49 protein-coding genes and 4 tRNA genes (1 of these 53 running past the window's edge) are annotated in these 57,551 nt (G+C 67.6%); 22 read left to right on the top strand and 31 right to left on the bottom strand.

Features of this window, described 5'->3' with window-relative positions:
* Positions 1–1,296, bottom strand: the 5' portion of a protein-coding gene (locus tag NQ034_RS12300; protein WP_257049176.1) for an ABC transporter ATP-binding protein. Its footprint begins 447 nt before the window's first position; the window shows 1,296 of its 1,743 coding nt (coding positions 1–1,296); it begins with the start codon at positions 1,294–1,296; its stop codon lies off the left edge, out of view.
* Positions 1,297–1,375: 79 nt separating this feature from the next.
* Between NQ034_RS12300 and NQ034_RS12295 the strand changes: the two genes are divergently transcribed.
* The 3 genes from NQ034_RS12295 (at position 1,376) to NQ034_RS12285 (ending at position 4,583) form a co-directional block, all read left to right on the top strand.
* Positions 1,376–1,987 (top strand): hypothetical protein, encoded by a 612-nt coding sequence (locus NQ034_RS12295; protein WP_257049174.1) that lies wholly within the window; start codon positions 1,376–1,378, stop codon positions 1,985–1,987.
* Positions 1,968–3,239 carry an NAD(P)/FAD-dependent oxidoreductase gene (locus tag NQ034_RS12290; RefSeq protein ID WP_257049173.1) on the top strand — a complete coding sequence of 424 codons (1,272 nt, stop codon included), beginning with the start codon at positions 1,968–1,970 and terminating at the stop codon, positions 3,237–3,239. The genes NQ034_RS12295 and NQ034_RS12290 overlap by 20 nt, the downstream gene beginning before the upstream one ends.
* 288 nt (positions 3,240–3,527) lie before the next feature.
* Positions 3,528–4,583 (top strand): 2,3-butanediol dehydrogenase, encoded by a 1,056-nt coding sequence (locus NQ034_RS12285; protein ID WP_257049172.1) that lies wholly within the window; start codon positions 3,528–3,530, stop codon positions 4,581–4,583.
* Positions 4,584–4,678: 95 nt separating this feature from the next.
* Here the strand turns inward: NQ034_RS12285 and NQ034_RS12280 are convergent, their stop codons facing one another.
* From NQ034_RS12280 to cysK, 7 genes are all read right to left on the bottom strand, one after another.
* Positions 4,679–5,470, bottom strand: a complete 792-nt coding sequence (locus NQ034_RS12280) for a hypothetical protein (RefSeq protein WP_257049171.1) — start codon at positions 5,468–5,470, stop codon at positions 4,679–4,681.
* Between the two features lie 38 nt (positions 5,471–5,508).
* A complete protein-coding gene (locus tag NQ034_RS12275; protein WP_257049169.1) occupies positions 5,509–6,450 on the bottom strand; it encodes a 2-hydroxyacid dehydrogenase in 942 nt (313 codons plus the stop codon).
* Positions 6,451–6,486: 36 nt separating this feature from the next.
* Positions 6,487–7,023, bottom strand: a complete 537-nt coding sequence (locus tag NQ034_RS12270) for a MarR family winged helix-turn-helix transcriptional regulator (protein WP_257049167.1) — start codon at positions 7,021–7,023, stop codon at positions 6,487–6,489.
* A complete protein-coding gene (locus NQ034_RS12265; protein ID WP_257049165.1) occupies positions 7,001–7,648 on the bottom strand; it encodes an NAD(P)H-dependent oxidoreductase in 648 nt (215 codons plus the stop codon). The genes NQ034_RS12270 and NQ034_RS12265 overlap by 23 nt, the downstream gene beginning before the upstream one ends.
* Complete coding sequence (locus NQ034_RS12260) at positions 7,648–8,850, bottom strand: LLM class flavin-dependent oxidoreductase (protein WP_257049163.1); 1,203 nt, start codon at positions 8,848–8,850, stop codon at positions 7,648–7,650. The genes NQ034_RS12265 and NQ034_RS12260 overlap by 1 nt, the downstream gene beginning before the upstream one ends.
* A gap of 155 nt (positions 8,851–9,005) precedes the next feature.
* Positions 9,006–9,686, bottom strand: a complete 681-nt coding sequence (gene epsC / locus NQ034_RS12255) for a serine O-acetyltransferase EpsC (protein ID WP_257049162.1) — start codon at positions 9,684–9,686, stop codon at positions 9,006–9,008.
* Position 9,687: 1 nt separating this feature from the next.
* Positions 9,688–10,620 carry a cysteine synthase A gene (gene cysK, locus NQ034_RS12250; protein WP_257049160.1) on the bottom strand — a complete coding sequence of 311 codons (933 nt, stop codon included), beginning with the start codon at positions 10,618–10,620 and terminating at the stop codon, positions 9,688–9,690.
* A 295-nt stretch (positions 10,621–10,915) separates the two neighbouring features.
* Between cysK and def the strand changes: the two genes are divergently transcribed.
* Entirely contained in the window at positions 10,916–11,491 is a 576-nt protein-coding gene (gene def, locus NQ034_RS12245) for a peptide deformylase (protein ID WP_257049159.1), read from the top strand.
* A 9-nt stretch (positions 11,492–11,500) separates the two neighbouring features.
* On the opposite strand, the gene NQ034_RS12240 is transcribed toward def, so the two are convergent.
* The gene (locus NQ034_RS12240) at positions 11,501–12,595 is read right to left on the bottom strand and encodes a hypothetical protein (RefSeq protein WP_257049158.1); all 1,095 of its coding nucleotides are present in this window, start codon (positions 12,593–12,595) and stop codon (positions 11,501–11,503) included.
* Between the two features lie 157 nt (positions 12,596–12,752).
* On the opposite strand from NQ034_RS12240, the gene NQ034_RS12235 reads away from it, so the two are divergent.
* Complete coding sequence (locus NQ034_RS12235; protein ID WP_257049156.1) at positions 12,753–13,700, top strand: hypothetical protein; 948 nt, start codon at positions 12,753–12,755, stop codon at positions 13,698–13,700.
* 109 nt (positions 13,701–13,809) lie between these two features.
* On the opposite strand, the gene NQ034_RS12230 is transcribed toward NQ034_RS12235, so the two are convergent.
* Complete coding sequence (locus NQ034_RS12230) at positions 13,810–15,438, bottom strand: aminotransferase-like domain-containing protein (RefSeq protein ID WP_257049155.1); 1,629 nt, start codon at positions 15,436–15,438, stop codon at positions 13,810–13,812.
* Between the two features lie 95 nt (positions 15,439–15,533).
* Between NQ034_RS12230 and pdxS the strand changes: the two genes are divergently transcribed.
* From pdxS to NQ034_RS12215, 3 genes are all read left to right on the top strand, one after another.
* A complete protein-coding gene (gene pdxS / locus NQ034_RS12225; RefSeq protein WP_257049154.1) occupies positions 15,534–16,496 on the top strand; it encodes a pyridoxal 5'-phosphate synthase lyase subunit PdxS in 963 nt (320 codons plus the stop codon).
* A complete protein-coding gene (gene pdxT, locus NQ034_RS12220) occupies positions 16,493–17,119 on the top strand; it encodes a pyridoxal 5'-phosphate synthase glutaminase subunit PdxT (RefSeq protein ID WP_257049153.1) in 627 nt (208 codons plus the stop codon). Before pdxS ends, pdxT begins: the two co-directional genes overlap by 4 nt.
* A gap of 133 nt (positions 17,120–17,252) precedes the next feature.
* A complete protein-coding gene (locus tag NQ034_RS12215) occupies positions 17,253–17,642 on the top strand; it encodes a DUF6069 family protein (protein ID WP_257049152.1) in 390 nt (129 codons plus the stop codon).
* A 107-nt stretch (positions 17,643–17,749) separates the two neighbouring features.
* Here NQ034_RS12215 and gatB read toward each other — a convergent pair whose 3' ends face one another.
* From gatB to NQ034_RS12195, 4 genes are read right to left on the bottom strand one after another with little or no spacing between them, the layout of a single operon-like run.
* Positions 17,750–19,231 (bottom strand): Asp-tRNA(Asn)/Glu-tRNA(Gln) amidotransferase subunit GatB, encoded by a 1,482-nt coding sequence (gene gatB, locus NQ034_RS12210; RefSeq protein ID WP_257049151.1) that lies wholly within the window; start codon positions 19,229–19,231, stop codon positions 17,750–17,752.
* A gap of 32 nt (positions 19,232–19,263) precedes the next feature.
* Positions 19,264–20,781, bottom strand: a complete 1,518-nt coding sequence (gatA, locus tag NQ034_RS12205) for an Asp-tRNA(Asn)/Glu-tRNA(Gln) amidotransferase subunit GatA (protein WP_257049149.1) — start codon at positions 20,779–20,781, stop codon at positions 19,264–19,266.
* A 2-nt stretch (positions 20,782–20,783) separates the two neighbouring features.
* Positions 20,784–21,092: an Asp-tRNA(Asn)/Glu-tRNA(Gln) amidotransferase subunit GatC gene (gene gatC, locus NQ034_RS12200; RefSeq protein WP_257049147.1), complete on the bottom strand. Its 309-nt coding sequence runs from the start codon at positions 21,090–21,092 to the stop codon at positions 20,784–20,786.
* A gap of 37 nt (positions 21,093–21,129) precedes the next feature.
* Positions 21,130–22,218, bottom strand: coding sequence for an LLM class flavin-dependent oxidoreductase (locus NQ034_RS12195; RefSeq protein WP_257049146.1), 1,089 nt, complete (start codon positions 22,216–22,218; stop codon positions 21,130–21,132).
* A 241-nt stretch (positions 22,219–22,459) separates the two neighbouring features.
* Here NQ034_RS12195 and NQ034_RS12190 point away from each other — a divergent pair, with 241 nt between their 5' ends.
* Both NQ034_RS12190 and NQ034_RS12185 read left to right on the top strand, forming a co-directional pair.
* A complete protein-coding gene (locus tag NQ034_RS12190) occupies positions 22,460–22,837 on the top strand; it encodes a DUF485 domain-containing protein (protein ID WP_257049145.1) in 378 nt (125 codons plus the stop codon).
* 1 nt (position 22,838) lies between these two features.
* A complete protein-coding gene (locus NQ034_RS12185) occupies positions 22,839–24,473 on the top strand; it encodes a monocarboxylic acid transporter (RefSeq protein ID WP_257049144.1) in 1,635 nt (544 codons plus the stop codon).
* Positions 24,474–24,702: 229 nt separating this feature from the next.
* On the opposite strand, the gene NQ034_RS12180 is transcribed toward NQ034_RS12185, so the two are convergent.
* The 4 genes from NQ034_RS12180 to NQ034_RS12165 all read right to left on the bottom strand — a co-directional run bounded on the left by NQ034_RS12180 (position 24,703) and on the right by NQ034_RS12165 (position 32,632).
* Positions 24,703–26,490 (bottom strand): HNH endonuclease signature motif containing protein, encoded by a 1,788-nt coding sequence (locus NQ034_RS12180; protein WP_257049142.1) that lies wholly within the window; start codon positions 26,488–26,490, stop codon positions 24,703–24,705.
* 457 nt (positions 26,491–26,947) lie between these two features.
* Entirely contained in the window at positions 26,948–29,257 is a 2,310-nt protein-coding gene (gene ligA, locus NQ034_RS12175) for an NAD-dependent DNA ligase LigA (protein WP_373567209.1), read from the bottom strand.
* A complete protein-coding gene (locus NQ034_RS12170; RefSeq protein ID WP_257049141.1) occupies positions 29,250–30,494 on the bottom strand; it encodes a hypothetical protein in 1,245 nt (414 codons plus the stop codon). Before NQ034_RS12170 ends, ligA begins: the two co-directional genes overlap by 8 nt.
* Positions 30,494–32,632 (bottom strand): prolyl oligopeptidase family serine peptidase, encoded by a 2,139-nt coding sequence (locus tag NQ034_RS12165; RefSeq protein WP_257049140.1) that lies wholly within the window; start codon positions 32,630–32,632, stop codon positions 30,494–30,496. Before NQ034_RS12165 ends, NQ034_RS12170 begins: the two co-directional genes overlap by 1 nt.
* Before the next feature lie 94 nt (positions 32,633–32,726).
* Between NQ034_RS12165 and NQ034_RS12160 the strand changes: the two genes are divergently transcribed.
* Positions 32,727–33,176, top strand: a complete 450-nt coding sequence (locus tag NQ034_RS12160; protein ID WP_257049139.1) for an SRPBCC family protein — start codon at positions 32,727–32,729, stop codon at positions 33,174–33,176.
* 31 nt (positions 33,177–33,207) lie between these two features.
* Here the strand turns inward: NQ034_RS12160 and mnmA are convergent, their stop codons facing one another.
* Positions 33,208–34,377, bottom strand: a complete 1,170-nt coding sequence (gene mnmA, locus NQ034_RS12155; protein ID WP_257049137.1) for a tRNA 2-thiouridine(34) synthase MnmA — start codon at positions 34,375–34,377, stop codon at positions 33,208–33,210.
* 101 nt (positions 34,378–34,478) lie between these two features.
* Complete coding sequence (locus NQ034_RS12150; protein ID WP_257049136.1) at positions 34,479–35,726, bottom strand: cysteine desulfurase family protein; 1,248 nt, start codon at positions 35,724–35,726, stop codon at positions 34,479–34,481.
* Positions 35,727–35,811: 85 nt separating this feature from the next.
* On the opposite strand from NQ034_RS12150, the gene NQ034_RS12145 reads away from it, so the two are divergent.
* The 3 genes from NQ034_RS12145 to NQ034_RS12135 are packed head-to-tail and all read left to right on the top strand — an operon-like array spanning position 35,812 to position 38,043.
* Positions 35,812–37,158, top strand: coding sequence for an MFS transporter (locus tag NQ034_RS12145; RefSeq protein WP_257049135.1), 1,347 nt, complete (start codon positions 35,812–35,814; stop codon positions 37,156–37,158).
* Positions 37,159–37,213: 55 nt separating this feature from the next.
* Positions 37,214–37,564 (top strand): hypothetical protein, encoded by a 351-nt coding sequence (locus NQ034_RS12140; protein ID WP_257049134.1) that lies wholly within the window; start codon positions 37,214–37,216, stop codon positions 37,562–37,564.
* Entirely contained in the window at positions 37,555–38,043 is a 489-nt protein-coding gene (locus NQ034_RS12135) for a hypothetical protein (protein ID WP_257049133.1), read from the top strand. Before NQ034_RS12140 ends, NQ034_RS12135 begins: the two co-directional genes overlap by 10 nt.
* Positions 38,044–38,116: 73 nt before the next feature.
* On the opposite strand, the gene NQ034_RS12130 is transcribed toward NQ034_RS12135, so the two are convergent.
* The 6 genes from NQ034_RS12130 to NQ034_RS12105 form a co-directional block, all read right to left on the bottom strand.
* Positions 38,117–39,337, bottom strand: a complete 1,221-nt coding sequence (locus tag NQ034_RS12130) for a hypothetical protein (RefSeq protein WP_257049132.1) — start codon at positions 39,335–39,337, stop codon at positions 38,117–38,119.
* Positions 39,334–41,421: a hypothetical protein gene (locus NQ034_RS12125; protein ID WP_257049131.1), complete on the bottom strand. Its 2,088-nt coding sequence runs from the start codon at positions 41,419–41,421 to the stop codon at positions 39,334–39,336. The genes NQ034_RS12130 and NQ034_RS12125 overlap by 4 nt, the downstream gene beginning before the upstream one ends.
* A 50-nt stretch (positions 41,422–41,471) precedes the next feature.
* Positions 41,472–43,286, bottom strand: coding sequence for a DUF8094 domain-containing protein (locus NQ034_RS12120; RefSeq protein ID WP_257049130.1), 1,815 nt, complete (start codon positions 43,284–43,286; stop codon positions 41,472–41,474).
* A gap of 11 nt (positions 43,287–43,297) precedes the next feature.
* Complete coding sequence (locus NQ034_RS12115; protein WP_257049200.1) at positions 43,298–44,257, bottom strand: tetratricopeptide repeat protein; 960 nt, start codon at positions 44,255–44,257, stop codon at positions 43,298–43,300.
* A 77-nt stretch (positions 44,258–44,334) separates the two neighbouring features.
* Positions 44,335–45,435 carry a hypothetical protein gene (locus NQ034_RS12110; protein ID WP_257049129.1) on the bottom strand — a complete coding sequence of 367 codons (1,101 nt, stop codon included), beginning with the start codon at positions 45,433–45,435 and terminating at the stop codon, positions 44,335–44,337.
* Positions 45,425–46,834, bottom strand: coding sequence for a hypothetical protein (locus NQ034_RS12105; protein ID WP_257049128.1), 1,410 nt, complete (start codon positions 46,832–46,834; stop codon positions 45,425–45,427). Before NQ034_RS12105 ends, NQ034_RS12110 begins: the two co-directional genes overlap by 11 nt.
* A 107-nt stretch (positions 46,835–46,941) precedes the next feature.
* Between NQ034_RS12105 and orn the strand changes: the two genes are divergently transcribed.
* Positions 46,942–47,571, top strand: a complete 630-nt coding sequence (gene orn / locus NQ034_RS12100) for an oligoribonuclease (RefSeq protein WP_257049127.1) — start codon at positions 46,942–46,944, stop codon at positions 47,569–47,571.
* 3 nt (positions 47,572–47,574) lie between these two features.
* On the opposite strand, the gene NQ034_RS12095 is transcribed toward orn, so the two are convergent.
* Entirely contained in the window at positions 47,575–48,465 is an 891-nt protein-coding gene (locus NQ034_RS12095) for an SCO6745 family protein (protein WP_257049126.1), read from the bottom strand.
* Positions 48,466–48,623: 158 nt separating this feature from the next.
* Here NQ034_RS12095 and NQ034_RS12090 point away from each other — a divergent pair, with 158 nt between their 5' ends.
* Positions 48,624–50,288, top strand: a complete 1,665-nt coding sequence (locus NQ034_RS12090) for a glycosyltransferase family 2 protein (RefSeq protein WP_257049125.1) — start codon at positions 48,624–48,626, stop codon at positions 50,286–50,288.
* Between the two features lie 7 nt (positions 50,289–50,295).
* Here the strand turns inward: NQ034_RS12090 and NQ034_RS12085 are convergent, their stop codons facing one another.
* Positions 50,296–51,831 carry a hypothetical protein gene (locus NQ034_RS12085; protein WP_257049124.1) on the bottom strand — a complete coding sequence of 512 codons (1,536 nt, stop codon included), beginning with the start codon at positions 51,829–51,831 and terminating at the stop codon, positions 50,296–50,298.
* A 134-nt stretch (positions 51,832–51,965) separates the two neighbouring features.
* Positions 51,966–52,038: transfer RNA gene (locus tag NQ034_RS12080), tRNA-His, on the bottom strand.
* Positions 52,039–52,323: 285 nt separating this feature from the next.
* Here NQ034_RS12080 and NQ034_RS12075 point away from each other — a divergent pair.
* A complete protein-coding gene (locus NQ034_RS12075) occupies positions 52,324–54,081 on the top strand; it encodes a hypothetical protein (protein ID WP_257049122.1) in 1,758 nt (585 codons plus the stop codon).
* A gap of 90 nt (positions 54,082–54,171) precedes the next feature.
* A complete protein-coding gene (locus tag NQ034_RS12070) occupies positions 54,172–55,686 on the top strand; it encodes a hypothetical protein (protein ID WP_257049121.1) in 1,515 nt (504 codons plus the stop codon).
* A gap of 53 nt (positions 55,687–55,739) precedes the next feature.
* Here NQ034_RS12070 and NQ034_RS12065 read toward each other — a convergent pair.
* Together NQ034_RS12065 and bcp are read right to left on the bottom strand one after the other, a co-directional pair.
* A tRNA-Leu gene (locus NQ034_RS12065) sits at positions 55,740–55,821 on the bottom strand.
* Between the two features lie 94 nt (positions 55,822–55,915).
* Entirely contained in the window at positions 55,916–56,389 is a 474-nt protein-coding gene (gene bcp, locus NQ034_RS12060) for a thioredoxin-dependent thiol peroxidase (RefSeq protein WP_257049120.1), read from the bottom strand.
* Positions 56,390–56,512: 123 nt separating this feature from the next.
* Here bcp and NQ034_RS12055 point away from each other — a divergent pair, with 123 nt between their 5' ends.
* The 4 genes from NQ034_RS12055 to NQ034_RS12040 all read left to right on the top strand — a co-directional run bounded on the left by NQ034_RS12055 (position 56,513) and on the right by NQ034_RS12040 (position 57,464).
* A complete protein-coding gene (locus tag NQ034_RS12055) occupies positions 56,513–56,800 on the top strand; it encodes a DUF3618 domain-containing protein (RefSeq protein ID WP_257049119.1) in 288 nt (95 codons plus the stop codon).
* 55 nt (positions 56,801–56,855) lie between these two features.
* Complete coding sequence (locus NQ034_RS12050) at positions 56,856–57,149, top strand: GroES family chaperonin (RefSeq protein WP_257049199.1); 294 nt, start codon at positions 56,856–56,858, stop codon at positions 57,147–57,149.
* A gap of 144 nt (positions 57,150–57,293) precedes the next feature.
* Positions 57,294–57,369 (top strand) — tRNA-Lys (locus tag NQ034_RS12045).
* A gap of 22 nt (positions 57,370–57,391) precedes the next feature.
* Positions 57,392–57,464: transfer RNA gene (locus NQ034_RS12040), tRNA-Lys, on the top strand.
* The last annotated feature ends 87 nt before the right edge of the window (positions 57,465–57,551 follow it).

Raw genomic sequence — 57,551 nt, 5'->3', positions numbered from 1 at the left:
GGAGGAGAACAGGATGGGGTCCTCGAAGGCCACGGACACCAGACGGCGCAGCTCGGTCAGGGGCAGCTCGCGGACATCCGTCCCGTCGATGCTCATCCGGCCGGAGGTGACATCGGCCAGGCGCGGCACCAGGGCGGCCAGGGTGGACTTGCCCGATCCGGTCGCCCCGACGATCGCCAGGGTCTCCCCCGGCTGCACGGTGAGGTCGAGGCCGTCCAACAGTGGGGTGTCCGCGTCGGCGAAGCGGAAGCCGACGTGCTCGAAGCGCAGTTCCCCGCGCACGCCTGCCGGGTCCAGGACCGGGGCGGGGTCGTCGGCGACGTCGCCGGAGGTGTCGGTGATGCCCAGCGGCAGGTCCATCACCTCCCAGTAGCGGGCTGCTGCGGTGGCGGCCATGAGGGCGTCGGAGAGCAGGAAGCCGAACATCTCGATGGGGATCCGCAGAATCATCGTCACCGTTACCGCGGCGACCACCGTTCCCACGCTCATCCAGCCGTGGACCACGCCCCAGGCGCCCAGACCCACGATTGCGGCCTGCGCGATGGTCGGCAGCATCATCAGAGTGCCCCACAGCCAGGAATCCAGGCGGGCCTTGCGGACTTCCAGGCGGGCCAGGCCGCCGGAGAGTTCGCGGAACCGGCCGCGGATCCACGGGGTGCGGCCGAAGGCGCGAATGATGCGGATGCCCTGGATGGATTCCTCGACATTGGTGGTGATGGCCCCCATCTGGTCCTGGGCGGCGCGCGCGGCCAGGCGGTACTTGCGTTCGAACACGGCGACGATCGCCACCGTGGGCACGGCCATGACCAGGAAGATCAGTCCGAACAGCGGCTGCATGACGGTCAGGATGATCGCGCCGGCCACGATGATGACCGGGTTGACCAGCAGGAACGGGGCCCCGAAGGCGAAGAAGCGGCGCATCTGGGAGAGGTCCTGAACCCCGCGGGACAGCAGCTGTCCGGAGTCCCAGGCATCGTGGGTGGCGACCTGGACGTACTGCAGTTTGTCGTACAGCCGGCCGCGCCACAGCACTTCCCAGAACGAGGTGACAGGGGCCGCCAGATAGCGGCGGCCGAACAGCGCCGCGGCTTCGAGCACGCCGAGGCCGCAGATCACCAGAACGGGCACCACCAGACCGGCCGGGTCATGGTGGGCGATCGGCCCGTCGATGATGCGGCCGGTGAGCAGCGGGACGACCAATTGCAGCCCGTTGGCGAACAGGCTGAGGAAGATGATGACACCGTAGACCCAGAGGCGTTCTCTGATGTCGGGCCAGAACCGGAGGATTGCGCGCATAGCCTTTCAGCTTATATCAGTTCCGGCACCCGATTCCAGGGGCCTTGCGTCTTCCGGTATCGCCCGGCAGGGTGGGGTTATGGACACCGACGTCATGGACGAGGACGCGCTGCTGCGGGGGTACCGGCTGGGATACCGACTGGCCATGATCACGATGGGGCTGGTATCCGTTCTGGCCGCGGCCATCGGGCTCCGGCTGTGGTCCATCGTCCCCGTAGTCCTGCTGATGATCGTGGCCCTCGCCTTCAACAGCGGAGCGCGCTCCCAGGGCCTGGATCCGCGGAAGCTCGAACGGCCCTCCAGCCCGGCCCAGATGGTGGTCCAGTTCGTGGTCTGCTGGCTCTATTACCTGGCTTTCATGGGGAGTTGGTGTTCCGAGAAGGGCACGGGGCGGCCCCTGCTGGACACGGGACTGATCGTCCATCACGACCCGGATCCCGACGCAGTCGGGCTGGAGCAGATCCTCATGTCCTGCAGCGGATTCATCCTCATCACCGGCTGGGTGTTCTGTCTGCAATGGCGCAGGGCAAAGCGAACCGCAGCGTCGCGGCCGACATCCGCGCCCGGGACGAACCTTCGGAACACGGCACGCGCTGATCGTGTTATGTCTGAAGAAGAGGACGATCGGCGACACCGACCGTCCGAAGAAGCGAACTCAACGGAGGTAGGTCATGACGGAACAGGACGATGAACGTGAGTACGACCAGGAATACGACTATGTGATCGTGGGGGCAGGTGTGGCTGCGGCCTCGGCGGCCAAGGCGATCCGCGCCGACGACCCGGATGGCACGATCGCCGTCTTCGGAGCCGATCCCGACGGTCCCTACTACCGGCCTGATCTGTCCAAGACCCTGTGGCTCGATCCCAAGGCGGTCCCCGGCGCCGGCTGGCTGCTCGATCCGAACGAAACAGATGTCACGCTGTTGACCGATACAACGGTCACCTCGCTGGACCCTGGCGACCACACGCTGACCACCTCGACAGGCGCCACCGTGGCCTATTCGCAACTCCTGCTGGCCACTGGCGCCGCCCCCAACCGGCTGGGCTCCGAGTCGCCCGCCGACGCGCAGGCCCCCGGCAGCGAGCGCATCATCTACTACCGCACGGTGGAGACCTACCGCAGGCTGCGCCGCCTGGCCGGCCCCGGCTCCCATGTGATCGTGGTCGGCGGAGGGTACATCGGCGGGGAGATCGCCTCGGCCCTGGCGCAAAACGATATACACGTGACCTTGGTGATGCCCACAGAGCTGATCCAGCAGGCCATGTTCCCCGAGGACCTGGCCGCCGCCGTGACCAAGACCTTCGTCGACCGCGGCGTCGACGTGGTGGGCAGCACCCGGGTGGACACCATCGTCCCCGATGCCGAGGGCGGGACCGTGACGGTCACATCCGTCGACGGGAAGACCTTCACCGGCGATGCGGTGGTGCTGGGCCTCGGCGTGAGTCCGAACGACTCGCTGGCCGAACGGGCCGGCATCACCGTGGACGACGGGATTGTCGTCGACCAACGCCTGGAGACGAACACGACGGATGTCTACGCGGCCGGTGACGTGGCGAACTATTACGATTCACTGCTGGGGCGGCGCCGCGCGGAACACGTGGACCAGGCGGAGAATTCGGGGCGGATCGCCGGGCGCAATATGGTCGCCGCCCGCCGGGCGACCGAGCGCCACGTCTACGACTACACGCCGATCTTCTGGTCCGATCTGTTCGACTTCGGCTACGAGGCCGTGGGCGACCTGGATGCGCGGCTGCGCACCGTGGAGAACCTCAAGGACGATTTCACCCAGGGCACCGTGTACTACCTGGATGCGAACGACCGGGTCCGCGGCGTCCTGCTGTGGAACGTCTGGGACTCCACCGATAAGGCCAAGGAGCTGATCCGCCGCACGGAGGCGGAGCACCTGGGCGATGCGGAACTGGCCAGGGCCATCGAGTTCTAACAGGAGAGTTCTAACAGAACCCCCTATCCCGATTTGCCCCGGCCGGGGCAAATCGGCGATTCCGCCTCCGCGCCCACCCCTGCCAGCTGTACTGAATTCAGAGTGAACGTTTGATTAGCAGACGAAGATCACAGGGGAATACATCAGTTCGGCGTTTACTTATTAGCCGTGACTTATTAGTGTGAACAGTGTTGGTCATGAGAGCGCGCACACGGTTACCGCCGGGAGCGCTCGACTGCCTGAAAACAGAGGGTCCGGACCAGAACCCTCGAAATCGAGGAGATTGACATGCGCGCACTGCGCTTCTACGACAACCACGACATCCGCGTCGAAGACATCGACGAGCCCCAGGTCCGCCCCGGCACCGCCAAGATCGAGGTCGCATACTGCGGCATCTGCGGTTCCGATCTGCACGAATACCTGGACGGCCCGATCTTCACCCCGACCCAAGACACGCCTCATTCGCTGTCCGGCGAGAAGGCCCCCATCACCATGGGCCACGAATTCTCCGGCGTCATCTCCGAACTCGGCGAGGGCACCGAGGGCCTCGAGGTCGGCGACCACGTCGTCGTCGAGCCCTACTACGTGTGCGGTCACTGCCCGCAGTGCGAGCGCGGCGACTACCACCTGTGCAATGAGATGGGCTTCATCGGCCTGGCCGGCTCCGGCGGCATGACCAAGTTCGCCGTCGTCGAACAGCGCTGGATCCACAAGATCGACAAGTCCGTCCCGCTGGACGAGGCCGCACTCATCGAACCGCTGACCGTCGCCTACCACGCCGTGCAGCGTTCGGGTGTCAAGGCCGGGGAAACCGCGATCGTCTCCGGCGCCGGCCCCATCGGCCAGCTGACCACCGCAGTCCTCAAGGGCATCGGCGTGACCGTCATCGTGTCCGAACTCGCCGAGGCCCGCAAGGCCAAGGTCAAGGATCTGGCCGACTACGTGGTCGACCCCAGCCAGGAGGATCTGGCCGCGCGCGTCACCGAGATCACCGGTGGCAAGGGAGCCGACGTGGGCTTCGACGCCGCCGGTGTCAACGCCACGATCAACGCCCTGCTCAACGTTGTGCGCCCCGGTGGCGTCATCGTCATGGAGGCCATCTGGGGCAAGAAGGCCGAACTGGACATGCATGCCCTGGTCACCCGTGAGATCGACCTGCGCGGCACCATCGGCTACGTGTCCAACCACCCCGACACCATCAAGCTGGTCGAGTCCGGCGCCATCAAGCTGGCCCCGTTCATCACCGGCCGGATCAAGATCGACGAAGTCGTCGACAAGGGCTTCGACACCCTGATCAACCACGCGGACACCGCCGTGAAGATCCTGGTCGACCCGAAGGCCTGACCCCGCGCCTTACCTGTGGCTCCACAAATGCACGTGTGGCCCGATAACTCATGAGTTATCGGGCCACACGTGCATTTGTGGAGCCACCGAAGGTTTCAGTCGCAGGCCCAGTCAAAGGTCTCGGTCTCCAGGTCCAGCTGCGCCGATCCCCCGCCGAAGTTCAGTCCCCCGAACTCGTTGAACTCCACATACCAGGGGCTCAGGCCCTCCGGCATCCCCTGCACCGGCAGCGAGGTCCCACCCAGGTGGTCACTTGAGCCCAGCTGGTCGACCCAGCCGTGCACGGCGCCGGCCGATTCGTCCCACATGTCCTGGTAGCCACCCTCGCCCAACTCATTGGGCGCCAGACCGGCATTCGGGTCCTCGCGCCCGGCGATGAACACCGGCGCCCGGTCGACGTGCGTGTCCCAGGCATTGGGGCCCTCGTCCTCGGGGCCGTGCTCGCCGGGACGCCGGGTGTCTTCCGGCGGGGCGCTCGGACCGGCCGCGAATTCTTCGGCCGTCAACCAGATCAACGCGAACTGGCCGTCGATGATGTCCTCGCGGCGGGCCAGCATCGGGTGTTCGACCGCCTGGGCCCAATCCTGCAGGAAGGGGTCCTCGGAATCCGCGCTGGGCCCGGGTTCGGACTCCTCGGCGAATTGGCCCTCGCCCTGGAAGAATGCGATCGCGGGGTAGTCGGCGCCCTTGCGCCGGTAGGCTTCGGGCAGTTCCAGCGTGAAGGCGTGCAGCATGGGCAGTCCGGTCAGTGGGCCACGGGGCCACTGAGCCGCCGCGATACCGGGGCCCTCTGTGCCGATCCAGCCGACTTCCCTGGCATCCGCCGGGCGGTCCGGCACATCGCCGAAGTACAGATTGAAGGCCTGGGGCTTTTCGGTCTCGGTCATCGTCGTGTCCTCTCGATCGTCGTATCCGCTTGTATCGCTCAGTTCACCTGATTGAGCAGTTCATCCCCGCGCTGGATCCGTCGGACCTGTTCGGCCAGGATCTTCTCGATGCGCGGGGTGAACGCGTCGGTGTTGCCGCCCAGATGGGGCACCACCAGGGTGTTCGGCGTCTTCCACAGCGGGTGGTCGGCCGGCAGGGGTTCCGGATCGACGACGTCCAGAGCGGCTTGCAGGCGTCCGGATTCCAGTTCGGCCACCAGCGCATCCGTGTCGACGACCTGGCCGCGGGCCACATTGACGATGAGTGCGCCATCGGGCAGCCGGGACAGGAAGTCCTTGTCCACCAGGTGCCGGGTCGAGTCCGTCAGTGGCGTGATGAGGATGACGATCTCGGTGTCCGGCAGCAGCTCCGGGAGTTCCGCGGTCGCGTGGATGGGACCGTGTTCATCGGTCCGGGCGCGCGTGCCGACTCGCGTGATGTCGACGCCGAAGGGCTCCAGTCGGGCGCGGATCCCCTCGCCGATCCCTCCCACGCCGATGATCATGGTCTTCCTGTCGACCAGGGAGCGGTGCTGGCTGTGGTTCCACGAACCCGTGAGCATATCGCGCGCGGCATCGTCGATCCCGCGCAGCCGGGCCAGGGCCAAGCCGACGGCCAGTTCCGCCGTGGCATCGGCATGGGCACCGGCGCCCGAGGCCACCGCCAGTTCGTCGAGATATCCGGTGACGACATCGTAGCCGGTGGTCTGGACCTGGAGCAGTTTGAGATTCGGGGCCTCGGCCAGGCGCGCCACCGTGGCCGGTGCACTCAGATAGTTCAGCACCACTGCGTCGAGCGTCTGCGGATCCGCATCGGGTTCCTCGGCCGACCAGACGACCAGGTCGAGGTCCTCTCGGTCGGATGCCGGCACCAGTTCGGCTATCCGGTCCCTCAGCGCCTCGGTGGGAAATGCGATCGTCGTGATATCCAAAGTGGTCATGGCCACATCCTACTGCCCCAGGTCAGCGGCCCGGATCTAGCGCCCCAGCCGGCCCTCGACTTCCCGGCTGACCCGGACCAGGACCTCGGCGTCGCCGGGGTGCAGGGCCGGATCGAAGACCTGCCGGATCTGTTCGCGGTGCACCCGGCCGGCGCGCACGAAGACCTCCATCCCCGGCTGGCGCAGTGTCACATTGTGGGCGCGCTTGTCTTCGGCGCAGGCGGTTTTGAGCACCCAGCCGGCTTCGACGGCCTGGGCCACGCGGTAGTTCAGGCGCGGTGCGGAGAAGGCGATGGCCGAGGCCAGTTCACTCATCCGCAGGGTGTGGGCCGGCGCCTCGGCCAGGGCCATGAGCATATTGAAATCGACCAGCGAGATCCCCGCATCGCGTTTGAGTCTGGCGTCCAATTCCGTCTGCAGGCGCGCCGCCGTGACGAACCAGGCACCCCAGGCGTCCATCGTGGGATCGCGCAGCAGATTGCCGGCCAAGGGGCCGATGGGCCCCGACAGCGGACGGATGGACTCTGCCGGTGAAGCTGCGGGCTGGGAACTATCCGTTGAGGAGTTGTTCAAAGGGGGTCACCTCCATGGGATCGAATTCGTCGACCAGAGCGCCGGGCTGCCGCCCGAAACCGCCGGCTTCCAGCGCCGCGCGCAGTTCCCCGGCCGCAGACTGCACCCGGTGGCTCAAACCGGACCGCGATTCTGGCGCGCCCCAGTCCTCGGTCGCGGCGAACACGACGGTCGGCAGGGCCAGGCCCTTGAGATAGGCGATGAGCGGGCGCATCTGTCCGTCGAACACCATGCTGTGGCGCACGCTGCCGCCCGTACCGGCCAGCAGCACCGGCTTGCCCGCCAGTGCGCGCTGGGGCAACAGCTGCAGGAATAGGGTGAACAGCCCGACCGGTGCCGCGTTGTAGACGGGTGCGGCCAGGATCAGGCCATCGGCGGCCGACACCCGGTCGAGCGCAGCCTCCAGCGCCGGTGACGCCATGCCGGTGGTGACCATGTTGACCAGGTCGTGGCCCAGCGGGCGCAGGTCGAGCCGCTCGCCGATGATGGGTTCGACGCCGCCGAACACTCCCCGCCCGCTCGTCGATGCCTCCGCCGACTGCGCGAGTTCCGCCAGCAGCCGGTCGGTCAGCTTCCCCGTCGAGGATTCGGCGGACATCCCACCGGAGATCGCGAGGACCCGCATCACTTCTCCCCCTGTCCGTCCTGGGCCGAGGTCTCGGCCGCTTTGTCCGCCGTGCGGGCGGCTCGCGCGGCCCGGTCCTGTGCGGCCTGCGAATCGGCACTTCCGCCGGGCACCGGATCCTCGCCCGCCAGGTGGCGCGCAAGAAGGAACTCGTGCGTCGGAGCCTCAGGTACGGCCGGATCGTGGCGCGCGGAGAATTCCTTGCGCAGGGCGGGGACGACCTCCTCCGCCAGGATGTCGATCTGTTCCAACACGGTCTTCTGCGGCAGGCCGGCGTGGTCGATGAGGAACAGCTGGCGCTGGTAGTCCCCGGCCCAGTCGCGGAAGGAGGCATAGCGTTCGATGATCTGCTGCGGGCTGCCGACGGTCAGCGGCGTCTGTTCCGTGAAGTCCTCGAGGCTGGGCCCGTGGCCGTAGACGGGTGCGACGTCGAAGTAGGGACGGAATTCGTCGACGGCGGCCTGCGAGTTCTTCCGCATGAACACCTGTCCGCCCAGGCCGACGAATGCCTGCTCGGCGGTACCGTGACCGTAATAGGCGTAGCGCTGGCGGTACAGGTTGACCATCCGGGCGGTGTGGTGGATGGGCCAGAAGATGTTGTTGTGGAAGAAGCCGTCTCCGTAGTAGGCGGCCTGTTCGGCTATTTCGGGGCTGCGGATGGAGCCGTGCCAAACGAAGGGCGCCACATCGTCCAGCGGCCGGGGCGTCGCAGTGAAGGACTGCAGCGGTGTGCGGAAACGGCCCTCCCAGTCGACGTTCTTCTCGTGCCACAGACGGTGGAGCAGGTTGTAGTTCTCCACTGCCAGGTCGATGCCCTGGCGGATGTCTCGGCCGAACCAGGGGTAGACGGGTCCGGTGTTGCCGCGGCCCAGCATCAGGTCGATGCGACCATCGGCCAGGTGCTGGGCGTAGGAGTAGTCCTCGGCCAGGCGCACCGGATCCATCGTGGTGATCAGCGTCGTCGCGGTGCTCAGACGGATCTGTGCGGTCTGCGCGGCCAGATAGGACAGCAGGACCGGCGGGTTGCCGGGTGCCGCGAAGGGCGGGTTGTGGTGCTGCCCCGTGGCGAAAACGTCCAGCCCGGCCGCATCGGCGTGCTTGGCGATTTCAACGGTGTTCTTGATCCGCTCGTGTTCGCTCGGCGCCCGGCCGGTGTGCGGATCGACCGTGACGTCGCCGATGGTGAAGATGCCGAACTCCATGACGTGCCCCTCGAGTGCTAGTTAAGGCTTCAACTTGTTTGTTAAAACTTTAACATGCGTGCCACGAGTTGTATTCCCCGCGCTTGTACACTCCTTCCGCACATGTAGGTGTTTGCACAATGGCACCCTGACCGTCCCGCTGCCGTCGGCACCCACTAGATCCAGATCGCGGGGTCCGTCAGCTCCCACTTGCCACCGTGGGGTTCGGCCACCCCGCGCGGATGCTTGATGACCGCGGGGATGCCCACGGCGATCGCATCGGCGGGCACGTCCTTGATCACCACGGCATTCGCCCCGACCGAGGCCCCCGCCCCGATCGTCACCGGGCCCAGCACCTTCGCCCCGGCCCCGATCAGCACATCGTCGCCCACGGTCGGATGCCGCTTGACCTTCGCCATCGAAGTCCCGCCCAGGGTGACCTGGTGGTACAGCATGACGTCATCGCCGATCTCCGCGGTCTCCCCGACCACGATCCCGTCGGCGTGATCGATGAAGAACCTGCGCCCGATCGTGGCCCCGGGATGGATCTCCACCCCGGTGACCGCGCGGACCAGCTGCGAGCCCAAACGCGCCGGCACCCGCCCACCGGGCACCGCCCACAGCCGGTGCAGACCCCGATACGCCCAGATCGCGTGCATCCCCGGATAGCTCAGCACGGTGACGAAATCCGACTGCGCAGCCGGATCGCGCCGCTTGACCGTGTCCAGGTCCTCCCGTAGCCGGGCGCGGAAGCCCTGGGCCGAGGCCCCAGCCGGACGGCCTTTGCGCAGAACGGACGCCGCGGCGGCGGCCACAGACGTGGCCACCGCCGCGGTGATGATTCCCCTGAAGCCCATCTCAGTCGTCCATGTACTGCGCGTACAGCGGGGTCGACAGGTAGCGTTCGCCGAAGTCGGGGATGATCGCCACGATCCGCTTGCCCTGGTTCTCCGGGCGCGCGCCCAGTTCCTCGGCGGCCAGCACCGCGGCGCCGGCGGAGATGCCGGCCAGGATGCCCTCATCGGTGGCCAGGCGGCGTGCCGAGTCCAGCGCGGCTTCGTTGTCGATCGCCACGACCTCGTCGAACAGGTTCGTGTCCAGCACGCCGGGGACGAAGTTCGCGCCGATCCCCTGGATCGCGTGCGGGCCGGCCTCGCCCTTGCTCAGCAGCGGGGAGGCCGAGGGCTCGACTGCCACAACGCGCACATCGGGGTTCTTCTCCTTGAGCACGGAGCCCACACCGGTCAGCGTGCCGCCAGTGCCAACGCCGGCGACGAAGATGTCGATCTGACCCTCGGTGTCGACCAGGATCTCCTGGGCCGTGGTGGCGCGGTGGATCGCCGGGTTCGCGGGATTGTCGAACTGGCGGGCCAGCACGGCGTTGTCCGCCTTGCCCAGTTCTTCGGCCTTGTCGACCGCGCCCTTCATGCCGTCGCCCTTGGGGGTGAGCACCAGTTCGGCGCCGAAGGCGCGTAGCAGGGCGCGGCGTTCCTTCGACATCGATTCCGGCATCGTCAGGATGACCTTGTAGCCACGGGCCGCGCCCACCATCGCCAGGGCGATACCGGTGTTGCCGCTGGTGGCCTCCACAATCGTGCCGCCGGGGCGCAGCTCACCGGAGGCCTCGGCAGCGTCGACCATGGCCACGCCGATCCGGTCCTTGACCGAATTCGCGGGGTTGTAGTATTCGAGCTTGCCGACGATCTCGGCGCCACTGCGCTCGCTGGCCCTGTTCAGCCTCACCAGCGGGGTGCGGCCGACGAGTTCGGTGACATTGGAGTAGATGTTCACTGTTGAATCCTTTGTTCTGGATTGGGTATGCCAGGCGATGGATTCCGGTTCGCGCCGAATGCCCACATGCTCGCGGCATGCACGACGGCGCATGGCGTCATCGCCCATACACCAGCCAATGGCTTCAGCTGTTGTTTCATCCCCGGTGGGGCCGGGGTCACGCTTCCCATTATGTCGGAGATCCGGCAGCGGTGCATCTTCGGTCACCATCCGGAATTGCTCCGGACGGGTGCCGGCCGGCGGCGGTCCCACGTGCTGGATCGCACTCACCGGGCGCGCACTAGAATGGGAGATTATGTCAGTTCATCCCATCGTCGTCTACGGCGAACCCGTCCTGCACGTCAAGGCCGAGAAGGTCACCGAATTCGACGACGAGCTCAAGCAGCTGGTCGCCGATATGTACGAAACCCTGGACAAATCCAACGGGGTGGGCCTCGCTGCCCCGCAGATCGGAGTGGGCAAGCAGATCTTCGTCTACGACGCCGACGATGAGGCAGCCCAGGTCCGCCGCAAGGGCGTGTTCATCAATCCCATCCTGGTCGCCTCCAAGGTGCCCGACGGCCGGCCCGACCCGGACGAGGAGTCCGAGGGCTGCCTTTCGGTGCCCGGCTTGGACTTCCCCCTCAAACGGGCCCACAAGGTCACGATCACCGGGGTGGACGAGAACAACGAGACGGTGTCGCTGACGGTGGAGGGCTGGTTCGCCCGCATCATGCAGCACGAGTTCGACCACCTGCAGGGCCTGCTCTACGTCGACCGGCTGGACAAGAAGTGGGCGAAGCGCTGGAAGCGCGCGCAGAAGGCCGAGGGCTTCAACATTCCAGGCAACACCTGGCTGCCCGGAGTAGACCCTGACCCCTTCGGCTACTGACCCATACGGCTACTGAGTTCGCCCTTCCTGTTTCCGCGACTCGTCGAGCTGCCGGTCGATGTCGTCGAAGCGGCCCGCGGTGACGTCGAGGTGCGTGAGCATCCCGTGGATCGCCTCGGCATGGGCCTGCGTCTCCACGCCCAGTTCGCGGAACCGCCAGTCCGCGTCCTCGTCGGCTGCCGTACGCGCCAGCACGTCGAGCACCCGTTCGCCCAGCCGACCGGCGGTCTCCGAATGCTCCAGCAGCCGCAGCTGCACATCCAATTCCTGCAGCTGCAGCAGGTAGTCCGACATCGCCAGGACGCGGCCGGACAGGGAGTTGAACGCGGTGGCCAGCTGGTCCTGGTAGGCGTCGATCTGGTCGGCCAGCTGCGGTTCGCGCACCCGTTCCAGTTCTGCGCGCAGCCGGTACAGCTCCACCAGACGCTGCCCGATCGAGGCGACCGCATGATCCAGATCGACCTTGGCGACGTGGTCGGTCAGCAGTGGATGGGTCCACGCGGTGGTGGCCGCGATCTTGCGGGCGATCCGGCAGGTGACCTGGAACAGGCGCTGTTCGTCGGTGTCCTGGCCACCGCGGCCGCCGGTGTAGCCCAGCATCTCCGGGGTGATCCAGCGGGCGCCGGCGGCGGACTTCTTGTCCTTGTTCCGCAGCCGCTTGGGATCGCGGTGGTATTTGACCCCCGTATAACCGGCCGCGGCAAGGGACACTGCGGCGACGATGCCGGTGGCCAGGAAGCCGCCGGCGGCGAATTGATCCGTGGCCAGCGTGCTCACCGTCGCCGGTATCGCGGTGGCGCCGGTGGCCACTGCGCCTGCCGTCTCCGTGAACCGATAGGCCGCATTTGACTTGAGCAGGTTGCGACGCATCCCCGGCCGGTCCACCGGCCAGAAGGTTCCCAGATCCTTCACCGGCACCGCGGCCACACCCGGCAGGGCCAAGGCCCCGCCCTTGCTGTTCGGCGCCGCCGAAACGCGGTATCCGCGAGCGCGCCAGGCGTCGATGACGCCGGGGCTGACGCTGTCGGGCACCAGGATCCGGTAGTCCGGGCGCAGACCCCCGCACTCATTGCGCCACAGGGTCCTCCACGACCTCTTCGCCATCACTGCCTCCGCTCACGTCGCTCACGCCCGATGCCCGTATCCGGTCCAACGTGTTTGTGCTGGATTCTAGTCCCGACCCCTGACATGGTGCTGGGCACGGTGCCGGACGCCCTGCGCACAGAACCGGATGCTCCGCCGGCCGGGGTACGGTTGCCGGATGAGGATTCTGCACAGCGCCGAGGCCGGTGATTGGCTGACGGCACGGGCCGGTGGCTGGGCGACCGCCGGCGGCGTGGCAGGGACCGGATTCGAGGCCTATACCCGCGTCCTCCATCCACTCACGGCATATCGGTTCGATCCCCCATTAACGGAACCGGAGATCCCCGGGCCCGAGCCCCGAATTGTAGAAACAACAACCTGGCGCTGGGCCGAAATGGCAAAGCGTAATGGGCTGACCATGCATCCGACAGTGCAGTGGACGGCGCTGGAACAGGAAGTCAACTGCTATGCAGACGGATGGGGCGCGGGCCAACCGGACTTGGGCACACCAGGGTTTCGCTGCCTCGCCGCATTACTAGAGCACCTGGCCCAGGAAACCTCGACCCCCGACCTGCTGTACGGAGCGGTCTGGGACGGGTTCCACGGCTTCTTCACCCCAGGAGAACTGAAGTTCAGCATCTCCATGCGAATACGCTTCCGGGCCATGCGCCTCGGTCTCATACCCAAGCGCAAGCGCCGGGAAGCTTACGCCAGGCTATTCGCCGAGGCCGGACGCACCGCGGGCGCCGCCGGCCAGGGAGGAGTCGCGCGGGCCGCAGGGCCCAAGATGGAGTGGCCCGGCCGCGAATTCTTCCTCTTCACCGCGAGCGCGGAGGAACTGAGCGAACAGCCCGTCCCCTGCCCGCCCGACGACCCCGACCCGACGGGATGGGACCTGCCGGAATGGTGCACCCCATTGGGCGGCAATACCCCGCAAATGCTCTGGTCCGACGACCACCAGTGGGTGCTGGCCAGCGAGATCGACTGGGATTCCACGATCATCGCAGGACCCCGGCCACTCATCGACCGGATCCTGACCGATGAGCGCCTCGAAGCCTATGAGGTCACCGCAGACACTTCACTGACCTGGGAATCGGACACCCGCAACCCGAATCCCCACCACTGACCCGCTTCCGCCCTGCCCAGTTCCTCTACGTCCGGTTCCACTACGTCTCGAATCGTCGAAAATCCGCTGCGGGAACGATCCCAATCGACATTTCGGGACCTAGTGGAACTCAAAGGTGAGTACCTGGCGTGGAACGACTCAGATGCTGCGCGGTTGTGCGCAACCGTTCCAGCCCCTCGCGCAGCTGGTCATCGGCCACCCCGAAGCCCAGCACGATCCCCTGAGCGCGCGGCAACTGCGCGCTCGAACCTCCCAGCCAATACTCCCCCAGACCCGTGACCAGCACTCCGGACCGGTGCGCCGCCGTGATCCATTCGGCCTCGCCCGCGGCACGCCCCACGATGTTCACCACCGCCTGCAGTCCGCCGGGCACCGGCTGCACCTGCAGTCCGGGGGCACCCTCCAGACCTCGGTGGACCACGTCGAGCCTGCGCCGATTGGCACTGCGCGCGCTCTGCAGGTGCCTCTCCAGCGCACCGGAGGTGATGAACGTGGCCAGCGCCGCCTGCGCGACGGTGTTCACCGGACTCGCGGTGACCTCGCGCACCCGGCGCATGAGCTCCAACAGAGACGGCGGAACCTTGAGGTAACCCACCGCCACCCCCGGATGGATGAGCGAGGACAGGGAACCCGAGAGCACCGTCACCGGATGCTCCGGATCGTCCAGTCCGGCCAGCGCGGGCAGCGGCGCGCCCGACCAGCGCCACTCCGCCGTGTGTTCGTCCTCGACGACCAGGAAACCACGCTCACGGGCCGCGGCCAGCAGGGCCAACCGCCGTTCGACCGGCAGGGAACCGCCTGATGGATACTGGTGCGAGGGCGTGACGACCAGCGCGTCGATGCCCTCGGGCAGGAGCGCGGGATCGACCCCGTGGGCGTCCACCGGGGCGGGCACGACCTCGTCGCCGGTGAGCAGGGGGACCTGGCGCAGGCTGGGGTAGCCGGGGCTTTCGAAGGCGATGCGCAGTCGGCCTGCGGGCCGGTCCCGGCAGGCGGCGCCGGCACTGGACCGCGCCTGGCCGACGGGCCGGCCGGCGGCCTCGGTGGGCCGGGCGATTCGGGCCCGCAGCGCGGTCAGCAGCAGTTGCAGCCCCTCACGGGCGCCTGCGGTGATGATGTAGTCGGCGGGGGTGCCGGCCACCGCGCGGACCCGCCGGGTGCGTTCGGCCAGTGCTGCGCGCAGCGCCCAGGATCCCAGTGGCTCCGGCTGGTCGCCGCCACCGGCCGCCGCGGCGCGCCAGGCAGCTCGCCACTGCGGAGTCGGCAGGGCGATGCCCCGGCTGGCCGCGGGCCGCAGGTCGATAGGATCCCCCGCCTCGTGTGTCTCGCTTCTCGAGACACGGGGGTCGGGCCCGACTCCCCTGCGCCGAGGTTCCCGCCCGGTTCCCGACACCGTTTTCGGGACGGGTTCGGGCAGCGGTTGAGGCAGCGGCTTGGGCAACAGCCGCAAGTCCTCGCTCACCGCCGTTCCACTGCCTCGTTCGGCATCCAGATAACCCTCGGCCACCAACTGTTCGAAGGCGGTCACAACGGTTCCCCTTGACACCCCCAGGCGAGCACCCAGGGCGCGCGTGGACGGCAGCATCTGCCCAGGTGAGAGGACTCCCCGGGTGATGAGATCGCGAATCTGCCAGGCGATGCGCTCCGGCAGGGGAACATGTGTTCCAGGTGCCCCCGCGGCGGTGGGCTCCAGGTGCAGGTTCAGCGGCAAATCCACGCCGCGGGCGGTACGGGCCATGCCACCCATAATCCACCCGAATCACTAAGTGGTCCAATTCAACTCGCATTTTCTGGATCTGGTGTCAGACCACTTGTCGGGTTCAGGATGATCACATGACCCTTTTGAACGAAGCACCGCAGAACACCAGACCGACCACATCGCGGACCACCACCGATCCCGCAACCCCCACGCTGGGCAGCCCGCTGGTCAAGCGGGGCCTGGCAGACATGCTCAAGGGCGGCGTCATCATGGACGTCGTCACCGCCGAACAGGCCCGCATCGCCGAGGATTCCGGCGCGGTGGCCGTGATGGCACTCGAACGCGTGCCCGCCGACATCCGCGCCCAGGGCGGCGTGGCCCGGATGAGCGACCCCGACCTCATCGACTCCATCATCGAGGCCGTTTCCATCCCGGTCATGGCCAAGGCCCGCATCGGCCACCAGGTCGAGGCCCAGGTCCTTCAGCACCTGGGGGTGGACTACATCGACGAGTCCGAGGTCCTGTCCCCGGCCGACTACGTCAACCACATCGACAAGCAGCGCTTCACCGTGCCCTTCGTGTGCGGGGCGACGAACCTGGGCGAGGCCCTGCGCCGCATCGCCGAGGGCGCGGCCATGATCCGGTCCAAGGGCGAGGCCGGGACCGGCGACGTGTCCGAGGCGACCAAGCACATCCGCACCATCCGGGGGCAGATCGGGCAGCTGTCCGCCCTGTACAAGAACAATCCCGAGGAGCTCTACGTCGCTGCCAAGGAGCTCCAGGCGCCCTATGAGATCGTCCGCGAGGTCGCTGCCCGCGGGGAACTGCCGGTCGTGCTGTTCACCGCCGGCGGCGTGGCGACTCCAGCCGATGCCGCGCTCATGATGCAGCTGGGCGCCGACGGCGTGTTCGTCGGTTCGGGCATTTTCAAGTCGGGCAATCCCGCAGCCCGCGCCGCCGCGATCGTCAAGGCGACTGCGCAGTACGACGACCCGGCCGCCATCGCGGAGGCCTCGCGGGGCCTGGGCGAGGCCATGGTCGGCATCAACGTCGCCGACCTGCCCGCACCGCACCGCCTGGCCGAACGCGGCTGGTGAGCGTCAAGGTGCCTGGCCCCGTCGGGGTCCTGGCCCTGCAGGGCGGGGTGCGCGAGCACGCCGAGCTGCTCGCCGGGTTGGGAGCCGAGGTCCGGTTGGTGCGCAGGGCCGGCGGGCTGGAAGGATTGTCTGCCCTGGTGCTGCCGGGTGGCGAGTCCTCGACCATCGACCGGCTGACCCGGATCCTGGGTCTGCGCGAACGACTGATCGAGGTGATCGCCGGCGGGCTGCCCACCCTGGGCACCTGCGCGGGGCTCATCATGTTGGCCAGGCGCATCGCGGATCCCGCGCCCGGGCAGCAGAGCCTGGGTGTGCTGGACGTGACGGTGCGGCGCAATGCCTTCGGTCGGCAGATCGATTCGGCCGAGGTCGCACTGGACACCGAGTTCGGCCCCGTGCGCACCGCCTTCATCCGCGCCCCGCAGGTCGTACAGGTGGGGCCTGGGGTCGATATCATCGCGCGGCGGCCGGCCATAGCCGCCCCGGACGGCGTGAACGAGGCGGACCATGATGCACCGGGTGCCATCGTCGGCGTGCGGCAGGGCAACATCCTGGGCATCAGCTTCCACCCCGAGCTCACCGGCGACCCCACGATCCACCGCGAACTCCTCCGGCTGACCTGACCTCTCCCGCCGAGTCGTCACAGATGTGCGCGGTACCAGCGCACCACCGCACATGTGTGACGCCTCGACGGTAAGAACCCTTGACCTCCTCGCACAGCGGGAGGAACCTATGGGGTAATCGGAGGAGGTCGTCATGACACGCACCATCACCGCCGGCATCGCCGCAGGACTTGCGGCTGCCATCATCAATTCGATCATCTACGCCATCGCGCACGCCGCCGGCGCCGCGATGACAGCCGGCTTCGGCGGTCCCATCATCACCGTTGCAGGGTTCATGCCCGCGCTGGCGTCATTCGTCCCACTGCTCATCGCAGCGGTCATCGTCTGGCTCATCGAGCGCAAAGCACCGAAGGTCCACACGCCGTTGGCCTGGATCGGCCTGGTTGTGGGAGTGCTCAGCACCGTGGCCCCGCTGACCGCGGCGACCGACGCAGGCACCATGTGGGGATTGGCCGCAATGCACTGCATCGTCGGCATCTGCTGGTGCGCGGCCCAGCTCTGGGCCAGACCCCAGCAAACCTAGCATCCGCCGGACCTAGCATCCGCCGGACCGTCACAAAAGTCCGCCCAACCCGGGGGTTGAACGGACTTTTGTGACGACTCGGCGAAGAGCCTTAGAGCCTTAGAGCCTTAGAGCCCCAGCTTGGCCAGAATCATCTTCCGCGCGGCACCTGCATCGGCTTGGCCGCGGGTGGCCTTCATGATCGGGCCGATCAGCGCGCCGATGGCCTGCTGCTTGCCGCCCTTGATCTTCTCGACCACATCCGGGTTGTCCGCGATCGCGGCATCCACGGCGGCCTCCAGCGCGCCGTCGTCCTGCACGATCTCCAGGCCCTTGGCGGCCATCACCGCGGCGGGGTCGCCCTCGCCAGCGATGACCCCTTCGAGCACCTTGCGGGCAAGCTTATCGTTGAGCTTCCCATCGGCCACCAGGCCGGCCAGTTCGGCGACCTGCGCCGGGGTGACCAGTTCGGCGGCGGAACGCTCCAGCTGCTTGGCCTGTCGGGCGATCTCACCGGTCCACCATTTACGCGCGGCGGCGGGCTTGGCGCCGGCGGCGACGGTGTCCTCGATCGGGTCCAACAGATCCGCGTTGACGATATCGCGCATCTCCAGTTCGCTGAAGCCCCACTCGCCGCGCAGCCTGCGCCGCTTGGCCGCGGGCAGTTCCGGCAGGTTCTCCCGCAGGGACTCGACCCAGGCGCGGTCCGGCACGACCGGCACCAGGTCCGGCTCCGGGAAGTAGCGGTAGTCGTCGGCATCCGACTTCGGCCGGCCCGAGCGGGTGTCGCCCGTGGCCTCGTTGAAGTGACGGGTCTCCTGCGTGATCGTGCCGCCTGCGTCCAAGATCTCCGCCTGGCGGATGATCTCGGTGCGCACCGCGCGCTCGATCGAGCGGAAGGAGTTGACGTTCTTCGTCTCCGTGCGCGTGCCCAGCGGCGATTCCGGGGTCTTGCGCAGCGACACGTTGATGTCGGCGCGCACATTGCCCTGCTCCATCCGGGCCTCGGACACGCCCAGGGCGCGGAAGATGTCCCGCAGAGTCTTGACATAGGCCGAGGCGACCTCGGGAGCGCGTTCCCCCGCACCCTCGATCGGGTGGGTCACGATCTCCACCAGCGGCACGCCCGCCCGGTTGAAGTCGACCAGGGAGTGGTCGGCGCCGTGGATCCGGCCGTCGGCGCCACCCACGTGGGTGTTCTTACCGGCGTCCTCCTCCATGTGCGCGCGCTCCACGGGGACCTCGAACAGGGTTCCATCCTCCAGCTCGACCTCGACCCGGCCCTCATAGGCGATCGGCTCGTCGTACTGGCTGGTCTGGAAGTTCTTCGCCAGATCCGGGTAGAAATACTGCTTGCGGGCGAAGCGGCAGGATTCCGCGATCGAGCAGCCCAGTGCCAGGCCGATCTTGACCGCGTATTCCACGCCCTTCTTGTTCACCACGGGCAGCGCGCCGGGCAGGCCCAGCGACACCGGGGTGGTGTTTGAGTTCGGACCCCCGCCAAAGGTGTTGGGCGCGCCGTCGAACATCTTCGTGGTCGTGCCCAGCTCGACATGGACCTCGATGCCCAGGACCGGATCGTACTTTTCGATGGCCTCTTGGTACTTCACTTATTCGTCCTTCGTTCCTCTAGTCCGCAGCCTCAGGCCACGGTCAGTTCGGGGATGCCGGCCAATACGGTGGACCCGCGCTTGTCGTCCAGCGCGGCTTCCAGCCCTGCGCCGATCCCATAGAGGCGGATGTCCTCACGGGCCGGGGCCAGCAGCTGGAAGCCCACGGGCAGACCGTCGCTCACACCAGCGGGCAGGCTCATGCCGGGGATGCCGGCCAGGTTCGCCGGGATCGTCGCGACATCGCCCAGGTACAGGGCCATCGGGTCGGCCTCGGTTTCCTGGCCGAACTTCAGCGCGGTGGTCGGGGCGGTGGGCGAGACCAGCACATCGGCGACCTCGAAGGCGCGGGCGAAGTCCCGCTGCACCAGCGTGCGGACCTTCTGCGCCGAACCGTAGTAGGCGTCGTAGTAGCCGGCGGACAGCGCATAGGTGCCCAGGATGATGCGGCGCTTGACCTCGGCGCCGAAGCCCGCTGCGCGCGATGCCTTCATCATGGTCTCCGCTGTGACGGGGCCGTCGGCGGGCAGTTCGCGCAGCCCGAAGCGCACGCCGTCATAGCGCGAGAGGTTCGAGGACGCCTCACTGGGCATGATCAGGTAGTAGGCGTCGAGCGCGTACGACAGGCTGGGCAGGTCGACCTCGACGATCTCGGCGCCGGCGGCCTCTGCGGTGGCCAGGGCCTCCTGGAAGGTGGCGAGCACGCCCGCATCCCAGCCCTCGCCCTGCAGCTGCTTGATGACGCCCAGCTTCTTGCCCTTCAGTCCCGCGGTGGCGCCCGTCTGGGCGGCGGACAGGAAGTCCGGCACCGCATCCGGCAGGCTGGTCGAGTCGAAGGGGTCGTGCCCGGCCAGGATCTGGTGCAGGGCGGCGGCATCGGCCACGGTGCGCGCCAGCGGGCCCACCTGGTCCAGGCTCGAGGCCATGGCGATCACGCCATAGCGCGAAACCGAACCGTAGGTGGGCTTGACGCCCACCGTTCCGGTGAAGGCTGCGGGCTGGCGGACGGAGCCGCCGGTGTCCGTGCCGACGGAGAACGGCGCTTCGAAGGCGGCGACCGAGGCCGCAGCGCCACCGGAGGAACCGCCGGGCACGTGCCCCGGATTCCACGGGTTGGTGGTGTTGCCGAAGGCCGAGTGCTCCGTGGTCGAGCCCATCGCGAATTCGTCGAGGTTCGTCTTGCCCAGCAGCGGCAGTCCCGCCTCCTGGGTCTTCTTGAACACGGTGGCGTCGTACGGCGGCACCCAGTTCTCAAGCATCTTCGATCCGGCGGTGGTCTTGATGCCCGTGGTGGACACCAGGTCCTTATGCGTCACGGGGACACCGGCGAAGGGATGGAGTTCGGCACCGGCGGCGCGCTGCTGATCGACCCGCGCAGCGGTCTCCAGAGCGGATTCGGCGGTGACGGTGATGAAGGAGTGCACGGTGGGTTCGACCGCCGCGATCCTATCCAGGTGCGCCTGGGTCAGTTCGGTCGAGGAGTATTCCCCCGCGGCCAGCCCGGCGGCCAGTTCGACCGCGGTCCTCTTAGTCAGTTCGGTATTGGACATGCTCACTCCTCCCCCAGGATCTGCGGCACGAGGAACTTGTCGTCGGCCTGCTTCGGTGCGTTCGACAGGGCCTGTTCGCTGCTGAGCACGGCGTCGGACACGACGTCCTCGCGCATCACGTTGACCAGGGGAATCGGGTGGCTGGTCGCCGGAACGTCGTCGGTGGCCACCTCGGATACGCGGGCCACATTGGCGAGGATCGTGTTGAGGTCGCCGGCCAGGCCATCCAGTTCCGTGTCACTCATGGCGATCCGGGCGAGGTCGGCCAAGTGGGCGACCTCCTCGGTTGTGATTGGGGTTTGCGACGGCATCCGCCACCCTTTCTACATCGGTCGATACTCCAATCGTCTATTCTAGTCGCCCGGCCGCCGGCTCAGCAGGGGTACCGGGGCGCCACCCCAGCTGGGGTGCCAGCGTGCCGGCGATATCGTCGAGGATCTGCAGATAGTCGGCGGCCTCGAAGTCGAAGGGCAGGGCGAAGGCAACCTCGTCCACGGCGCGGAAGGCCGCCATCGACGCCAGGGTTTCGGCGATCTGCGCCGAGGACCCCACCAGGTCGGCTGCGAACATCGTCTTCTTGGGCCCGAACTGTTTGCCGTCGCGCACGCTGCGCTCCGCCCGCCAGGCGGTGTAGCGGCGGATCTGCTCCGGTGTCGCATGGTCGGTGGGCACCACGCACAGGCCCTGGGAGACCCGCGGAGTCTGTGCCGGGGCCCCGAAGCGCGGATCGGGGACGAACGCCTTGCGGTACAGGTCGATCTGCGCGCGCTGGTTGGTGTCGAAGTCATCGGCGACCTCGGCCGAGATCACGCTGCTGGTCAGCAGGTTCATCCCGTGGGCCGCCGCCCATTCGGTCGAGGCCCTCGACCCGGCTCCGTACCAGACGCGTCCGGCCAGGCCGGGCGCGTGCGGCTGCACGGTCCGCGAATACGTCTCCACCACTCCCTGTTTGCCGCCGAGGTCGCTGACCTCTTCACCGGCCAGGGCATCGAGTAGGCGCTCAACGCGCTTCTTGGAGAAGTCCTCCTGATCCTGGGTATCCGGGTAGAGCGCATCCTTCCAGTGCTCCCACTGCATGGGAGTGCCCACGGACACGCCGGGGTTGAGCCGGCCGGCCGAGAGCACATCGACGGTGGCCAGGTCCTCGGCCAGGCGCAGCGGGTTCTCCGGACCCAGCGGGATCACCGCGATGCCCAGTTCGATCCGGCTGGTGCGCTGGGTGGCAGCGGCCAGCAGGGCCACGGGCGAGGATATCCCGAACTGCAGGTGTCGTTGGCGGACCCAGGCGGAGTCGAACCCCAGCTCTTCGCCGTGGGCGATGATCCGCAGGGTGTCCTCGTGGCCGGCGGCCGGATCCGCAGGGTCGAACAGGCCGATGGTCAGGAAGCCCAGGCGGCGCAGGGGCAGGTTCTCGTCAGTAGTAGAAGCTTCAACCATATTCCAACACTACTCTCCCTTTGGGCGCAGCGCCGGCGTTTCGACGCACCTCGTCATCATGCAACGGCAACGCAACGCCCGCGCTTGGCAATGTGCTTTGACGCACATATGCTGTTCGTCAACACCGCAAGGAAGCAGTGTCGATCCCCCTGAAGTACAGTGCCACGGTTCCCGCACCCCATGGACCCTGAGGCCCTGTCACCACAGTGGGGATCCCCGCAAAGAAGCAGGAAAACACACTATGACTGACGAAACATCACAGGCTTCGCCGGCCCCACAGACCGGTCCTGGATCAGGGCAGATCGATTTCATCGCCGTCGACAGATCACCGGAGTTCGGTCGGCTCCGCCGCACCTATCGTTCCATCGCCTTCCCCCTGACCGCCCTCTTCATGGTCTGGTACCTGGTCTACGTACTGCTGGGCGCCTACGCCCACGACTTCATGGCCAAGCCCGTCTTCGGCCTGACCAATATGGGCATCGTCCTGGGCCTGGGGCAGTTCGTCACGACGTTCGTCATCACGATCGTCTACGTGCAGCTGTCCAAGCGCCGCATCGAGCCGCAGGCGCACGCCCTGCGCAATGAGCTCGAAGCCCGGGTCCCGACCGAAGGAAACTGAAATGACTTCCCCGATTCCCGACAACGTCACACTTCTGGCGGCCGAGACGGCCAAGAACAACCCCGTTCTCAACATCTCCATCTTCCTTATCTTCGTCATCGTCACGCTGACCATCGTGCTGCGGGCCGGCAGGCAGAAGAAGGACGCAAATGACTTCTTCGCCGGCGGCCGCTCCTTCAAGGGCTGGCAGAACGGCTTCGCGATCTCCGGGGACTACCTGTCCGCAGCCTCGTTCCTGGGCATTGTGGGCGCGATCGCGATCAACGGCTACGACGGTTTCCTCTACTCGATCGGCTTCCTGGTCGCCTGGCTCGTCGCCCTGCTGCTGGTCGCCGAGCTGACCCGCAACTCGGGCAAGTTCACGATGGCCGATGTGCTGTCCTTCCGGCTCAAGCAGAAGCCGGTCCGTGTGGCAGCGGCCATCACCACCCTGGCAGTGTGCTTCTTCTACCTGCTGGCCCAGATGGCAGGCGCCGGTGGCCTGGTCTCCCTGCTGCTGGGCATCGACTCCAAAGTCGGCCAGTCGGTGGTCGTCGCCGTCGTCGGCGTGCTGATGATCGTCTACGTTCTGATCGGCGGTATGAAGGGCACGACCTGGGTGCAGATCATCAAGGCGTTCCTGCTGATCGGCGGTGCTCTGGCGATGACCCTGTGGGTGCTGGCCTCCCACGGCATGAACTTCAACAACGTGTTGGAGGCCGCGGTCAACCACCCCGAAAACAAGATCGGCGAGGCGCTGCTGGCGCCGGGGGCACAGTACGGCAAGCTGCCCATTGACTTCGTGTCTCTGGCCCTGGCTCTGGTGCTGGGCACCGCGGGCCTGCCCCACGTGCTGATGCGCTTCTACACGGTCCCCACCGCGAAGGAAGCACAGAAGTCCGTGGTCTGGGCGATCTTCCTCATCGGCGGGTTCTACCTGTTCACCCTGGTACTGGGCTACGGCGCGGCCGCCATGGTCGGCGCGGATACGATCGCCAAGGCCCCCGGCGGGGTCAACTCCGCAGCACCGCTGCTGGCCAACGCGCTGGGCGGACCGCTGCTGCTGGGCTTCATCTCCGCGGTCGCCTTCGCCACGATCCTGGCGGTCGTCGCGGGCCTGACCATTACGGCTGCGGCTTCCTTCGCCCATGACATCTACGTCTCCGTAATCAAGCACGGCCAGGTGACCGACCCCAAGACCGAGGTCAAGGTTGCCAACCGCACCGTGGTCGTCATCGGCATCGTCGCTATCGTCGGCGGGATCGGCGTGCAGGGTCAGAACATCGCGTTCCTGGTTGCCCTGGCCTTCGCCGTGGCCGCCAGCGCGAATCTGCCGACTATCCTGTTCAGCCTGTTCTGGCGGCGTTTCACCACCCGCGGCGCGGTGTGGTCGATGATCGGCGGACTGGCCACGGCCCTGATTCTCATCTTCTTCTCCCCCGTGTTCTCCGGGGCCGAGACCTCGATGTTCGGTCCGGACGTGAACTTCGCCTGGTTCCCGCTGAGCAATCCGGGCATCGTGTCCATCCCCGTGGGCTTCCTGCTGGCGATCATCGGTTCGCTGACCGATAAGCGCGGTGAGGATCCGCAGAAGGCATCCGAGATGGAGGTCAGGTCCCTCACCGGCTACGGCGCGGAGAAGGCCACCGAGCACTGAGTTCTAAACCCTGAGTTCTGAGCCCCGAGCTCTGTTCTTTGAACACTGGGCATTGAGCGCTGAGCCTTGATTTCTAAGCCCACCGGATAAGTGATCGCCGGGCAGCTGACACCACAGCCGCCCGGCGAGCACTCATTCACGGGGTACTTCTTCACGGGGTACTTTTTCGCCGGGGCTTCCGGTTTGAGGGTGCAGAAAGGACACCGACTAGGACGGCTCCTACCGTGGTTTAGAACGGTGGGACGTCCGTATCGTCAGGGTCGGTGCCTGCATCCGTTGCATAGGACCCCTGAGTGCCCCACGGCATGCCGCCAGAACCCGCAGGGTCTTTGCTCGTAGTACTGGATAGTCCTGAGGAGTTCGGCGGGTCTGGTGGATCGGGTGGGTCCGATTCTGCGTTCCAGTCAGGTGGGGAGAAATCCTCCGGCACCCACACCGGCGGCAAACCCGCCTCATTCCTCGCAGCACTGATATCGGTCAGGGCGGCAGTGAACCGGGAATGGAATAGGGGTCGCTGTTCGATATCGACATGCCGGGGTGGAATCCACGCCGGCAAACCACCAATCAACTCGGCCCTCCACCCATGCTGGTCATGCCACGTGTGATGGAACCGGCACGCCAAGGTCAGATTCGATACCGTCGTGGGTCCACCAGTGGACCAGGGGATCATATGGTGGGCATCGCACCACCCCACCGGCATATCACAACCCGGGAACGTGCACCCCCGATCCCTGGCCGCAATCAACTCAACCTGCCGCCGCGTAGCAAACCTGCCCGCACTCCTCACGGTCACCTCCCGCGTCCCGGGCTGGTTGGCCTGGAAATACACGAGCGCACCCGGAGAAAGGGACTCCAGATCCTGTAACCCGATCGGGCCGGCAGTGGATTCCACCTCCGCCTTCCCCCGCGCATACTCTTCAGCAGTCGCCGTGACCACCAGGGCCATGCCCGCACCCTGCGGACCCGAACCCGCAGCCCGGTCAATCAAGGTGGCGAACATGTCATGACGCCTGGCACCATCGGGCCGCTCCCGATACCCAAACGGATGATCCGCCTTCGTGGTGGGCCGGCCATCAACCGTCGCCGCGCTAGCCGGCAGGTCCTGAGGTGGTAGGTCACCGGGCGGCACATCAGCTGTAACGGATTCCGCACCGTCGGGCACACCGGTGCCGACTCGCTGGACCTCCCCGGAGTTCACTTCAGTCGTGTCCTGTCCAGGTTCCTGCCGATTCGTCAAGAGCCCATGCAACTTCCCACCCGTCACCGGATCCAGTAGACCCGTGAGATTCCACGCACCATTCCTCCGCGGAGTCACGGTCACGTGGTACTCATCAACCAACGGCGGAACCTCCGCGAAACGCCCATCAGGATCCAGATAGGCTCGGATCCGAGAACCCAGCACACGAATCTGGTCCACATCAACACTCGGCACCGTGTCCACGAGCATCCGTTCGGCCGTGGCATGGTGAACATGCCGCACCTGGCGGGGGATCTTCTCGACTTCCCGGATCACCGCCTGCGCCTGATCCACCGACACACCCCCGTCCGCCAACGCGTGGGCAACATGGGGGTAGGCCGGTTCCAGACGCGCACCCGTTAGAGACCGGCCGGCACCGATCGCGTGCGCAAACCGCACCCGCCGCCTCGCGGCCGCCCCATCAATCCTCAATAGGCGAGTCACCAGGGCCGGAAGAGTCTTCGCACCATAATCGGCAGTCGGGACCTCATGTTCGGCACGCGCCACAACAACAGCCTCGGTCGAGGCGGTCACGCGGGACAGGTGTTCGATTCCCTTGAGCACCAGGAGCAGGTCGGAAGCGTCAAGACTGGGATCCGTGCCCACACCGGCACCCAGACCAGCGAGTGACTCACTGGCGTGAACGAGTTCCGGAGCGATCTCCTGTAGACGCTCCCAATCGTCGGGGGTCAGTAAGGGGTCTGCCGGCCGGCCGAAGACCCCTGCGTTCTGGTCGTCATCGGGAAAACCAGCGCGTGGGAGGGTGGAATCGATGGTCATGTTCTCTTCCCTCCTCCCGTATCCCGACCGAAACGCCGGCCGAACTGGCTACACGCGTGCGTGCTTGATGAATGTCGGGGAAGACGAGCCGTAAAACCTGACGGGACTTCGCTGTCCGGGGCGGGTTTCCTGACCTACCTCAAGTGTATCGTGTGTCACTCATGAAGGGAAGGGTTTATTCGAAACTAGTTTCCGATGTTTGCCGAGTAACGTCCCTCTGTTTCGGTGGCAGCAGATGCGCTGGGTAGCAGGGTATGCGCGCGCATCTGACACGACAGACAAGGCGCGGGAACTCAACCCGACTAGCATCCAACTCGCGAGTACCACCGAAAGGCGCCGGCACCCCACCCGAGGAACACCCAACCCACGAGCACCACCGGCAAGGAGCGATCCTGGCGCAGGATGATTGAACTACCTCCGTGCCGGTTTTCCTACACTCTCAAACCGGATGGGCTCCTCATTCTCTGGGAACCTCTTCACCGGGGGCTTCCTCGCCGGGAATTTCCTCACCGGATTCGGCCGGTTCCGCGGGACCGTTTTCCGGAACTGGGCCGTTCTGTAGGAGTTCTTTGAACTGGTCTTCATCGAGCACCGGCACGCCCAGGTCCTCGGCCTTCTTCAATTTCGAACCGGCATTGTCACCGGCGACCACATAGTCCGTCTTCTTCGACACCGAACCCGCCGCCTTGCCCCCGGCGGACACAATGGCCTCCTTGATGCCGTCGCGGGTGAACGCGGTCAGCGAACCCGTGGCCACGATCGTCAGCCCGGCCAGAGTCTGTGGGGCATCCGGGACACCGCCTGCGGGCGCATCATCAACCATCCGCACACCGGCGGCCGCCCAGCGCTGCACGATCTCGGCGTGCCAGTCCACGGAGAACCAGTCCACCACAGCCTCGGCGATCACCGGGCCCACCCCGTCGACCTCGGCCAGCTCCTCAGCCGTGGCCTGCCGGATCGCGTCCATCGAACCGAAGTGCGCGGCCAGCAGGCGTGCGGCCACCGGGCCCACGTGCCGAATCGACAGCGCGTTGAGCACCCGCCACAGCGGCTGGGACTTCGCGCCCTCGATCTGCTTGAACATCTCCAGGGTGTTCTTGCGCGGTGCCGCGGCCTTCTTCAGCTGCCCCTTCTTCTCCCCGCGCAGATAGTATTCCGGCTTCGTATAGAAGTAGTGCAGGCGTTCGACCTCGCCGGTGGGCACCCCGTCCTTCTTCACCTCGCGCTCCACCACCACGCCGGCCAGGTCCTCGACCGTCAGATCGAACAGGGCGGCCTCCGACTTCAGGGGCGCATCCGCCGGCGCATAGGGCTGGGTCAGGGCCAGGGAGGCCTCCTCGCCCAGCATTTCGATGTCGAAGGCCGCCCGCGAGGCCAGGTAGGCCACGCGGTTGGCGATCTGGGCGGGGCAGGACCGGGAGTTGGGGCAGCGCAGGTCCTTGTCACCCTCCTTCTGCTCCACCAGCTCAGTGCCGCAATCCGGGCAGTGGGTGGGCATGACGAAAGCGTGTTCGGTGCCGTCGCGGCGCGCCACCACCGGCCCCAAGATCTCCGGGATGATGTCCCCGGCCTTGCGCAGCACCACGGTGTCGCCGATCAGGACGCCCTTGCGCTTGACCTCGTGCGCATTGTGCAAGGTGGCGCGCTCCACGGTGGAACCGGCCACGTGCACGGGCTCCATCACCGCGAAGGGCGTGACCCGACCCGTCCGACCCACCTGCACGCGGATGTCGAGCAGCTCGGTCGTGACTTCCTCCGGCGGATACTTGAAAGCGCTGGCCCAACGCGGCGCCCGCGAGGTGTATCCCAGGTCCGCCTGGACTGCCAGTTCGTCGATTTTCACGACGATCCCGTCGATCTCGTGGAGCACATCGTGGCGGTGTTCGCCGTAGTACCGGATGTAGTCGTGGACCTGCGCCGGGGTTTCGCAGACCTTGAAATACGGGCTGGTGGGCAGGCCCCAGTCGCGCAGCACACCGTAGACCTCCGACTGGCGCACCGGTTCGGCGTGGTTGTCGTCATAGGGCGTCCAGGCGGCGATGCCGTGGACCAGCATGTGCAGGGGCCGCTGCGCTGTGACCTTCGGGTCCTTCTGGCGCAGCGATCCCGCTGCGGCATTGCGGGGGTTGGCGAACGGCGGCTTACCCGCCTCGACCAACCAGGCATTGAGGTCGGCGAACTTCTCCACGGGGAAGAAGACCTCGCCGCGGATCTCCACCTGTTTGGGCGGGAATTCTGTGTCCAGGCGCTGCGGAATGTCCGCGATGGTGCGGACGTTGACGGTGATGTCCTCGCCGGTCACCCCGTCGCCGCGGGTGGCCGCGCGCACCAGCACGCCGTCCTCGTAGAGCAGATTGCAGGCCAGGCCGTCGATCTTGAGTTCGGTCAGGTAGTGGGTGCCCGCCGGGATCCGGCCGGCCACCCTGGCGAACCATTCGTCGAGTTCGGACTCGGAGAACACATCGTCCAACGAATACATCCGGGCAATGTGGTCGACCGCGGTGAACGAGGCCGTGTCGACGGTGCCACCGACGGTCTGGGTGGGCGAATCGTTCTTCGCCAGTTCCGGGAAATCCGTCTCCAGGGTTTCCAGAGCCCGGACCAGGCCGTCGTATTCCGCGTCGGAGATCAGCGGAGCGTCCTGGTCGTAATAGGCGCTGCGGTGCTTCTCGATCTCCGAGCGCAGTGCCGCGGCGTAGCGTTCCCGGTCCGCCGGGTCCATGGCCTCCGGATCGCGGAGGGTGAAGTCTGCGGACGGACTACTCATGTTCTTCCCTAACTGCCTGGCCCAGGTGGGCCGCCAATGCGAACTGGGCGGCGCCATAGCCCGGATCATCGGGCACGGCGCGCACGGGACCGAACCGGCCGGCTGCGACCGGTTCGATACCCGTCAATACTCCTACACCCGTCAGATCGTGCGGGTTCATGCCAAGCCTATGCCAGGGCACTGACACGGCTTCGAGCCATGTCCTGACCCGCCCGGCGCGCAACCCCGCCGACGCCGGCAGGCGCACCCACATCTGGGTTCCCGACTCGTGCGCCCCGGCGATCGCCTCCCACGGCCGCAGCACGGCCTCGGCGTCGCCCGCGGGCAGCGGCACCGCGAGCGCGGTCACCCCGGCGTCTGCGGCCAGGGAGGCGTGTGCGATCGCCTTGCCGCGGATCGTCACAGTGGACAGCCCGGGCAGGGTGAGGATCGTGTCCTCGCCGGTGCGTCCGATGAACGAACGCAGGGCCGCGGTGACCTGACTGTCCGGCACTGCGGGCAGGGCCCGGTAGCCCGAAACCGTTGGGACCCGGCCGGTCAGCAGTTCGTCCAGATCGGGTTCGACCAGCCGGACGCGAGGCCGTGTCCCCAGGGCGCGCTCGTACCGGTCGAGCAGGGCACTGGCCCCGAGGGCATAGGCCTGGACGACGTCGCGTCTGGCGCCGGCATCAGCCAGGGCAGGGTTGCCGCCCGGCAGGCCCAGGCGGCGCAGCAGGGCCCAGGGACCGGGCAGGGTGAGCATGGTGCGCCCGTCGAAACCGGTGCCGTATTCCTCGCAGGCCTCCAGGGTGCGCGCCAGCAGCGATTCGACGCGCGCCAGGTCACGGTCGCGCGAGCCCTGCGAGCTCAAGGTCAGGCGCCAGCCGAAGGAGCCGAGGTCGGCGCTGAGCCCATCGCACAGCGCCAGGGCCGTGCCGATCGGGTCGATCATCCATGCGCTGGAACCGGAGTCCGCTCCCCTGCTGCCCGGCCCGCTCCCGGTGGCCCCACCGGTCCCGGCTGCCGCACGTGTCCCGGCGGCCGTACGTGTCCCGGCTGCCGTACCGGTGCCGGTTCCCCCACGCGGGGTTCCCCTGACCTCGCGCGCCACACCCGTCCAGGGCACGGGCGGGTAGCCCATGGCCAGTGCTGCGAAGGCGCCGGAGGCGGCCTGCCGTGGGTCCTCGCCGGGCCACAGGCCGGATGAGGAGGCCAGGATCTCGGGACGGTCCTCGCCCCCTATCAGCTCCTCCCCCATCAGCTGCGGCCCCGGCCGCGCAGGTGCACCGGCGGCACGCCTGGGGCGTCGAGGCCCATGATGCGGCAGTAGAAGCCCAGCTCGCTGCGCAGACTGTCCGCGATGTTCTCCACCCGTGTGAAGCCGTGGGACTCGTTCGGATAGAACTCGGCGACGTAGACCTGGCCCTTGTCCTGCAGTCCGGCGATGAGGCGGTGGGCCTGGCTGGGTGGGACGATCGGGTCCTGTTCGCCCTGGAAGATCGCCACCGGCACGTCCAGGTCCGCCAGGTGGTTCAGCGGCGCCAGTTCCGCCAGGCGCTCCTCCCGGTCGGGTGCCTGCGGATCCACCCCGATCAGCCGCCAGATGTACTGCGATTCGAAGTCGTGGGTCTCCGTGATGAACTTCGACAGTTCCGCCACGCCGTAGTAGTCGCTGCCACAGGCGAACACATCGGTGCGGGTCAGGGCCTGCAGAACAGTCCAGCCGCCGGCCGAACCGCCACTGATCGCCAGCCGGTCCGCATCGGCCGTGCCCTGCCGGGCCAGGCCCTGGAGCACGGTGACGGTGTCGGCGACGTCGGCGAAACCCCAGTGCCCGCGCAGGGCGTCGCGGTAGGCGCGGCCGTAGCCGGTGGATCCGGAGTAGTTGACGTCCACGACGCCGATCCCCCGGCTGGTGAAGTAGGCGTGGTGCAGGCTGACCTGCGGCACCGACTGGCTGGTGGGCCCGCCGTGGACGAAGGCGACGAAGGGAGCGGGTGCGGCGGCGCTGCCCGCTGTGCCCTCCGCTGCGGGTTCCGCATTACCTCCGGCTGCCGCGCCCGCAGCGGGACCGGCTCCCGGCTGCGGGTGCTCAGGGTTGTGGGGCGGGTAGACGATCGCGTGCACCCCGTCGATCTCCACCGCATGTCCCTGCGGCAGATAGGACGCGGGCACCGGCAGTTCGAGGCTAAGGGCGAGCGCCTGGGCGCTTCCGACGGTCACGTCGTAAAGGTAGAGCCCGGTGATCCGGTCGGCGGATCCGCCGATCACCAGGGCCAGGCCGTCGCGGTAGTCCTGCAGGGAGAAGGTCTCCAGATCGCATTCGAGGACGTCGTCGGTTCCGGCCCCGTCGGTCCACACCATCTGCGAGGTCCCGAAGCGCGATTCCGCCAGGATCCGGTTGCCGCCCTGCACCGGCAGGTACCAGCGGGCGCCCAGGTTCCACAGGGGTCCACCGATTTCGCCCTCGGTGACCAGGAGTTCGGACTCCTCGGCCGGTTCGGCGGCGAATCCACCGGAGGCGACCTGGAAGAAGGCGGGGGCGGATAGCGAGTACAGCTGCCAGTGTCCGCTGCGGTCGGCGATGACGGACAGGGTCGTGTTCGACAGCCATTCGGGTTGCAGCACTGATTCGTCCGCCCGGCCGAACACTGCCACCGGTGCGCTGGCCCCCGCGGTGCCGGGATGGGCGACCAGGTAGAGCTTCGTCTGGTCCCATGGCATGTCCGGGTGGTCCCAGCCAATGAAGCTGAGGAAGCCGTGGTCCGGCGAGATGCGGGGGAAGGCGAGGAAGTGGGGGCCGGCGGCCAGTTCGCGCACAGCCTCCGGGGCCGAGGCCCGGCCCTGGTCCGCGGCAGCATCCGGTTCCGCAGAGCCGCCCGGTTCCGCGGCAGTGGTCCCCTCTGCGACCTCGACGATGGCCCGGGTGACGGTGCCCGCCGCATCGTAGGACTCGCGCACGGCCAGCAGACGTCCGGCCGAATAGTCCAGGTCCCCGTAGCGCACAGCCCGGTCCGTCTCCGGGGTCAGCGCGACGGGCGGGGTACCGGGGTCGGTGACGGGGTTGAACCGGTAGAGGCGCTGATCGGCGGCGTTGACGAAGGTGATGGTGTGGTCGGCGGCCACGGCCCAGGCCCCGCCGCCGTATTCGTGCACCCGCGAGTGCGCGGAATAGGGTGCGGGCAGAACGGACACGGCGTCCTCGGCGACGCCGGAGTCATTGGCGAAGATGCCGATCCGGGAGGCCTCGGTGGGGATCCGCTGGGAGTAGTAGACCCGGATGGCCCCGGGCGGTCCTGCGAACCGGGCCCGGCTCACGGGCCTGGCACCGACTGCGACGTGTTCGGCGGTGATCGGCGATGCCCAGGATGCGGTGACTGCGTTCTGCGAATCCATGAGCACAAGATTAGCGGGTCCGCCGAAGACGGGAGTAGCCTCGGTGGGTGCTCTTCGGGACAGGCCCCCAGAGCCCGCACATCAGGAGGTTATATTGACCAGCATTCCACTTGAGATCACCATCGACGGTCCTGTCGAACCAGTTTTCGACCTTGTCACGCAGGCGCGCTTCTGGCCCACCTGGCATGTGCTGACCCGCTCGGTGTGCGGGACCGTCAACCGGCCGTTCCTCAAGGGCGACGAATTCACCGAGTACATCAACGGCCCACACGGCACCGTCGAACTGACCTGGACGGTCAGCGAATACGTCCGGGGCCGGCACGTGACGATCCAGCCGATGGGCTATGAGGCGTCCATCGTCTACTCCTTCGAGGAGGTGCCCGGCGGCACGCGCTTCTCCCGCACCGTGGTCAAGGACGCGAACGGCTCCGATTCGAGCACGGTCACCCCGGAGACCGAACAGGCCTCGATCCGCAATCTCAAGGCATTCGTCGAGGCCGAATTGGCCAAGGAGCGCAAGGGCCTGCGCCAGCACACCGCCTGAGCAACATGAGGGCCCTGAGCAGCACGAAGGCTCAGGCCGGGGTCAGGCGGCTGGCCTTGTCGATCGTCGCCTGGCCCAGCACCCGGGTGCCGGCGTAGACGACCATCGTCTGGCCCGGTGCCACCCCGGACAGGGGCTCGGCCACGTCCACGTGCAGCAGCCTGCCGGCCGGCCGCGGGGTCGGCACATTGTATTCGCTTTGCGGGGCCTCGGCCACGAAATCGCCCAGCCAGACGCGGGCGTCCACCGGTTCGGAGTGCGCGCGGATCTGCACCTGGCAGTCCATCGCGGATTCGGGCCCCGAGCCCATTTCGGCCGGCGCCACGCCGCACCAGGTAGTGCGGATGCCGTCCAGGTGGTCGACCGACAGGCTGGCGCGCCCGCCGACGGTCACGGTGTTCGACTGCGCGTCGATCCCCGTGACGTAGCGCGGTTTGCCGTCGGCGGCCGGGCGCTCCAGGTGCAGGCCCTTGCGCTGGCCGATCGTGTACGTCATCGCACCGTCGTGTTCGCCCAGCACCTCGCCGGACTCGTCCTTGATCAGGCCGGGGCGCATCGGGATCTTATCGCTCAGCCACGCCTTCGTGTCCCCGTCGGGGATGAAGCAGATGTCGTAGCTATCGGGCTTGTTGGCCACGGAGAAGCCGCGTTCGGCGGCCTCGGCGCGGACATCGGCCTTCGACGCCGAGGCCCCGATCGGGAAGTAGCAGTGGCGCAGCTGTTCGGCGGTGAGCACGCCGAGCACATAGGACTGGTCCTTGTTCATGTCCACCCCGCGGTGTAGTTCGGGGTTGCCGGCGGCATCGAACATGACCTCGGCGTAGTGGCCGGTGGTGATCGCGTCGAAGCCCAGGGCGAGTGCCCGGTCCAACAGGGCTGCGAACTTGATCCGCTCATTGCAGCGCATACACGGATTGGGGGTGCGGCCCTGGGAGTATTCGGCGATGAAGTCATCGACGATGTCCTCCTTGAACCGCTCCGAGAAGTCCCAGACGTAGAAGGGGATGCCCAGTTTGCCGGCCACCACGGCCGCATCGCGCGAGTCCTCGATCGTGCAGCAGCCGCGCGAACCCGTGCGCAGGGTCCCGGGCATACGGCTCAGCGCCAAGTGCACGCCCACGACCTCGTGGCCCGCGTCCACGGCGCGCGCCGCCGCCACCGCGGAATCCACTCCGCCGGACATCGCTGCCAGAATCTTCACCGCTGTTCCCTCTTCCCCATTCGTTCGTCTGTTTCCCTCGCCGCGCTCATCGACCCGGCCGTACCGGCCCGACGGCGGCGCGCCCTCGGCACCATGTGCCCTCAGTTCAACGCATCGCGCATCCAGGCGGGCGTGGCCGAGACCATCCCCGCCTTCCCCGCCTGTGCCACCACCTGCGGCAACACCTCGATAAGACGGTCAACGTCGGCGACCGTCGTTTCCATTCCCAGGCTGAAGCGCTGGGTGGAACGGGCCGCATCCTCATCGCGTCCCATCATCATGAGCACATGGCTGGGCCGGTTGACCCCGGCCTGACAGGCCGAGCCGGTCGAGGTGTCGAAGCCGGCGAAGTCCAGCAGGAACAATAGGGAGTCGCCCTCGCAGCCGTCGAACACGAAGTGCACATTGCCCGGCAGGCGCTGGGCCCCGCGCGCACCGGACAGGTGCGCAGTGGGGACTGCGGCCTCGACTCCGGCGATCAAGCGGTCGCGCAGTCCGGACAGGTGCCCGGCGCGTTCGTCCACGTCGGCCAGTGCCAGGCGCGCAGCGGTGGCGAAGGCCACGGCGGCGGGCACGTTGAGCGTGCCGGAGCGAATCTGGCGCTCCTGCCCTCCCCCGTGCAGCACGGGCACCGGTTTGAGGTTCCGGCCCAGGATCAGGGCCCCCACCCCCACCGGCGCGCCGATCTTGTGCCCGGAGATGCTCAGGGCGTCCACACCCAGTTCCGCGAAGTCCACCGGGATCTGTCCGAAGGCCTGGACCGCATCGGTGTGCACGGGAATGCCGTGGGCGTGCGCCAGCTGCGCGATCCGCGCGATCGGCTGGATCGTGCCGACCTCGTTGTTGGCCAGCATCACGCTGACCAGCGCGGTGCGCTCCGGGGCCTCGTCCAGGGCGGCGGCGTAGGCGTCCAAGTCGAGCCGGCCAGCCGCGTCCACGGGCAGCCAGACGACCTCGGCCCCCTGGGTCTCCAGCCACTGGGCGGTTTCGATCACCGCATGGTGTTCGATCGTCGACACCAGCAGCCGGGGCCGGGGCAGTTCGACGGTGAAGGTGCCGGGGCGGCCGGGCACGGGCGTGTGCCGGGCACCGTCATTGCGCGACCACCACAGTCCCTTGAGCGCCTGATTGTCCGCCTCCGTGCCGCCGGAAGTGAAGATGACCTCGCTGGGATCGCAGTGCAGCAGACCCGCCAGGGTGCGGCGGGCGTCCTCCATCGCCAGGCGGGCCGCCTGGCCGTCGGTGTGCAGGGCCGAGGGGTTGCCGATCCGCTCCAGCTCCCTGGTGTAGGCCGCAAGCACCTCCGGCTGGATGGGATGGGTCGCGGCGTGGTCGAAGTATGCACGCATAACCCGTCCAGTTTAGAACCTGGCTTGGTGGACGTATAGCGGACAGCTGCGCGCCGTCGGTCACAGAGGTTCTACAGTGGAGGCCGTGACCACCCCGCAGAATCCCTCCGCCACCGCTTCGACCCACACGGCCCACGATCCCACAGCACCGGTACCCGAATCACCGGCAGCCACTTCCGTGCGCCGCGTCGCGGTGGCCGCCGGGATCGGCACCGCCGTAGAACTCTACGACTTCATCATCTACGGGCTGGCCAGCGCCATCGTCTTGAACAAGGTGTTCTTCACCCTGGACGATCCGCTGCTGGGCACCCTGGTCGCCTTCGCCACCATGGGCGTGGGCTTCTTGGCCCGGCCGCTGGGCGGGATCGTGTTCGGCCACTTCGGCGATCGGCTGGGCCGCAAGCGGATGCTGGTGCTGACCCTGACCGCCACCGGCCTGTGCACCGCGCTGATCGGCTGCATCCCCGCGGCCGCCACCTGGGGTATGGCGGCTCCGATCCTGGTGCTGCTGCTGCGCCTGTGCCAGGGCTTCTTCATGGGCGGTGAGCAGGGCGGGGCCTTCGTCATGATCACCGAACACGCACCGGCCGGCCGCAAGTCCTTCTTCGGCGGCTTCGCCACCGCCGGCTCCCCGCTGGGCTCCATCCTGGGCACCCTGGCCTTCACTCTGGCCACCGCACTCAGCGGCGACGCCTTCCTGACCTGGGGCTGGCGGGTGCCCTTCTGGCTGTCCCTGGTCCTGGTGGCTGTGGGCCTCTACATCCGCCTGGGCATCGACGAATCCCCGGAGTTCAAGCGCGTCAAGGCCACCGGCCACGTCGCCCGGTTGCCCCTGGGCCGGGTGCTGCGCACCGCATCCTTCATGCTGGTGGCCGGGATCCTGGTCAATCTGGGCTTCAACCTCACGATCTTCATCGTCAACTCCTTCTCCATGGCCTACGGCACCGAGGCTCTGCACATGGACCGCCAGGACATCCTGACCGCGGGCCTGATCGGCTCAGTGGCCCACCTGGTCACGGTGGTCGGCTCCGCCTGGCTGGCCGACAAGCTGGGGCTGACCCGGGTGATGGCAACCGGCGCGGTTCTCATGCTGCTGTGGGCCTTCCCGTTCTTCTGGCTGTTCGATCTGCGCACCCCGGTCGCGGCGACCATCGCGATCGCCGGGGGCTATGCGATGGGCGGTGTGCTGTTCGGCCCGATGGCCCACTGGTTCACCACCCTGTTCGCCCCCGAACTGCGCTATTCCGGGGTGGCGGTGTCCTACAACATCGGCGCCGTGCTCGGCGGCGGCCTGTCCCCGACGATCGCCACCTGGCTGCTGAGCTCCTTCGGCGGCCAGTCCTGGCCCATCAGCCTGTACCTGTGCCTGGGTGCGGTGCTTGCGGTCCTCGGTCTGTGGATGGCCCGCGGACATGTGCGCCAAGCGGCGTGACCGGACGGCCTGACCACGCGGCGGAGGGCCCGCTCCGGTTGATAAGCTGAACGTCGTGCTTACCCTGCTGACCTACACGCTCTATGCCCTTTGCGGCGTGCTCACCGTTTGGGCGGGGGTGCAGGCGATCCGTGACAAACCGGCGAATATGGCGCTCATCGTCTTCACCGGCGTGCTCCTGCTGGGGCTGCTGGTGCAACTGGTCCTGGGCATCGTGCTGTGGCCGCAGGCCGGCGGCACCGACGCCCTGCTGTTCTTCGGCTATGTGCTCACCGCGATCGTGCTGGTGCCGCTGGCGGGAGGCTGGGCATTCATCGAACTGACCAGGTGGGGGCCCCTTGTGTTGGCCCTGACCGGGCTGACCGTCATCGTAATGATTGTGAGGATGGACCAGATATGGCTCTGAAGCGCGGGCGCGCTCCCAAGGATCCGGCGCAGACAAGCCCCTACTCCGCGATGCACACCGGCCTGGGCCGCGCCCTGACCGCCGTCTACGGAATCTTCGCCCTGGCCGCGACCATGCGCGCGCTCTCCCAGATCATCCGCGAGTTCTCCGTGGCCCCGGTGTCCTTCATCCTCTCGCTCATCGCCGCGATCATCTACATCGTCGCCACCGTGTGCTTCGTGCGCGGCAGCAAGCGCAGCCATCACGCAGCGATCGCGTGCTGCGCGATCGAACTGGTGGGCGTCATCGCGGTGGGCATCCTCAGCTTCATGGAGCCCCAGCTGTTCCCCAAGGCCAGCGTCTGGTCGGGCTTCGGCGTGGGATACGGCTGTGTGCCGCTGTTCCTGCCCGTGCTGGGCCTGTGGTGGCTCTTCGGCATCGGCAAGCGGGTCGCGGCGCAGGAGGACGGCGCCCAGGACACCGGGACCGAGGCCGCCTGAGGCTTCCGCCCCCTCGTCCCCGGGCGCTGCCACCCGGCCCGGGTCACAGGCGCGCCGGCACCCGGACACCGGTTCAGCCGCGCCGCTGCAGTTGGGCGACCAGGTCCTCGCCCACGGAGCCGAACAGCGTCCGCGCCCAGATCGAATCCCCCTCGGCGTAGGGCCGGCTGCCGTCGTAGAGCCAGTCGGGCTGCCGCCCGGCCGCCAAGTCCTTGGCACAGGCCGCACAGGCCGGCAGCTTCTGGCCAGTGGCCGAAGTGGTGGCCCGCTCGCCGCGCACGGTGGTCTGCGCCGCGCCGTGTCCCGGATCGAAGACGCACAGCGTCTCCCCGCGCCTGATCGCAGCGCGTCGAGCCCTGCTCCCCACTGCTCTGCCCTTCCGCCCGGCCTTGTCCGGCCCCGACCGCGTGGCGCCGGTACGGCCACCGCGCTCGAGCTCATCGAGGTCCCTGCCCGCCAGGTTCAGTAGGACCAGGGCCCCGGCCAGATCCACCCGGCCGGCCTGTGGATCGTCGACGATCCCGGCGGCCAGAGTGTAGGCGTCCAGCCCGTGTTCGACGAGCTCGGCCCGCTGGGCGTCCAAACCGCTGACGTCGAAGTCGCGCAGCCGTCCGGCGATGTGCAGGCTGTCGGCGGAGAGCTCCCGCGCCAGATCGCGGCGCTGCAGTTCCCCCGCCTGGTCGAGGATCCGCCGCGGCAGGCGATACGGAGCGGGCGCCTTCCGCCTGGGCGACCGGCGCATCTGCCAGACGACCGCCCCGGCCGCCAGGATCAGCACCGGGACGAGGACCACTGTGAAGATCACCCCCGCTCCGGAATCGAAGATCTCCAGTGGCGATGACGCGGACGAGTGGTGTGAGCCGGTGCCGGTCTTGCGCTCGGGCTTGGTGAAATTCGGATCGCGCAGGGTCTCGACATAGGTCACGGCCTGCACCGGCGGTGGGTCCTGGCTTTCGTTGTCCTGCCCGGCCGCATTCATTCTGGCCAGCACATCGGACCGGTCCGCCGCATCCACGTCGACCTTGCTCCACACGGTGCCGGTCTGCGGCTTCATCACCAGGTACACGCCCTGGTCCTCGCGCGCTGCCGCGACCAGCGTGCCCAGATCTGACACGTCTGAGCGATCCGCCGGCACGATCACCACGTAGACCGGCACCCCGCCGCCGTCCTCCAACGCCTGCTGCAGGGAGTTCACGGTCGTCTCCCTGATATCGGGACGCGCCGCGGGATCGATGTAGAGGGGATCCTCGGCCAGGGATTTCGCGATATCACCGGAATAGCTCAGCGAACTCATGTCTCCGTGTCCTTCCGTCGATGCTTGCCGATGGCGATCAGCACGCCGCCCAGCGCACCACCGGCAAGTCCGCCGATCACTCCGCCGGACAGGGTCCCGCGCAGCAAGCTGGACTGTGAGGCCGATGGGCTGATGCCGAAGGACTCCCTGTCGTGCTTGGCGGGCAGACTCCGATACGGCTGCGAATCGTCTTCGTTCCACTCGATATCGCCGGCCTTGGAGACTTCTTCGTGGAGCGCGCCGGCGAAATCAACGGGCGTCCCCGGTTCACTCGCGGCCCCAGCCCGGGTATAGGAAAGCCGGGGATGCAGCACCTCGAAGCGCGCGGCCTCGTCGTCGGGAGTTCGGCCGGCGGAGGCGATGGTGGCCGAATACCCCGTGGCCACGAAGACGATCCCGTCCTGCCCTCGTTCGGCCAGCCCCGCCGCCAACCGGTTGGCCAGCAACGTGACGCTGCCGCCGGATTCATCCGAGGCGGCCAGGCTCGGCAGTGCGACGTAGATCGGCAGCCGCACGTCCCTGGCGGTGCCGGCCAAGGACGCGCGCTGGGCGGGATCGAGTAGTGCGGCATTGACCGGCGAGACGTAGACGGGATCGTCCTGCCAGTGATCGAGAATGGCGCCGATCCGGGCCCGGTCGTAGTCGTCCGCGTAGCGCCCTGCATCCGCCTGGGACACCGGCAGCGCATGGGTCAGGACGTATTGACTGCCCCCTATGCCCAGTCCCCCGCCGGCCAGGACCGCTCCGAGCACCAGCGCGGATCCGGCTAAGATCCGCCCAACCCGGCTCCGGCCCTGCCGGCTCCGCTCCTTCGCACGCGGACTCGACGCCTTCGCACGGGGCTGCGGGTCAACAGCCGGGCCGTGTGTGCCGGGGACATCGGATTCGATCGGGGCCAAAGATCCCAATCCGGTGTGCGCATAGCCGTCATCGCATTCGAAGTACGGGACCGCCGTGGCGCCGGGCGCCGGTGCGACCAAGAGACTAGCGGGACGCGTACCCGACTCCACTGCGGTTTCGCAGTCGGAACAGGTCGGCACGCTCAGCGCCCCGTGCCGGCTGCGGAACTGCACGGTCGAATCCGCCCGGCCGTGCAGGGGGTTGAAGAAGCAGTGCCCGGTCGGTTCGGCCTCCGGATGGCGGAGCAGTTCGTCCCAGCGCTGGTCCATCAGCCATAGGGCCACCATATCCACGGGACTCAACCCGCCGGCGGCGTGGCGGGCCTGCAGCGCGCCGATCGCCTCCGCGAGCCCGTGCAGCGCGCCAACGGTACGTGCCGCGCGTCCACCGGGGTCCTCGGCCGCCAGCGCCAACACGCGGTCCGCCGGTACTTCGTCATAGGTCCGGCGGATAGCAGCGGAGGCCCTGGAGCGCACCCGGCGGGGCAGCTCGGTGGGTTCGAGCACGCCCGCCATCCCCTTGTTGCGGCGCAGGATCACCCAGCTCAGCGCGGCGGCGACCGTGGCCGTCGTCGCGCCCAGCGCCACCAGGTTCGTTCCCGCTTCCTCGGCGACTTCCAGGGTGGACACGGTTTCGCGGGTGAAGCCCCGGTCCGTGTAGTCCGCCAGGTCCGGCTTTGGGCCAAGTCCCAGCCAGGCGCGGCCGGCGGCGATGTTGTAGGACATGAAACGCTCCGGATCGGCCAGGAAGTCCCCGCGCATATCCGTGTAGTCGCTCACCCCCACCAGGCGCCCGCTCATCCCCTTCGGACCGGAGGCGTAGACCAGTGGCCGGCCCCGGACCCGGGCGATCTGCTGGTAGATCAGAATCCGGGGTCCGCCATCGTCCAGTTCGGCAGCACTCAGCAGCCGGCCGACTGCCACATCGCAGCTGTTGAGCGTGGCATTGCGGGGCCGGCCCAGCTCGGGACCGAGGATGATGCGGATGTCGACGTCATCGGCCGTGGCAAGGCGGCGCAGTGTCGCCTCCAGCCCATCGGGCAACCCGGGGCGGACCTCCGGATCGGTCAGGACGGCGGTACCGGCGCGCAGCTCGTCTCCATAGAGCGCGTCCAGCGCCCGTGCGAGGGCACCTCCGATCGCGGTGTCGGTGGCCGCTTGATCGTTCAGGTCGGTCGAGGCCATGGGCTCCAGCCTACCGGAGGGCAGCGCCTCCGCCCGGACGCGCGCGGTCCCTACCCCTGGGTGCGCTTGCCCCGGGTCTTGGCACCGACCATGAACCAGCCGTCACCAGCCGCGCTGAGTTCCGCATCGTCGAGGTCCGAGGGCCGGGAGCCCTGCCCCTTGGCCTGCAGCATGTACGGCAGGGCCACGTCGATGACGACGGTGGAGCGGTTCTTGTCCCCGGTGATGAGCGCCTCGACGTCATTGCCCATGTCGACGCTGGCATTCGTCGAGGCTGTGGCCTCAACGGTGCAGCGGATCTCGCCCAGGGACACAGCACCCTCCCTGGTGCTCAGCGACATCGCGGACAGATCGGCAGCTTCCTCTACGGACTTGCAGGTGACCCCCACGTCCTTGAAACCGCCCGATTTGGATGCGAGTTTGTCGACATAGGCGCGGAAGTCACTGAAGGCCCTGCCCTCGAGCTGGATTCCCGCCGCTTCCTTCTGCGTTTTGCCCGGCTCCGCCCGCAGGTACTTCAGCAGGGCCTCCGTGGCCCCGCGATCCAGGTCGGTGAACTCGCCGGGGGCCGGCGCCACTGCCCCTGCGGCGTCCGCGGCCAGCTGGGGCGCAGACGCTGCCGGGAGGAAGAGCGATTGCACAACCGACCAGTCACTGGCAGCGGTATCGCGCCGGGCCACCAGGGCCTCCACGGTATCGTCACTGCCCGCGACCTTGGCAAAGGCCATGAACCACATGGGGTAGGCGTCGAAGGAACGGCCACCGGCCACCACCGATTCGAAGGCGCCGGCGCTCAGCTTCTTCTTCTCCGCCTTGGCGATGAGGATTTCGGCCTCCGTGCGGCTGCGCAGCGGGTCGGCCTGGAGCGCGTCGAGGTTCTTCCCACCGTTCTGCAGCGCCTTGTCCAGGCCCTTCACATAGCCGGTCATGAAGTCCCCCGCCTGGCCGGTGGCCAGGGGAACGCGGCTGTAGCTCTTGATGGTGGGGTCGGCGGGCTGGGCCACGGGCAGGGGCGCGCATCCGGAGACGCCGACCACGGTGCCCAGCACCACGGCTCCGGCGGCCACTCCACGCCGCGAGGTGGCGCCGTGGCGCCCACGGCCGGTAGGGGCCGCACGCTCCCGGCCGGCGCTTCGGCCGCCCGAATCAGAACGGCCGGAACCGGAGCGACCGGCGCGATCCGAATCGGACCGACCAGACCGACCACGACCGGAGCCCCGGCCCGTCCTCCCGCGCCGGCCAACGGTACGGCGGGCGCGCAGGAAGAAGAACAGGGCACCGCCCAGTGCCAGGACGACCCCGGCGAGGCCGATGATACAGAATGCCAGGACACCGTGGACGGCTATCTGCATGGTCACCGTGGCTCCTTGGAGATCGCCCTTTCCATCGGCGGGGGCGATGACGATGACGTTCGGAGCGGCGTCCAGATCGAAGGTCTGGGACACCTGGCTCCCGGTCTGCTGCTGAATCCACCAGTCACGGCCGGCGGGGGGCACCGCCGGCGCTGTGTCCCCGTCGAGTCGCCGGCTCTCCAAGGTGCCCGGCATGGTCCAACCCGTGATCTCCTGGTGGGCGATTCCCGTCAGATAGCTTTCCGAATCGACGCCGTTGGCGGTGCCCAGGAACAGTTCGCGTGAGCCCCCGCCGGATGTCGCCGTCAGGGTGGCCGAGGTATGGGTGAAGGGCACGACCTGTTCGTCCAGGGACACCGCATAGGTGCCGGGGGCCACTGTGATTTCCTTGGCCTCGAGCTTGTCGTCGGTTCCCACCGCCAACAGGGCGGAGATCACCGGCACCAGGATCGCCGCGGCGATGACAAGGCACAGCACGCCCAGCACGGGCCTGATGACGGTCAGTCGTGACACCGGGCCCGCTCCTAGAACAGCGCGCGCATCAGGCGGGCGCGGGCCTTGACGACACGGGCATCGGTGGCGCCGACGACCTCGAACAGATCAAGCAGGCGCAGGCGCACCGTCTCCTTGTCCTCTCCCGTCAGACCGGGCAACAGGCCCAGGAGCCGGTTGAAGGCATCGTCGACGTGGCCGCCGACCACGTCCAGGTCCGCGCATTCGAGGGCGGCTGACACGTTCTTCGAATCGTTCGCGGCAGCGGCGCGCACCCGTGCCGGGTCCTGGTCCTTCGTGCGTTCGAGCAGTTCCACGCGGGTCAGGCCCAGCTTGGCCTCATCGTCTGCGGGGGCTTCCGCAAGGGCGGCCCGGTAGATCTCCTTGGCCCGGTCCAGATCCCCGGCCTCCAGGGCCGCAATGGCCTCGGGGTGGGCGGGGCCGACGGGCTGTTCGTCCACCGGTGCGTTCGCCGGAACCGCGGTCTTCGTCATCCCCTGCTGGCCGGCCAGCTGCACCAGCTGATCCAGCACGGCCTTGACCTGGGCCTCGGGCTGGGCGCCCTGGAACAGTGGGACCGGCTGCCCCTGGATCAGCGCGATGATCGTGGGGATCGACTGGACCTGGAATGCCTGCTGCAGGCGGGGATTCGCGTCAACGTCGACCTTGCCCAGGACCGCGCGGCCGTGCAGATCGCGCACCGCCCGTTCGATCACCGGGGAAAGCTGCTTACACGGGCCGCACCATTCGGCCCACAGGTCGATGACCACGGGGACCTGGGCGGAGAGCTGCACGACGTCGTTGAAGGTCTCCTCGGTGACGTCGAAGACCAGGTCGGGGACGAGGACCTCGCCGGGCCCGGCCTGTCGCGGTGTGCCGGAGGCCGCGGCACCGCCCGCGGGCGCATCCGCTCCCGCGCGTCCCGGGTGGCGGACGGCGGAGAGGTCCAGGCCCTCCTGACCGGCGGGTGCGCTACCCGCATTCTGCGGCATCTGAGTCACGTGTTTCTCCTCTGTGCGTAGTTGCTTCGGCAGGGTTGCTTCGGCAGGCGCGGTCGTTCCCCGCGCGGTTATTTCAGCTTGGCGCCGGAGACCAGCTGGTCGGCGCCGATCACAGTGGCCTTGCCCGACTTCGGGATGACCATGACGACATTGCTCGCGATCTCCACCTCGAAGCCCTTCTCGGTCTTCGAAGCGCCCGTCAGTTTGTCATACGGCGGACTGAGCTGGAGCTCACCGGTTTCACCGTCCTTGGATTCGGGCTTGGTCGTCACGGTCTTCGTCACGGTTCCGAAGACCAGTGCCGAGCCGTCGGCGGTCGCCTGAGCGGCCAGGGTCTTTCCGGCCTTGTACGTGTACTCGACCTCTGCGTTGTTCTTCTTCAGGCTCTTGGCCTGATCGGCATCGGCCTTCACCTGGCCCTTGGTGAAATCGTCCGAACCGAATTCGGCCGCGCGGGCCTTCGCCTTCTTGCCCTTGGCCCCCTGGCCGTCCTGCAGCATGGCCGCGTAGTCCGACAGCGCCTTCTTCGGAGTCAGCGCCAGACCGGACTGATTCGGATCCAGCAGCGCCGAGCCCTGCCTTGCGTCGTTGAGCTCCGGGATCTGCGCGCCGGCCAGCAGAGTCGTCTGCGACCACAGCTTGTAGTCATCGCGCGGGGACTCCTGGCTGAGCACCAGGACCTGGGTCTGCCCGCCGCCGGAGGCGATCACGGTGGTCACCCGCGGCCAGCTCTGCGTGGCCGAGGACGCATTGCGCAGGATCTGCTCACTGGCCACCGCCGCGGGCATCGCATAGCCCTTCTTCGCCTTCTTGGCGTTCTTGTACGCGCGTTCCCGCTGGGCCAGGGCGGGTCCGGCGGCCCGCTGGGCCAGCGCCTTCTTGTCGCGGGCCTTGTCCGCCTTCGCCACCTGGTCGCCGATCGCGCCAAGGATCGAGTCGACCTGTTCGTCGGTCACCACGGCGGGCGCGCTCGAGGGCAGTGGCGCGGGCTGCGCCTTGGGCAGTTCCTCATCGCCGCCACAGCCGGTCAGGGCCAACACCGGAATGCAGGCCGCCGCCAGGCCGCGCGCCAGCCGTCTGCCCACACCGCGGGCCGGTGCTGCGTGATGTGCCGTGTTCCGGTGTGGTGCCACGGCCGTTGCGGAGTTCACTGTCGTATCAGCGTTCACTGTCGTCGCCTCCGGACGTGGAGCTGTCGGGGTTCGTCACGGTCTCGGGTGCCTTCTTCGGAGGTTCGGGGACCTTCTGTGGAGGTTCGGCCGCCCTCTGCGGTGGCTCAGAAGCCTTCTTCGGGGGCTCAGGGGCCTTGCGCGGTGCCGGGGCCGAGGTTCCCGGCGCCTGCCGGGGCACCGGTCGCTTCGCATCCTCGGCCTTGGGTGCCGGCTTGGCCTTGGGTTCCGACGAGGCCTTGGGCGCCGGCTTGGCCTTGGGTGCCGACGCGGTCGTTGTTGCAGGCTTGGCCTTCGGCGCAGGCTGGGCCTTGGCATCTGCGATCGGGCTCGCCGGTTCCTCTTCCTCGTCCTCGGCGAAGGTCTTCGGAATCGCGCGCTGGGGCTTCGCGGATTTGGCCTGTCCGGTCTCCGGCTTCTGCGCTTTCTCCGGTTTGGCCGCGGGCTTCGCGGGCTCGGACTCACCGGTCTTCTCGGCCGCGGTGGTCTCCGCACCAGCGACCGCGGGTTTGCCGGCCTCCGGCTCCACAGTGTCGGGCTTCGACTTCGCCCCCGCCCGCTTCGCGTCCACGGCGGTCGGAGTCGATTCCCCGGTATCCGTCTTCGGCAGAACAGTGGTCGCGTCCTCCGCAGCCGTGCCTGCGGCCGCCGAATCGGCTGCCGTCCCGGCCGCACCATCCACCGTCCCCGCGGCAGCGGCAGCGGCCGCCCCGACCAGGGGGACCTCGGCGGTGACGGTGGAACCGGTCTCGGCCAACCTGCGGCGACGTTCCTGCCTGCGGGTCCGGCGCGCCCGTTCCTGGCGCGAACTGCGGATGGCCAGAATGCCCAGCACCACTGCGGCGGCCAGGGCCAGGATGCCCAGGACGATCAGCGTCGTGGCCCAGGGAGTGCTGGCGTGGCTGAGCCAGCTGATGCTCACGGAGGTGACCTCTCCGGCCTTGCCGTCGCCCGCCAGCAGGAAGGCGGTACGTCCAGCGTCGTCCTTCCAGGTCAGGGTGACCTCGTCATCCCCGGAATCCTGCTTGGTGAACAGCTCACCACCTGCGGGGTCCGGGACGGAGGTGTCCTTGCCATCGCCGGTCGTGGTGGCGAGTTCGGTGCTCGACTGCAGGCCGGTGATCCGCGTGACGCGCGTGTCCTCACCCACCCAGGCGTCGATGTTCTCCTTGGACGCCTGCGACACGGTCAGGGGGCCTGTGCCCTTGACCTTCACCGTGGTCGGCACGTCGTAGAGGTTGAGGACGCCCGGTTCGATCACCGCCACAGGGGCGTCAGCGTCGATGTCGGCGCTGGCCGTGATGGTGTCGGAGGGGGCCCAGAACGTCTTCTGGCCAACACCGATGACGCCCAGCACGAGGCCGAGCACAAGGAAGATTGCCGACGCGATGAATCGCACGCTGGTTCCTTCGGGTAGGGACTGAGGTCAGAGCACTATTCTATTGGTCCCGCGTGAGAACTTGCCGAAAACCGTTGCGGCAATCGCCACACACGTACAATGACAGGGTGTCTAAGAACAACTCTGAAAACGACAGGATCGTCTGGATCGACTGCGAGATGACCGGCCTCGAGCTGGGCGTCGACGAACTGATCGAGGTCGCCGCGATCGTCACCGACTTCGAACTGCGGCCGCTGGACGACGGCATCGACGTCATCATCAGGCCCAGCGACGCGGCGCGGGCGCATATGAACGACTTCGTCACCAATATGCACACCACTTCCGGCCTGATCGAGGAATTGGACGGGGGGCTGACGATCGAGCAGGCCCAGGAACAGGTCCTGGCCTATATCAAGCAGCACGCCCCGGTGGCCGGCAAGGCGCCGCTGGGCGGGAACTCGGTGGGTACGGACAAGGGCTTCCTGCAGGTGCAGATGCCCGAACTGGTCGAGCACCTGCACTACCGCATCATCGACGTCTCCTCGATCAAGGAACTGGCCAAGCGCTGGTACCCGCGCGCCTACAACCACGCCCCCGCCAAGACCGGCGGCCACCGGGCGCTGGGCGACATCCGCGATTCGATCGACGAATTGGCCTACTACCGCAAGACCGTGTTCGTCTCCGAGGGCCCGACCTCGGCCCAGGCCCAGTCGATCGCCGCGGAGCTGGCGGCCAAGACCCAGGGCATGTCGCTCTAGGCTTCAGCCCTTGGCGGCCCTAGCCAGGCGCCCGCCGACGCGCGCGAGCTGCGCCAGGTCGTGCAGCCGCGCATCGTCGAGCGAATCCCAGGAGGCCGCCACGGCAGCGTCCGTCGCGGCCTCCAGTTCCGCGCGCAGGCCCTTGCCCGCCGCTGTCGGCACAGCGGTGTCGTCGTCTGCACCCGCGACCAGGCCCGCCGAGCGCAGGTGGTCGACGGTCTCGGCCCAGACCTCGGCCGTCCAGCCGTGTGCGCGTCGAGCCGCAGCCGGCGGGAAGGGCCCACCGTCCAGACTGTGCAGAATGCTGGCCACAGCACCCGTGACACCGCTGGTGGCCAGCACCGCCCCATGGCTGTCGCCGCGGTACTCCCGTAGGTGCGTGGCGGTGATCCACAGCGCCAGCACCGGGTCCGAGGCGCCCGGGACCTGGGCCAGGGCGGCCCGTGTGGCCGCCGACAGGGGCCGGTAGGTGTCGTCCATGGCCGCCACGACCGGGGCCAGTTCCTCACACAGCCGGGCCGCGTCCGCATCGATCTGCGCCGCGCCGCCGGGCAATCCGTCTTCCGCCGCGCCGGACCGCGCCCGCTCGACGAGGGCCGCGACCCCGCGTAACCGGGCCGCGTGCGCCTGCTGCGGGCTGGTCGTCTCCCAGACCTTCGGCAGGGACCGGCACACGTAGTCGTGACCGAACGCGTAGAACACCGAGGTCACGGCCTCTCCGCCAACGGCCCCCAGCGGGGCCGCGCGCGAGGCCAGGTACTGATCGGAACCGTGCACCAGTCCGGCCGCGGCCAGTTCGGTGCGCAGTTCCGGGGCGAAATAGGACGCGGAGTGGAAGGCGTCGAGGCGCCAGGTGAGCAAGCGGATGTCTTCACTTCTTCGTGAGTCGGTCATAGGCTCACCCTAGAGGCAGACGAACCCGCGGGCAATGCGCGTCCGGCGTGAGAGATATGTCACGGATTCCGGTATAAACCGGGTACTCCCAGCGGTTTTCAAGGCCTTGAACCATAGACTGGAAGTTCAGGTCCGATTAGCATCACGAAAGGCAGACGGTGGAAACCGAGATACCCCTGGGTAAGCGACGCCCGCTCTATCGGGCGTTCGAGATGCTGCCGGCCCTGATCAGCTACACCGCTCTGCTGCTGACGATCATCCTGCCGATCATCTCCCCGCGCGTCGGCGCCTACTACGTCCTGGCGATCGTCGCCATCATGTTCTACCGCGCGATCCGCGGCGCCTTCGACCTGGCCCACGGCTACAGCCGGTACAAGCGCGCGGCCCGGGTGGACTGGTCGGCCCGGCTGATGGACATCGGGCTGACGCTCGACGGCAAACGCGTCCCGCCCAGCCCGCCCGGCTCGTTCAAGGTCCACAAGCACCGCGAGCTGCTGGATCGGGTCAAGACGAATCCGGATATCTACCCGCACCCGTCGAACCTGCGCCACGCCGTCGTCGTGGCCGCGTACAACGAAAGCTACGAGGTCATCGCCCCGACGATCCGCGGGCTGTGCTATTCGACCACCCCGGGCGATCAGCTGTGCATCTTCTTCGCCTATGAGGAGCGCGGCGGGGACGGCATCGAGGAGACCGCCCAGCGACTCAAGGCGGAATACGGCCACCGATTCGGCCACTTCGAACTGGTCAAGCACCCCAAGGACCTGCCGGAGGAACTGGCGGGTAAGGGCGCGAACATCACCTACGCCGGCTACCGGGTGCAGAACTGGGCCGATGAGAACGGTCATGCGTACTCCGATGTCATCGTCACCACCCTCGACTGCGACAACAAGCCCTATGAGAGCTACTTCGACTACGTCGCCTACGAATACATCAAGGATCCGGACCGCAAGCGCCGCTCGTTCCAGCCGATCGCCCTGTATCTGAGCAATATCTGGGACGCGCCCGTCATCACCCGAGTGGTGGCCAGCGCCAACTGTGTCTGGAACCTCACCTCCACGGTCCGCCCGTACACGCTGCGCAACTTCGCCTCCCACGCCCAGCCGCTGGACGCCCTGGTGGAGATGGACTTCTGGACCAAGCGGTCCATCGTCGAGGACGGCCACCAGTACTGGCGCTCCTACTTCCACTTCGGGGGCAACTACAAGGTCCGCCCGATCCACGTGCCGATCTACCAGGACGCCGTCCTGGCCGGAAATCTGAAGAAGACCGCCATTGCGCAGTTCAAACAGCTCAGCCGCTGGTCCTACGGTGCGTCGGACGTGCCGTATGTGGCCCAGCAGATGGCCGATAAGCGCGCACCGTTCTGGCCCTCGTTGATCCGCTTCCTCAGCCTGTTGGAGGGCCACGTCACCGTGGCCTGCGTGTCGCCCATCATCGCCTTCGGCGGCTGGGTGCCCGTGATCATGATGCTGCGCTCCGGCGAAGCCGACGCATTCGTGCGCAACACCCCGTTCCTGATGGGCGTGATCCAGCAGGTCGCGATGGTCTCCCTGCTGACCTCCCTGGTCGTGGTGCTCAACCTGATCCCGCCCAGGCCCGCCAAGTACGGCAGGTTCCGTTCGTTCATGATGCTGGGTCAGTGGTTCTTCTACCCGGCCACCATGCTGATCTACAACTCCTCGACCTATATCTACTCCCAGGGCCGCCTGCTGTTGGGCAAGTACCGGGAGAAGTTCGATGTCACGGAGAAGGCGGTCGTCTCCGAACCGCAGCGCGACAATGTGCTGCGGCCGGGCAATTCGCCCTTCGACCGGGTCTAGCGGCGCTTTAGCCGATCCGGATGCTCACCTTCCTGTCGTAGAGCCGCACAATCGTCTGGGCCACGGCGCCCACCACGATCAGCGCGATGCAGACCAGCGCGAATCCCGGGATGCCCACCGCGCGATAGGACGTGGGTGAGAATCCCAGTGCGACCGATCCCACCAGGGACCCGACCCACCCGGATCCGGTGACGCCCCCACCCAGGGCCGGGACGGCGCCGGATGAGAGCAGGACCCACACCGACAGCAGGGCCGTAGCGACTCCCCCTGCCAGACCGCCGAGCACGTCGATCAGCCCGACGACCAGCCCGGCGATGAGCAGCCCCGCGACGAAGAACACCGCCAACCGGGCGGCCCAGGCGATGAGTTCGGTGGCCCCGTGTGGGAAGAACGGGCCGAATCCCCCGGCCGCACCCGCCCCGGCGGCCCACAGCGCACCGGCGAGTGCGAGCACCAGAGCGCCCGCGGTGCACAGCCACATCTTGGAGCTCAGGACCGAGGTCCGAGACAGGGGGCGCTGTCTGCCCCAGCGGCGCCAGGGCCCGAATCCCCACATGCCGATTCCAACGTTCCGGTCCACCACGATCGAGGTCGCAATACCCAGCACCAGAGCCGCGGCGGCCAGGGCCACCGGCATGGCCGTCAGGGAGGCACTGTGCAGGGAGTACACGTGCCGGGAGGCGCGCAGGTCTGCGGACGCCGGGGCCGCTGCAGCAGAGCCGGGCGCGGCCTCGGTCCCGGTGGATTCGGCCGCTACCAGCGAAGCGTACCGATAGTCCTGTGGCGCCGGGCCCTTGGCCTCGACCACGGTGAAGGCGAAGGCCTGGTCGAAGGCCGTGGCCAGTGCAGCCGGGCTCGCCTTGCACGTCTGCGCCGTTCTGCTGTCCTGGCACGTCCAGCGCTGGGCCTCCGTGTGGATCTGGTCCCGGCTGAACTCGAGGGCCTGGTTCATCACCTGGGTGCGGTATTCGTTCAGGACGAAATCATTCTGGGTCCTGGCCTGTGGGCCGGCCAGCACCTCGACCTTCGCCCGGTACTTCTTCGGATGGGCACCGGCCAGACCCCGCTCGTTCATCTCCGCGAGCAGCGTGCGGGTGAAGTCCTTGGGGAAGACGATGGCCAACGCACTGGTGCCGTCGGCCACCTGGGCGCGGGCACTGGCAGGACTCATCACGCGCTCGTGCGTTGCGAAGTCTACAGCCACCGCGCCGGTCTTGAGGCGCTCGGCGAATTCCTCGGCGAAGCTCAGATGATCGGTCATGGCACTTTGCAGGGCGGGCATCTCCATCGGCTCATCGTCGATGCCCACGGCGATCGTGAAGTCCGGATGGTCGGCCGGGGCCTGCCCACCCGCACGATCCCGCTCCCGCTGTTCGAGTTCGGCATCGTGGGCCGCGAACTGCGCATCGCCACGGGCCGCGGCAGCCGGGACCAGCAGCAGCGCGATGAGCAGGCCTACGGCGAGCGCTGCCAGCACGGGAATGAGTGCGGTCCAAGCGCGCTCCCGCAGGATCAGGCGCACTATACCGAGGGTTCGTCTCATAGCCCTAGGATCTCACCTGCGGCGGTGATGGTCCTGCACATTCCAGTGGCCATCCGCTGGGATCTGCCTGCGGCTGTGAATGACGAAGATCCCGTTCCTCCAGTGCGATCTGAAGGAACGGGATCTTCTATCCGGGTGGCTGACGGGGTTTGAACCCGCGACCCCCGCGACCACAACGCGGTGCTCTACCAACTGAGCTACAGCCACCATCGTGCCCTTGCGGGCAACAAGAGATATCTTAGGGGCACAGATCGGAGATTTGCAAACCGGGCTGCTACCACTGGCAGGAATGAGCGGCAGATCACACCTGAGGTAACGATTTCTGTCACGACATCCTTGTCAAAGCTTGAGAACCGCAACGATTGTGTTGCAGGTACCCGGGAACCACCACTTCAGGATGACAGCCGCGGGCTCACGTATGATCATGGATACTGTTGCCCTGGGCCGGCCCCATGCCCGCCCGCCTTTCCCAGCCGAACGAGGTCCCACCAGATGCTGAGCGCGAATGTGCACGTTGCTGCCGATAAGTCGGCGCAACTGACCATCGCCGGCACGACGACACAGCATCCCGACCTCGCCTCCGCCCTCAATGCGGCGCGTGGTTTCGGGCGGACCAACGCAGTCTGCATCAGACTCGATATCGTCGAGCCCTCTGGCGCCCAGCACAGTCTGGACATCGACCAGACCGGCGGCCTGACACCATCCGCTCAAGCAGACGCCCCTGCCGCCGCTGCACCGCAGCCACCGGCCGCACCGGCGGAACCCACTGCAGCCCAGGTTTCGGGCAGGCCCGCCACCCCACCGACTCCCCAGACGGAAACAGACCGGAAGCCGATCGCCCCGGACCCGGCACACGGGGCCTCTGCCCCCACCGTCGATCCGGCTCCGACCCCGAACCTTCCGACCCAGACAAGCGCAGATGCCATAACGGCGGATGGCCAGACAGCCGACCGGGCCCAGCCCTCCGCGAGCACGGAGAAACCCGGCACCCCCGCAGCCCTTGCGGGCACACAGTTCTCCGGCCCGGCCGATCCCCTGCGCCCGCGCGGCAGTCGCCCCAAGTTCGAACGGACCCGGAGTCGGCGCAAGCGCGCCCAGCGGATCGGCGGCCACGCCCTGACCATCCCCGGTATCGTCCTGCTGGTCCTGCCCATCGTCATCGCGATCGCCTATCTGTTCCCGCAGGTGGTGGGCAGCCCCGGCTCGGATGCCGCCGGCACCGAGGGCGTCAGCGCCGGCCAGGGGCAGTATTCCTCTTTGAACGTGGAAACCACCGAGGAGCCCGTGCCCGGCTTCTCGAAGACGTCCAAGTGGTCGGCGGGAACCCAGCGCAAGGCCTCGGCGACCGCCAGTTCGCGCGGCGTACTGATCGTCGAGGGCAAGTCACTGCGAGTCCTCAACCCCGCCACTGGCAAACAGCGCTATTCGACCAGTGTGAAGGACCCGGTCACCTTCGCCGTCGATACCCGCATCGGCAAGCAGAGCGCGCTGGTCTGGCGCACCGGGGACACCGCCTTCGCCCTGTTCGACGGCTCGAATCAACCGGTGAAGTACTCTCTGCCGAAGAAGGCCCGGATCAGCTCCGCGGGCTCCTCGATCATCATCAAGAGCGGAGACGCGCTCTACACCTTCGGCGAGCACACGCTCGACAAGCTGCCCCGACCGGCCATCGGATCCACACCCATGGCCCTGGACGAGAGCTCGCTGATCAGCGCGAAGTTCGCCGGTCCCCTCCAACTGACCGATATCCAGACCGGTCAGAAGACGGATGTGAAACTGGAGCAACCGGCCAAGGACCTGCACATCATCCGGTGGATCTCCGCCGGCTACGGCAATGTCGTGACCCTGTGGGGCGATTCCGGCAGCCGCACGAATTCGGGGCACGCGGTCCAGTTGGTCGTCCACAACGCCAAGACCGGCGCCATCAAGTCCACCGTGTCGACCAGCACCGATTCGATCGGCCAGGATGCCAAGTGGATCCGCGGACAGGGACACCAGCTGGCCGTCATCGGCCCCTACCTGTTCGATATGCGTACCGGCCTACTGGTGCGCGACGGGACCGGCCAGCATGTGGACCTGTCCGACCCCAGGGGTGCAGTGACACCCGGCATACTCGGAGGCGAGGCCGTGTTGGTATCCGGCGACACCGCCTGGCGGACCACGACCAACCTGCTGGCCGTGACCGATGACGGGCAGTTGGCAATCGTGCGCCAGGGCAACGGCTCGGTCGTCGCCTACCCCAAGGAATAGAAAATTGCCCGCCGGGTGCTTTGAGGTGAGGGGCACGGCCGGGTACCATGGGTGCAACTGCCCTTGTCCCCACGCAGATCGGATCGACCTTTGACGGTACGGAACGCGATGCGCCGGCTGGCCTTCGGCACAGTCGCGCTCCTCGTAGGATCCGCGCTGTACGCCACCGTGCCCGCTTCGGCCGATTCGCCGACCGCGAATTCAGCCCCGGAATCGACTGTAACCGCAACTGCGCCCGGCAGCCCGACGGACCCTGCGGAATCGCCGTCCACGGCATCTTCCGCACCCACGACCCCCAGCGCGGAGCCCACCGCGTCCCCGGACCCCTCGGCCTCCGCGACCCCGACCGAGGCCCCACTGCCACAGGAGTGCCAGGGCTCCGGCGATCTGCCCCGGGCCTGCCTGTCCCTGCTCGATCTGATGACCGGCGACTCCGCCTATTCCTTCGAGTTCACATCCGGATCCACAGGCCAGGTTCCCTCCCCCGCCCAGGCGGCCAAGGCCCTCGACGGCCGAACCATTCCCACGGCCGGCAAGGACGCGAAGGGTAATGCGACCAGCGCCGTGATCGGCATCGAGGACCGTTCGGGCGAGGCCGTGGCCACCTGGAAGGCGCTCCCCCAGCCCGCTGATTCCGTGCGTCCGACTCCCTCGACCGGCCCCACCACGGCACCGCCTCAGCTGCCGGGGATCGTCCCCTACGCCGCCCGGCCATCCACCGGACCGGCGACTCAGAGCCCTTCCGTGGGCGAGGCGATCAATCCGCACACGTTCAAGTTGAGCCTCAGTGGCGGCGTCCTGTCCTATGCCGCCAGGCCCTCCGACTCCGGTGGCTCGGATAGCGATTCGAATGCCGGTGGGGATGCCTCCGGCGGCGATGACGCCGACTCGGACGGTTCCTCCAACGCGGGTTCGGACGGCTCCTCCGACACCGGGGCCGACGGAAGCGCCGACGCTGGGAGTGGCTCCGACGGCGGCGACGCGGATGCCGGTGCAGACGAAGGCTCCGACGGCTCTGCCGAGGACGGCGGCAACGCCGATTCAGGCGGTGCGGCGGACGCGAGTGGTTCCGATCAGGCCGGCGCCGACGACAACGGTGCGGCCAACGGGTCCGGCGAGCCCTCCGAGCATCCGACAGACCCGTCCACCGAGCCGGGTACGGAACCGGGTACCGACCCCGGTGAGAGCAGCACCCCCGAGGACCCCGCCAGCAATCCCGGCGAGGATCCGGCGCCAGCGAATCCGGACGACCCCGCACAGACGGGTGGGGTGCCCGACCCGAACGAGGGAAACGGCAATTCGCATAAGTCGCCCGAGGCATCCAGTGCCCTGCCCGGCGAGGCCGGAGACGAACAGGGAGCTGACCCGGCCGGGGACTATTCCGACCCCGTTCCCCACACAGACGACGAGGGTCCCGATGCCATTCCGGACCCCAGCGCTTCGACGGCTCAGCCCGATTCCACCGCGCAGTCCACGCCGGCGCCGAACGCCGGCTCGGCGGCCTCGGCCCCGCGCCTGGTGCTGCCGGTCATCGGTCTACTGGCGTTGGGCGCGCTGGCCCTGCTGCTGGTACTGGTGGTCCTGCGCAAGCAGCGCAACCGGTAGATCCCGCCCTGCACACAAAAATGGCCTGGCATGTGCCAGGCCATTTCGCTGTGTACGCGAGAGGGGACTTGAACCCCTACGTCCGCAGACACTGGAACCTAAATCCAGCGCGTCTACCAATTCCGCCACTCGCGCGAACCATCCCAGATTAGTCCATGAGGACCGAAGGCGTTAAATCGGTGGACCGAGCACGGCAGCGCGAAGCCACACCGGCCCGAGCCACACCGGCTCAGGCCGCGTCGATCCCCAGCTGCTTGCGCACCCGGGCGACGTGACCGGTGGCCTTGACGTTGTACAGGGCGATCTCGACCTTGCCGTCGGCACCCACCACCACGGTGGACCGGATGACGCCCTGAACCACCTTGCCGTAGTTCTTCTTCTCCCCGAACGCGCCCCAGGCGGTCATCATCGACTTGTCCGGATCGGACAGCAGGGGGAAGTTCAGCCCCTCCTTATCGATGAACTTCTGCAGCTTCTCCGGCTTGTCCGGCGAGATCCCCAGCACTTGCACGCCCGCGGCCTGCAGAGCAGAAAGCGAATCGCGGAAATCGCAGGCCTCGGTGGTGCAGCCCGGCGTCATCGCGGCCGGATAGAAATAGACCACCACGCGCTGTCCCGCGTAGTCGTGCAGGCTCACGGACTCGCCCGTGGCATCGGTCAGGGTGAAATCGGGGGCCTCCTGGCCCACTTCCAGACGTGGCATCGGCATCCCTTTCTATGGATTCTCCTGCCTTCACCCTACCCGGCCACCTGTCCCACGACTGCGGCCACGGGATAAGCTTGGGGCAGAAATCCGACATATCCAACTCAACCCCTAAGGACAACCGTGAGCTCGAACGTCTACACCTCCGATGTGACCGTCGATACCGCTTCCAAGGCCCAGCTGGCCGAATCGATCCGCCTGCGCTCGGCACGCCTGTCGGGCAATGTCGACGAGCTGGTCGGCCGGCTGCACCCGAAGACCCTGGCCGCGCAGGCCAAGGCGACCGCCAAGGGCCTCGTCATCAACCCCGACGGCTCACTCAAGACCGAGGTCGCGGCCCTGGGCGGCGGACTGACCTTGGCAGCGGTGGCCGTGACCAGCCTCGTCCTGCTGCGCAAGCGCCGTGGCTGAGGACCCCACGAACCCGGCGGGCGACCCGCAGGCCCCGGCGAACCTGCCCATCCGGATGCTCTACGACCGCGTGCTCGTGGCCCCCGATGCCGAACTCGGCGAGCGCAAGTCCTCCGCCGGCATCGTCATCCCCGCCACCGCGGCCGTGGGCAAGCGCCTGGCCTGGGGCGTGGTGGCGGCGGTCGGACCGCATGTGCACCAGGTGAAGCTGGGCGACAAGATCCTGTTCGACCCCGAGGACCGGTCCGAGGTGGAGCTCGAGGCCACCGCCTACACCCTGCTGCGCGAACGCGATGTGCACGCAGTGTCGGAACCGGAGACGGAAACGATCACGGGGATGTACCTGTAGGACGCCCGTAGGACGCCCGTAGGACGCCCGCCCGGACTCGGAAGCGGCAGATAAAGCCCCGGCGTGTGTATTACACCACAAACGGCAGGATTTGCCGCTTTTGATTTTGCACCAGACCTCCGGGTGTGTATATTTATATCCGTTGCGCCTCTAGCTCAATTGGCAGAGCAACTGACTCTTAATCAGTGGGTTCCGGGTTCAAGTCCCGGGGGGCGCACCAGGCAGGTCTTCGGACCCGCCACGCACCTCTAGCTCAATTGGCAGAGCAACTGACTCTTAATCAGTGGGTTCCGGGTTCAAGTCCCGGGGGGTGCACAGGATGTTCCGAACCCGATCGCCGTCGCGATCGGGTTCTTTGCATTCAGCACCCGCCGAAGCCCTCAGCCGTGGGTGCGGTGCGGG

Origin of the sequence: Brevibacterium moorei (assembly GCF_024580735.1) — a bacterium.
GTDB classification, from domain to species: domain Bacteria; phylum Actinomycetota; class Actinomycetes; order Actinomycetales; family Brevibacteriaceae; genus Brevibacterium; species Brevibacterium moorei.
The sequence above is the reverse complement of the archived record's forward strand: the minus strand, read 5'-3'. Positions and strand labels throughout refer to the sequence as shown.

Excerpts from the sequence above, each read along its gene's own strand:
- NQ034_RS12295 (WP_257049174.1), top strand. The coding sequence starts at position 1,376 with ATGGACACCGACGTCATGGACGAGGACGCGCTGCTGCGGGGGTACCGG.
- NQ034_RS12290 (WP_257049173.1), top strand. The coding sequence starts at position 1,968 with ATGACGGAACAGGACGATGAACGTGAGTACGACCAGGAATACGACTAT.
- NQ034_RS12285 (WP_257049172.1), top strand. The coding sequence starts at position 3,528 with ATGCGCGCACTGCGCTTCTACGACAACCACGACATCCGCGTCGAAGAC.
- NQ034_RS12280 (WP_257049171.1), bottom strand. The coding sequence starts at position 5,470 with ATGACCGAGACCGAAAAGCCCCAGGCCTTCAATCTGTACTTCGGCGAT.
- NQ034_RS12275 (WP_257049169.1), bottom strand. The coding sequence starts at position 6,450 with ATGACCACTTTGGATATCACGACGATCGCATTTCCCACCGAGGCGCTG.
- NQ034_RS12265 (WP_257049165.1), bottom strand. The coding sequence starts at position 7,648 with ATGCGGGTCCTCGCGATCTCCGGTGGGATGTCCGCCGAATCCTCGACG.
- NQ034_RS12260 (WP_257049163.1), bottom strand. The coding sequence starts at position 8,850 with ATGGAGTTCGGCATCTTCACCATCGGCGACGTCACGGTCGATCCGCAC.
- epsC (WP_257049162.1), bottom strand. The coding sequence starts at position 9,686 with ATGGGCTTCAGGGGAATCATCACCGCGGCGGTGGCCACGTCTGTGGCC.
- def (WP_257049159.1), top strand. The coding sequence starts at position 10,916 with ATGTCAGTTCATCCCATCGTCGTCTACGGCGAACCCGTCCTGCACGTC.
- NQ034_RS12240 (WP_257049158.1), bottom strand. The coding sequence starts at position 12,595 with ATGGCGAAGAGGTCGTGGAGGACCCTGTGGCGCAATGAGTGCGGGGGT.
- NQ034_RS12235 (WP_257049156.1), top strand. The coding sequence starts at position 12,753 with ATGAGGATTCTGCACAGCGCCGAGGCCGGTGATTGGCTGACGGCACGG.
- NQ034_RS12230 (WP_257049155.1), bottom strand. The coding sequence starts at position 15,438 with ATGGCCCGTACCGCCCGCGGCGTGGATTTGCCGCTGAACCTGCACCTG.
- pdxS (WP_257049154.1), top strand. The coding sequence starts at position 15,534 with ATGACCCTTTTGAACGAAGCACCGCAGAACACCAGACCGACCACATCG.
- NQ034_RS12215 (WP_257049152.1), top strand. The coding sequence starts at position 17,253 with ATGACACGCACCATCACCGCCGGCATCGCCGCAGGACTTGCGGCTGCC.
- gatA (WP_257049149.1), bottom strand. The coding sequence starts at position 20,781 with ATGTCCAATACCGAACTGACTAAGAGGACCGCGGTCGAACTGGCCGCC.
- gatC (WP_257049147.1), bottom strand. The coding sequence starts at position 21,092 with ATGCCGTCGCAAACCCCAATCACAACCGAGGAGGTCGCCCACTTGGCC.
- NQ034_RS12195 (WP_257049146.1), bottom strand. The coding sequence starts at position 22,218 with ATGGTTGAAGCTTCTACTACTGACGAGAACCTGCCCCTGCGCCGCCTG.
- NQ034_RS12190 (WP_257049145.1), top strand. The coding sequence starts at position 22,460 with ATGACTGACGAAACATCACAGGCTTCGCCGGCCCCACAGACCGGTCCT.
- NQ034_RS12185 (WP_257049144.1), top strand. The coding sequence starts at position 22,839 with ATGACTTCCCCGATTCCCGACAACGTCACACTTCTGGCGGCCGAGACG.
- NQ034_RS12180 (WP_257049142.1), bottom strand. The coding sequence starts at position 26,490 with ATGACCATCGATTCCACCCTCCCACGCGCTGGTTTTCCCGATGACGAC.
- ligA (WP_373567209.1), bottom strand. The coding sequence starts at position 29,257 with ATGAGTAGTCCGTCCGCAGACTTCACCCTCCGCGATCCGGAGGCCATG.
- NQ034_RS12170 (WP_257049141.1), bottom strand. The coding sequence starts at position 30,494 with ATGGGGGAGGAGCTGATAGGGGGCGAGGACCGTCCCGAGATCCTGGCC.
- NQ034_RS12165 (WP_257049140.1), bottom strand. The coding sequence starts at position 32,632 with ATGGATTCGCAGAACGCAGTCACCGCATCCTGGGCATCGCCGATCACC.
- NQ034_RS12150 (WP_257049136.1), bottom strand. The coding sequence starts at position 35,726 with ATGCGTGCATACTTCGACCACGCCGCGACCCATCCCATCCAGCCGGAG.
- NQ034_RS12135 (WP_257049133.1), top strand. The coding sequence starts at position 37,555 with ATGGCTCTGAAGCGCGGGCGCGCTCCCAAGGATCCGGCGCAGACAAGC.
- NQ034_RS12130 (WP_257049132.1), bottom strand. The coding sequence starts at position 39,337 with ATGAGTTCGCTGAGCTATTCCGGTGATATCGCGAAATCCCTGGCCGAG.
- NQ034_RS12125 (WP_257049131.1), bottom strand. The coding sequence starts at position 41,421 with ATGGCCTCGACCGACCTGAACGATCAAGCGGCCACCGACACCGCGATC.
- NQ034_RS12115 (WP_257049200.1), bottom strand. The coding sequence starts at position 44,257 with ATGCCGCAGAATGCGGGTAGCGCACCCGCCGGTCAGGAGGGCCTGGAC.
- NQ034_RS12095 (WP_257049126.1), bottom strand. The coding sequence starts at position 48,465 with ATGACCGACTCACGAAGAAGTGAAGACATCCGCTTGCTCACCTGGCGC.
- NQ034_RS12085 (WP_257049124.1), bottom strand. The coding sequence starts at position 51,831 with ATGAGACGAACCCTCGGTATAGTGCGCCTGATCCTGCGGGAGCGCGCT.
- NQ034_RS12075 (WP_257049122.1), top strand. The coding sequence starts at position 52,324 with ATGCTGAGCGCGAATGTGCACGTTGCTGCCGATAAGTCGGCGCAACTG.
- bcp (WP_257049120.1), bottom strand. The coding sequence starts at position 56,389 with ATGCCACGTCTGGAAGTGGGCCAGGAGGCCCCCGATTTCACCCTGACC.
- NQ034_RS12050 (WP_257049199.1), top strand. The coding sequence starts at position 56,856 with ATGCTCTACGACCGCGTGCTCGTGGCCCCCGATGCCGAACTCGGCGAG.